This window comes from Ruania suaedae, from assembly GCF_021049265.1.
Classification (GTDB): domain Bacteria; phylum Actinomycetota; class Actinomycetes; order Actinomycetales; family Beutenbergiaceae; genus Ruania; species Ruania suaedae.
Genome location: NZ_CP088018.1, coordinates 1818618 through 1876288 on the forward strand (window position 1 = coordinate 1818618; position 57671 = coordinate 1876288).

Here is a 57671-nt window from a genome sequence, read left to right on the forward strand (position 1 = left end):
CCGGACAGGCGGGTCTCGGCCACGACGAACAGGGGCGCCCCGCCGAGGCCTTCGTCGGCGAGCATCTGTGTCAGATCGCCGCTGACCTCGGCCCGGACGGCCGGCGCCACCCGGTCGAGCACCACCGCGACGGCGACGTCGCGGCGGGCAGCCTCGCGCAGCAGCCCCCAGGGCACCGCGTCGGCGTACCGGTGGGCGGTCGTGACGAAGATCCACAGGTCGGCCGCGGCGAGCAGCTGGCCGGCGAGCTCACGGTTGGCGTCGACCACCGAGTCGATGTCGGGCGCGTCCAGCAGCGCCAGGCCGGGCCCCACCGCGTCGGTCTCCAGCAACCGCACCACCCCACCCGTGCCCCGGTCCTGCCTGGCGCCACTGCCCCGCACCCGCGCCAGGTGCGGGAGCACCCGGGTGGGCACGAACCAGCCCGCGTCACCGGGGTGGTGGATCAACAGCGGGTCGCGCGTGGTCGGCCGCAGCGCGCCGGTCGTGGCCACCGGCTCGCCCACCAGGGCGTTCACCAGGGTCGACTTCCCGGCCCCGGTCGACCCGCCCACCACCACCAGCAGCGGGGCGTCGAGCGAGGCGGCGCGCGGGAGGACGTAGTCGTCGAGCTGGGCGAGGAGATGGTTGCGATGGGCCCTGGCCACGTCGGCGTGGGCCGTCTGCAGCGGCAGCCGTGCCCCGGCGACGGCGTCCCTCACCTCCCGCAGCTCGCTCTCCATGTCCCGATCATGCCAGCAGCCCTGGTGACGTTGCGCACAGCACCCCTCAGTTCGGCGGACGGACCCGTAGGATGGTCATGCATCCCTGGAGCGCAGATCCCGCACCAGGCCCTGGGCGGAACGCCGCCGTGGAGACGCCGAACAGCTGGCGCATGGAGTGAGGGCCGACGCGGAGCAGGACCGACCGGTCCGAGGCCTCCCACCGAGTCCCCCTCCCCTGCACACCGATTGGTTCCCACGTGTCTTCCACTGTTCCTGCCGCCATGCCCACCACCGAGCACGAGGCCGGGAGCTTCGCCGACCTCGGCCTCCCCGAGACCTCCCTCCGAGCCATCGCCACGCTGGGCTTCACGATTCCCACCGACATCCAGGTCGCCGCGATCCCGCCGCTGCTCGAGGGCCGCGACCTCGTCGGGGTCGCCCAGACCGGCACCGGGAAGACGGCGGCCTTCGCGCTGCCGATGCTCGCGCGGATCGACGGCGCCTCCCGCGGGGTCCAGGCCCTGATCCTGACCCCCACCCGTGAGCTCGCCATCCAGGTGGCCGACGCCACCGCGTCCTTCGTCGGTGAGGCCGGGCTGCAGGTGCTCTCCATCTATGGAGGTGCTCCCTACGGCCCGCAGCTGCGTGGCCTGTCGCAGGGCGCGCAGATCGTCGTCGGCACCCCCGGCCGGGTGATCGACATGCTCGAGAAGGGCGCCCTGGACCTGTCCGCGGTGCGCATGCTCGTCCTGGACGAGGCCGACGAGATGCTGCGCATGGGCTTCGCCGAGGACGTCGACAAGATCCTGTCCGCGGCCGCCCCGGACCGTCAGACCGCGCTGTTCTCCGCCACGATGCCCTCCGCCATCCGGGCGGTGGCGCGGCGCCACATGAGCTCCCCGGTCGAGGTGGCCACCTCGCGCCCCTCCTCCACCACCGACACGATCACCCAGACCTACGCCGTCGTGCCCTTCCGGCACAAGATCGGTGCGCTGGCCCGTGTGCTGGCGACCACTGACGCCGAGGCGGCCGTGGTCTTCGTCCGCACCCGCCAGACCGCCGAGGAGGTCGGCAGTGCCCTGCTGGAGCGGGGCGTCAGCGCCGCCACCATCAGCGGAGACGTCGCCCAGCGCGAGCGTGAGCGGATCGTCGAGCGCCTGCGCTCCGGCGCGGTCCGGGTGCTGGTGGCCACGGACGTCGCGGCCCGCGGTCTCGACGTCGACAAGCTGGGACTCGTGGTCAACTTCGACGTGCCCCGCGAGGCCGAGGCCTATGTGCACCGCATCGGCCGCACCGGCCGGGCCGGACGCTCCGGGATGGCGCTGACGTTCTTCACCCCGCGCGAGCGCGGCCGGCTGACGCAGATCGAGCGCCTCACCCGCACCACCATGACCGAGGCATCGATCCCCACCCCTGCCGAGGTCAGCGCCCACCGCGCCGCCTCCGTGCTGGGTTCGGTCTCCGAGCGCATCGCCGCCGGTCGCCTCGCCATGTACCGCGACCAGCTCGCCGCCCACATCGGCGACGAGGGCGACCTCACCGAGGTGGCGGCCGCACTGCTCGCCCTGGCGGTGGGCGACGGCGGTCCCCGCAGCGAGGACGCCGAGGAGGTGGCCCCGGTCTCCGAGCAGTCCTTCGCCGAGGAGGGTGAGCGAGGCCGTGGACGTGCCGCGAGCGGGCGTCCGCGCCGGACCGGGCAGGGCTCGGTCTACCGCGTCGCCGTCGGCCACAGCCACGGCGTCCGGCCGCAGGACATCGTCGGCGCGATCACCGGTGAGGGCGGTCTGCGCGGGTCCGATCTCGGCAAGATCGACATCTTCTCCCGGTTCTCGCTGGTCGAGATCGGCCCGGAGCTGAGCCCGGACGTCACGCGGAAGATCTCCCACGCCCGCGTGGCCGGTCAGACGCTGAGCATCCGGCCCGACACCGGCCCCCGTGGTGGCGCCGGTGGCCCGAGTGGCTCAGCCGGCGCCCGCCCGGGCGGATCCGGCAAGCGCTCGTCGGGGCGGCCCGACTCGCGCCGCCCCGCCCCTGCCCACCGCGGACGTCGTCCGGTGGGCAGCGGCGGGTCCCGCTGAGTCAGTCCGTCGCTGAGTCGGCAGGACCAGCAGGGCCCACCCTGGGCCACAGGTCCGCCGCCGGCGGCTGCCAGGCCTGAGGGTCGGCCTCGACCTGCTCGCCGCTGCGGATGTCCTTGATCTGGTGACCCTCGGCCGAGGGGAACCAGACGAACGGGATCCCGCGCCGGTCGGCGAACTTGATCTGCTTGCCGAACTTCGCCGCCGAGGGCGCGACGTCGGTGGGGATGCCCCGCCCGCGCAGCGCCGCGGCGACGGCGTCGCTGTCCGGGCGGGACGCCTCGTCGGTGACGGCGACCAGCACGGCGGTGGGCACGCCACGGCTCGCGGCGACCAAGCCCGCACCGAGCAACCGCGAGACCAGGCGCGTGACCCCGATCGACATGCCGACCCCGGGGTAGGTGGCGCTGCCGTCGGAGGCCAGGGAGTCGTAACGGCCGCCGGAGCTGATCGACCCCAGCTGCTCGTGACCGACCAGGGTGGTCTCATAGACGCTGCCGGTGTAGTAGTCCAGGCCCCGGGCGATCCGCAGGTCCGCCACCACCGTGCCCGGCACGCGCTGCTGGGCGGCCTCCACGAGCGCGACGAGCTCGGTCAGTCCCTCCTCGAGCAGGTCGTTGCGAACCCCGAGCGCGAGCACCCGATCGGCGATCGAGGCATCCGTGCCCGAGATCGAGGCGAGGTCGAGGCAGGCCTGTGCCTGGTCCGGTGAGGCGCCGTTCTCCGCCTGGAGGGTCGCGAGCACGCGATCGGGGCCGATCTTGTCCAGCTTGTCGATCGTGCGCAGCACGCCGTCGACGTCGGCGAGGCCGATCGCCTCGTAGAAACCCTGCGCCACGTTCCGGTTGTTGACCTGGATGCGCACGGGAGGCACGCCCAGCTCGCGGAGGCGCTCGAAGGCCTCGGCCATCACCAGCGGTACCTCCACCTCGTGGTGGAAGGCGAGCTCGCCGGAGCCCACGACGTCGATATCGGCCTGCGTGAACTCACGGAAACGCCCGTCCTGCGGGCGCTCACCACGCCAGACCGACTGCACCTGGTAGCGCTTGAAGGGGAACTGCAGCCGGCCCGCGTTCTCGAGCACGTAGCGAGCGAAGGGCACGGTGAGGTCGAAGTGCAGGCCGAGCGACCTGTCGTGGGCGCCGTCGGAGGTGTCCTCGGCCTCGGCCTGCAGGCGGCGCAGCACGTAGACCTCCTTGGAGGTCTCCCCCTTGCTGAGCAGGTGCTCGAGTGGTTCCACGGCCCGGGTCCGGATGCCCGCGTACCCGTGCAGCTCGAAGGTGTGCCGCACCGTCTCGAGCACGGCGTGCTCGACGGCGCGCCCCTCGGGGAGCCATTCGGGGAAACCGGACAGGGGTGAGATGCGCGCCATGCCCGCCATTGTTCCATCGCCGCTCGCTACACCGGCACGCGGGCGATCCGTTCAGATGTGACCATCCCGTGACCGCGTCGGGGCACGTCAGCGCGAAGATGAACACTGACCCTCCTCTACAATCGCCACCGTGTGCCCGCGCGGTCGGACGCGGGACGGTGCGGTGACGCATCCGCCACCACGAGGAGGAGACCGGATTGTCCCCGAGCAAGCGGGAGCGCGAACAGGCTCGTCGTCGGTACGCCAAGCGTGCGGCGAGGCAGGAGCGCGCCGCACGGGTCGCTCGGGAGCGACGCATCGTGGCGGCGGTGGTGGTGGCCGTGCTCGTGGCGGTGGCGATCACCCTCGTGGTGCTGGACCGCCGCGAGGAGGAGCCGGCCGAGGCTGACCAGACTCCCACCGCGACGGCGGAGCCGACCGCCGAGGGCGACTCTGCTGAGCCGTTGCCGACCACCGAGCCGCGCAGCTACGAGTCCGCTCCCCCTGCCAGTGATTCCCTCGACACCAGCTGGGACGCGGTGATCGGCACGAACATGGGCGACATCTCCGTCACCCTGGACGGGCAGCAGGCCCCGCAGGCGGTGGCCTCCTTCCTCATGCTCGCCGGCGACGGCTACTTCGACGGCACGGGCTGTCACCGGCTGCTGCCGGACTCGCTGCTGCAGTGCGGAGACCCGACGGCCACCGGCTCAGGAGGCCCGGGCTACTCCTTCGGTCCGATCGAGAACGCCCCGGGCGACGACGTCTATCCGGCTGGGACCCTCGCGATGGCGCGGACCCCGGGTGACGGCGAGAGCATGGGCTCGCAGTTCTTCCTCGTCTTCGACGAGGTCACCCTGCCCAGCGACGAGGCCGGTGGCTACACGGTGTTCGGTGAGGTGACCGAGGGCCTGGAGATCCTGGCGCAGATCGGCGCCGCAGGAACGATCGACGGTGGACCGGACGGCCGCCCAGCCCAGAACGTGATCATCGAGAGTGTGGACATCCAGTGACCGAGCAGCACGCCCACGACCAGGACGAGGCGAACGCCGTGAGCAGCGACCAGGCAGAGACCACCCAGACCGCCGAGATGGCCGAGACGGTGGAGTCGGCGCCGACTCCGCAGCCCGAGGCCGCCCCGGAGGAGACCGCCGACGCCACGCCGGACGCCGCCCCGGCCGAGGCCGCGCCGGCGGAGGCCGCGCCGGCGGAGGCCGCGCCGGCCACGCCGACCCCCGCGACGGTGCCCAAGCCCTCCGCCATCCCCACGCCGGCCACGATGGCCCCCCGTCCCCGCCCGCAGGTGCCCGGCACGCCGGGTGCCCAGGCGCCCGCATCCCCCGCGGGGGCGGTTCCGACGGTGCCTACCACCGACCCGACGGCACCGCCGATGGACCCGGCGGAGGTGGCCGCGGCCACGCCGTTCGGCCGCGTCGACCCCGACGGGACCGTGCACGTGCGCGAGGGTGAGGGCGAGCGCGTCGTCGGGCAGTTCCCCGACGTGCCGGAGGCCGAGGCGCTGGCGCTGTACATCCGCCGCTACCTGGACCTCAAGGCGCAGGTCGAGCTCTTCGCGGCCCGGATCTCCCAGCTCAGCGTCAAGGACCTGGACGCGACGCAGCACAGCCTCGCCGAGGCCCTGGCCGAACCGGCCGCCGTCGGCGATCTGGACGGGCTGCGCGCGCGGTTCGCCGAGCTCAAGGAGGCGGCCAAGGACCGCCGCCGGCAGGTGCAGGCCGAACGCGAGGAGGCCAAGGCCCAGGCGCTGGCCGAGCGCACGGCCGTAGTCGAGCAGGCCGAGCAGATCGCCGCGATGGATCCCTCCCGGGTGCAGTGGAAGGCGCAGGGTCAGACGCTGCGCGATCTGCTCGACACCTGGAAGCAGGCCCAGAAGTCCGGGCCACGCCTGGACCGTCCCACCGAGGACGCGCTGTGGAAGCGCTTCGCGGCCGCACGCTCCACCTTCGACAAGCAGCGCCGTCAGTTCTTCTCCGAGCTGGACAAGCAGCACGATGAGGCGAAGGTCGCCAAGGAGAAGCTGATCGCGCGCGCCGAAGCGCTCTCCTCCTCCACCGACTGGGGCCCCACCACGCTGGCCTACCGGGACCTGATGACCGAATGGAAGGCCGCGGGCCGGGCCGCCCGCAAGGAGGACGACGCCCTGTGGGCACGCTTCCGCGGCGCCCAGGACCGGTTCTTCGAGGCGCGCAACGCCCAGAACGCCCAGGTCGACGCCGAGTACGGGCAGAACCTCGAGGTCAAGCTCGCCCTCCTGGAGGAGGCCGAGGCGCTGGTGCCGGTCACCGACCTGCGGGAGGCGAAGGCCCGGCTGCGCGACATCCAGGAGCGCTGGGAGGACGCGGGCAAGGTGCCTCGCGGCGACGTCCAGCGGGTCGAGGGACGGATGCGTGCGGTGGAGCAGTCGATCCGCGATGCCGATCAGGCCGAGTGGCGCCGCAAGAACCCCCGCGTGCAGGCCCGCGCCGAAGGGGCCGCCGCCCAGCTGGAGGAGTCGATCGCCGGTCTCGAGGCCGACCTGGCCAAGGCGGAGACCTCGGGTGATGCTCGCGCGGTGAAGGCGGCCTCGGAGGCGCTGGACGCCCGCCGGGCGTGGCTGGAGCAGGTGCTGCGGGCCGCCGACGACGCCCGCTGACGGCGCCGCGACTAGGGCGTGCTGACGGGACCGTCCGCCCGCGAGCCGGTGGTGCGGAAGACGTCGAAGACGCCCTCGATCCCTCGTACGGCCCGCAGCACATGACCCAGGTGCGAGGGCTCGGCCATCTCGAAGACGAACTTGGAGATGGCCACCCGGTCGCGCGAGGTGGCCACGGTCGCCGAGAGGATGTTGACGTGGTTCTCCGAGAGCACCTTGGTGACATCGGACAACAGCCCGTTGCGGTCGAGCGCCTCCACCTGGATCTGGACCAGGAACACACCCTGGGTGCCGGATGCCCACTCCACATCGATCATCCGCTCCGGCTGGCGGCGCAGTGCCTCGACGTTGCCACAGTCGGCCAGATGCACCGAGATCCCGGCACCACGGGTCACGAACCCGACGATGGGGTCCCCCGGCACGGGTGTGCAGCACTTGGCCAGCTTGGTCCAGGTCTCGCCCGCCTCCATCCCGGGCACGATGATCCCCGGGTCGCCGCTGCGGCGGTGCCGCACCGGTGAGCCGGGCCGGGTGATCTCGGCGAGATCCTCCTCGTGGCCGTCCTCACCGCCGAGGGTGGCCACGAGCTTGGTGACGACATTCGCGGCCGAGACGTGCCCCTCGCCGACGGCGGCGTACAACGCCGTCACGTCGGGATAGTGCATCTCGTCGGCCACGGTCAGCAACGTGTCGTGGCTCAGGAGCCGCTGCATGGGCAGGTTCTGCTTGCGCATGGCCTTGGCGATCAGCGTCTTGCCGCTGTCGACGGCCTCCTCGCGCCGCTCCTTGCTGAACCACCCTCGGATCTTGTTGCGGGCCCGGGGCGACTTCACGAAGCTCAGCCAGTCGTGGCTCGGTCCCGCGCCCTCGGCCCGCGAGGTGAACACCTCGACCGTGTCACCGTTCTCCAGCGTGGACTCCAGCGGCACCAGCCGGCTGTTCACCCGTGCCCCGACGGTCCGGTGGCCCACCTCGGTGTGGACGGCGTAGGCGAAGTCGACCGGAGTGGAGCCGCTCGGCAGGGAGAGGACGTCACCCTTGGGGGTGAAGACGTACACCTCCGCACCCGACATCTCGAACCGTAGCGAGTCCAGGAACTCCCCCGGATCGGCGGTCTCGCGCTGCCAGTCCACCAGCTGGCGCAACCAGGGCATCGCATCCACCTCGGCGGCCGACCGGGAGCCCGAGCGTGCACTCTCCTTGTACTTCCAGTGCGCGGCCACGCCGTACTCGGCCCGGCGGTGCATGTCATGGCTGCGGATCTGGATCTCGACCGGCTTGCCGGTGGGCCCGATCACGGTGGTGTGCAAGGACTGGTACATGTTGAACTTCGGCATGGCGATGTAGTCCTTGAACCGCCCGGGCACCGGGTTCCACCGCGCGTGCAGGGCGCCCAGGGCGCCGTAGCAGTCGCGCACCGAGTCCACCAGCACCCGCACGCCCACCAGGTCGTAGATGTCGGCGAAGTCCCGGCCGCGCACGATCATCTTCTGGTAGATCGAGTAGTAGTGCTTGGGACGCCCGGTCACGGTCGCCTTGATCTTGGCCGCCTTCAGGTCCTCGGCCACCTGGGTGCGCACCGTGGTCAGGAACTCCTCGCGGGCCGGTGCCCGCTCGGCCACCAGGTGCACGATCTCGTCGAAGACCTTCGGGTAGAGCGTGGCGAAGGACAGGTCCTCGAGCTCCCACTTGATGGTGTTCATGCCGAGGCGGTGGGCAAGCGGGGCGTAGATCTCGAGCGTCTCGCGGGCCTTGCGCGAGGCCGACGCCGGGCTGACGTAGCGCCACGTGCGTGCGTTGTGGAGCCGGTCGGCCAGCTTGATCACCAGCACACGGATGTCGCGCGCCATCGCGATCACCATCTTGCGGACGGTCTCGGCCTGGGCTGCCTCGCCGTACTGGACCTTGTCGAGCTTGGTGACGCCGTCGACCAGCACCGCGATCTCGTCCCCGAAGTCCTGACGCAGATCGGCCAGCGAGTAGCTGGTGTCCTCGACCGTGTCGTGCAGCAGGGCCGCGGCCAGCGTCGGCGGGGTCATGCCCAGCTCGGCGAGAATGGTCGCCACCGCGACCGGGTGGGTGATGTAGGGGTCCCCGCTCTTGCGCTGCTGGCCGGCATGGGCACGCTCGGCCACCCGGTAGGCACGTTCGATCAGCGAGATGTCACCCTTGGGGTGGTTGCTGCGGACCACCGAGACGAGCGGGTCGAGGGCCGCCGGAGTGCCGGCGCGCGCGCCGAACCGGGCAAGCCGGGACCGCGGGCGCGCAGGAGGAACCTGGCGCTCACCCGCAGCGGCCTGCTGCTGGGCCACGTCCTCGCTCATCCGCCCATCCTACGCGCGCTGCGCCGGTGGGCGTCGGGAGGTCAGTAGGTGACGAGGGCGTGCAGGTCACGGCCCGGCAGGCGGCTGCGGCCCTGGAGATCGCCGAGCTCGAGCAGGAAACCCAGCCCGGTGATCGTCGCACCGGCTCGCTCCAGCAGGGCACACGCCGCGGCCGCCGTCCCGCCGGTGGCGAGGACGTCGTCCAGCACGGCCACCCGGGCCCCGGGCCGGATGACATCCGCCGGGATCTCGATCGTGGCCGAGCCGTACTCGAGCCGGTACTCCTGGGTGTGGACCGGTGGCGGCAGCTTGCCGGCCTTGCGCACGGTCACCAGCGAGCAGCCCAGCACCGAGGCCAGCGGGGCGGCGAGCAGGAATCCGCGCGCCTCGATCCCGGCCACGGCATCGACCGCGCCGCTGAAGACGTCCGCGAGGTGCCCGATCACGGCTGAGAACGCGGTGCCGTCCGAGAGCAGCGGCGTGATGTCACGGAAGGTGACGCCCTCCTGCGGGAATCGGGGCACGTCCCGCACGCGGGAGCGGATCAGCTCGCTCAGCCCGTCCGAGACGGGCACCGGCGTCATCCGTGGGTCCGCCGCTTGCGGCGCGGCTGGGCGGCCTGCCCCTGGTGGCCGCCTGCCACCAGACCCCCGGTGCCCGTCGGCTCGGCGCTCTCCCCCACGGCCGCGGCGGCGAGGACGCCCTCCCGGCGCTCCCTGACCTGCTCACTGTGCTCGAGGACCGTCGGCCGGCGCGACTCCAGCAGCACGTGCAGCGGCGTGGCGAGGAAGATCGAGGAGGCGGTGGAGGCGATCATGCCGATGAACAGGGCCAGCGCGATGTCGCGCAGCGTGCCGGCGCCCAGCAGCAGGGCCCCGATGAAGAGGATCGCCGCCACCGGCAGCACGCCCACCACCGAGGTGTTGATCGAGCGCACCAGGGTTTGGTTCACGGCCAGATTCGCACCCTCGGCATAGGTGAAGCGCGTCTGCTCCGAGAGGCTCGCCGTGTTCTCGCGCACCTTGTCGAAGACCACCACGGTGTCGTAAAGCGAGTACCCGAGGATCGTCAGGAACCCGATCACCGTGGCCGGGGTCACCTCGAAGCCGATGGCGGCATAGACGCCCACGGTCAGGATGACATCGAACATCAGCGCGACCAGCGCGCCGACCGCCATCGTCCACCGGCGGAAGTACAGCGCCATCACGATGCTGACCAGCACCAGGAAGATCACCAGGCTCTGCAACGCCTTGGTGGTGACGTCCTGGCCCCAGAACGGGCCGACGAAGGAGGACGTGACGTCCTCGGCGGGCACGCCGTAGGCGTCGGCGAGCTCGGCCGCGGTCTCGGTGGTCTCGAGATCGGTGAGTTCGCCCGTCTGCACCTGCACGGTGTCACCGCCCACGATCGTCACGCGCGCCACCTGGTCGCTGCCAACATCGTCCAGGACCTCGTGCGCGAGGTCCTCCTGGGGATTCTGCGTCCCGGAGATCGTGAACTGCGATCCGCCGGTGAACTCGATCCCGAGGTTGAGTCCACGCAGGCCGAGCACGAGCGCCGCGAGGATGAGCAGGCTCGCTGCCGCGATGAACCAGCGGCGCCGGTGACCGACGATGTCGAAGGACCGCTGGCCCGTGTAGAGGTCGTTGCCGAACCGTGCGAAGCTGGCCATCAGCGCTCACCGTCCTTCATACCCGGGCCACTCGTGGCCTCGGCCCGATCCGTCGGACCCGTGCCGTCCGTGCTGTCCGGGCCGGGTTCGCTGCCGTCGCCGGTCTGTTGTTCGCGGGCGGCGAGGTCGGCGGCTCGCCGACGCTCGGCGATCGTCGCACCCGACGCCTCGCCACCGGTACGGATCCGGCCGCGACCGCGGTAGAGCGGCACCTCCGATCCCAGGTGACGTGGATCCAGCCCCGAGAGCCGGTGGCCCTGGCCGAAGAAGTTCGTCCGCACCAGCAGCTGCATCACCGGATGCGTGAACAGGAAGACCACGACGACGTCGATGAAGGTCGTCAGCCCCAGCGTGAAGGCAAAACCGCGTACCCCACCCACGGCGAGCACGTACAGGATGACGGCGGCGAGCAGGTTGACCGCGTCGGAGGCGAGGATCGTGCGCCGGGCACGGGCCCAACCGAGCTCGACGGCGTCCTCGAGCCGCCGGCCCTCGCGGACCTCGTCCCGGATCCGTTCGAAGTAGACGATGAAGGAGTCGGCGGTGATACCGATCGCGACGATCAGTCCGGCCACCCCGGCGAGCGAGAGCCGGTAGCCGATCAGCTGGGACATCGCGGTGATGGCCCCGTAGGTGATCGCACCGGCGATCAGCAGGCTGGCCATCGTGACCAGACCCAGGCCCCGGTACTGCACAAGGCAGTAGACCACGATCAGCCCCAGGCCGATGAGCCCGGCCAGGATGCCGCGCTCGAGCTGCTCGTCACCGAGGGTGGCCGAGATCTGATCCTGGCTCTGCACCTCGAAGACGATCGGGAGCGCGCCGAAGTTCAGCTGGTTGGCCAGTGACTGGGTTTCCTCCTGGGTGAAGGGCGACTGTGAGCTGCCCTGAATGATCGCCTCACCACCGGTGATCGGCGAGGTGACGTTGGGCGCCGAGATGACGAGGCTGTCGAGCACCATCGCGAACCGGTTCTGCCCGGTCTGCGCCAGGCCGGCGAGTCGCTCGGTGATGTCCGCGAAGACCTCACCGCCTTCATCGTCGAAGGCGATGGCAACGACGTACTCGTTGGTGACGATGCCCTGCTCGGTCGTGAAGAGTTGGGAGTTGGCGGTCGTGATCGCCGTCCCCGAGAGCTCGGAGGGCCCGAGGATGTACTTGGCGGTGCCGTCCTCCGAGCACGCCACCAGCGGCGTGTCCGGGTCGGAGGACCCCGAGCCGACGAGGTTGGCGCTGTCGAGGCAGTTCAGCGTGTAGAAGTCCACCAGCACCTGCTCAGTGATCCACGCGGTGTCGGAGGCGCTGGTCGGCTCGGTGGCCGGCTCGTCGGAGATCTCGCCGTCACCGTCCTCGTCCGCCGCCTCGCGGGCCGCCTCCTCGATCTCGGCGTCGGTGTACTCGGTCTGCGCGTCGGGCTCGTCGGTGGGCTCCTCCGCCGGCTCGTCCGTGGGCTCCTCGGTCGGGTCCTCGGCCTGCTCCAGCGCCGAGGGGTCGATCGGGCCGGGCCCGGACTCGGCGAGCAGCACCCGGAACCGCATCTGCGCACTGCGGCGGACCAGGTCCAGGGTCTCCTGGCTCGGGGTGCCCGGCAGCCCGACCACGATGTTCTCACCGCCCTGGCTGGAGATCTCCGCCTCGGCGACGCCACCGGCGTCCACGCGCTGACGCATGATCCGGATCGCCTCGTCGATCTGCGCCCCCGTCACCTCACCGCCCTCGGCGGTGGGCTGCAGGATCAGCTGCGTGCCGCCCTCGAGGTCGAGCGCGAGGCTCGGACTCATCTCACCGTCGCCGAAGCGGGCGGAGGCGAACAGGCCCCCGAACGTCACCCCGAGGATGAGGACCAGGTAGATCAACGTGCGCACGGGGTGGACCCGGGTGCGTGTAGCCACTCGTACTTCTTCCTAGCAGGCGCCGGAGCGCGGCGTCCGACGGTGGGGAGAACTCAGATCCGGTCGTCCCGGCGGATGTCCTTGAGCTCGTCGCGGGTCTCGAACCCCTCGGGCCGGGTGGGGTCCTCGGAGTGGTCGGCCTCGACGCCGGCGGCGTGCTCGGACTCGCCGACCTCGGCCGTCTCCTCGCCGTCCTGCTCGTCGGTGGCCTCGGTCTCGTCGGTGACCTCGGGCTCGATCAGCTTCGCGAGGGCAGCCTTGACGAACCTCACGTGGGTGCCCGGCGCGCTCTCGAGGGTGACGACATCGCCCTCGACGTGCACCACCGTGCCGATCAGGCCACCGATCGTCTGCACCTCCTGGCCCACCTGCAGGTCGTCCCGGAAGGACAGTCGCTGCTGCTGCTGCTTGCGCGAGCGCCAGTTCAGGAACAGCAGGGCGCCGAGTCCCACGACGAGGATGATGAGAAAGGTGGGATCCATGAGACGCGGTGCTCCAGTACTGGGTGAGGATGACGGACTGTCAGCGATTGTAGGTGACCGGGCCGGGGGGACCAACCAGGCTTCTCACCCCGTCGGCGCTCTTCACTCCCAGAGTGCGCCGGTCTGCGTGGGCGGGGTCAGGCCCAGATGCTCGAACGCCGCAGCGGTCGCGACCCGGCCGCGGGGGGTGCGCGCCATGAAGCCCTCCCGCACCAGGAACGGCTCGGCTACCGTCTCCACCGTCTCCGGTTCCTCCCCGATGGCGACCGCGAGGGTGGTCAGGCCGGTCGGGCCGCCGCCGAACTGACGGCACAGCGCCCGCAGCACCGCACGGTCGAGCCGGTCGAGCCCGCGCGGGTCCACCTCGAAGACCTCCAGCGCCGCCATCGCCGCCGCCAGGTCCAGCGCGCCGGTGCCACGCACCTGCGCCCAGTCCTGCACCCGGCGCAGCAGCCGGTTGGCGATCCGGGGCGTGCCCCGCGCCCGTGAGGCGATCTGTGCCGCGGCCTCGGGGTGCAGCTCGGCGCCGAGCAGCCGCGCCGAACGGGTGAGCACCAGCTCCAGCTCGTCGGTGGAGTAGAAGTCCATGTGGGCGGTGAAGCCGAACCGGTCCCGCAGCGGAGCCGGCAGCAGTCCGGACCGGGTGGTGGCCCCCACCACCGTGAACGGCGGCAGCGAGAGCGGGATCGCCGTCGCACCCGGGCCCTTGCCGACGACGACATCGACCCGGAAGTCCTCCATCGCCAGGTACAGCATCTCCTCGGCCGGCCGGGCGAGCCGGTGGATCTCGTCGATGAAGAGCACATCGCCCTCCTGCACCGAGGACAGGATGGCGGCGAGGTCGCCGGCGTGCTGGACGGCCGGACCGGAGGTGATGCGCAGCGCTCCCCCGACCTCGGAGGCCACGATCATCGCCAGGGTCGTCTTGCCCAGGCCCGGGGGCCCGGCGAGCAGTACGTGGTCGGGCGGCTTCGAGCGCGCGTTGGCCGCGTCGAGCACGAGGGAGAGCTGGTCGCGCACGACCGGCTGGCCGATGAACTCCTCCAGCCGCCGGGGCCGCAGGGCCGCCTCGGCCGCCCGGTCGAGCTCGTCCGCCTCGGCTGCGAGCAACTGGTCCTCGTGCTCAGCCACGGGCGCCTCCGCCGAGGCGCTGCAGCGCCGCACGCAACACCGCACCGGTGTCCTCGCCGCCGGCGGCCGCGTTCTCGGCCAGAACCTCGTCCACGGCGGTCTCGGCCTGCTTGACCGCCCAGCCCAGGCCGGTCAGCGCAGCGACCACGTCGCTGCGCGGTCCGCCGGCCGCAACGGGAGGTGCACTGGTGGCTCCCACGCCCGCCGGGCCCAGCCGGTCACCCAGCTCGAGCACGATCCGCCGGGCGCCCTTCTGCCCGATGCCCGGCACTCGTGTCAGCGTCTTCAGATCCTCCATCGCCACGGCGGTGCGCAGCTCGTCCGGCGAGAGCACCGCGAGCATGGCCAGCGCCAGGCGCGGGCCCACACCGCTGACGGTCTGCAACGTCTCGAACACGTCCCGCTCGGCGGCATCGGCGAAACCGAACAGCGTCATCGAGTCCTCGCGCACGACCAGGGTGGTCGCCAGCGTCGAGTCCGTCCCCGTCCGCAGCGACGCCAGGGTGCCCGGGGTGGCGTGCACCCGGTAGCCCAGGCCTCCGGCCGAGACCACGCACGCATCCAGACCGATGTGGTCCACGCGCCCGGTGACCGAGGCGATCATCTGGTTTCCTCCCACCGCCGGTGCGGCTTCCCGCACCTCGAGCGAACATCTGTACTAGGGCGAGGCTACCTGCCCACGGCGCGCCCACGCCCGCGACCCGCCGTCCTTGCGCGTGCCTCGGCCGCCGCCCAGGCCTGCTGCGCCGCCGTCTGACGGGAGGAGCTCTCGTGCACCGCCCCGACGGCGTGGGCCCGCCACGCGTGCGTGATGGCCAGCGCGAGCGCGTCGGCGGCGTCCGCAGGGCGGGGCACCTCCGGCAGCGCGAGCAGCCGGCGCACCATCTGCTGCACCTGGGCCTTCTCGGCCCGCCCGTTCCCGGTCACCGCGGCCTTGACCTCGCTCGGCGTGTGCAGCGCGACCGGAACCTGCGCACGACTGGCCGCGACCATCGCCAGCCCGGCCACCTGCGCCGTCCCGGTGACCGTGCGCACATTGTGCTGAGCGAACACCTGCTCGACGGCGACCGCGTCCGGCTCCAGCCGTGCGATCCAGGCCTCGATCTCGTCGGCGATGCGGCGCAGCCGTTCACTCGCCGGCTCCTCCGGCGAGGTGCACGCCACCCCGACGTCCACGAGCCGCAGGCCCCGTCCGCGTCCGGAGTCCACCACCCCGAGGCCGCACCTGGTCAGGCCAGGGTCGACACCGAGGATGCGGAAGCTCATGGCCTCCACTCTCCCAGGACACCGGTCACCGGGCCGGAAGCGACACGAGCCGGGTCAGGACTCCTCGGCGGCGGCGAGCACCTCGTCGGAGGCGTCGAAGTTGGCGAACACGTTCTGCACGTCGTCGCTGTCCTCGAGCGCGTCGAGCAGGCGCAGCACCTTGCGCGCACCCTCGACGTCCACCTCGATCTGGGTGGCGGGGACGAACTGGGCATCCGCCGAGTCGTAGTCGATCCCCGACTCCTGCAGCGCGGTGCGCACGTCCACCAGATCGGTGGCCTCGCTCATCACCTCGAAGGACTCACCCAGGTCGTTGACCTCCTCGGCGCCGGCCTCCAGGACCGCGGCGAGGATGTCGTCCTCGGTCATGCCGTCGGTCTTCGACACGATCACGATGCCCTTGCGGGTGAACAGGTAGGAGACGCTACCGGGGTCGGCGAGGTTGCCGCCGTTGCGGGTGAAGGCCACGCGCACGTCCGAGGCGGCCCGGTTCTTGTTGTCCGTCAGGCACTCCACCAGCACGGCGATACCGCCGGGGGCGTACCCCTCGTACATGATGGTCTCGTAGTCGGCGGCGCCGGCCTCCTCGCCGGAGCCACGCTTCAGTGCGCGGTCGATGTTGTCGTTGGGCACCGAGGACTTCTTCGCCTTCTGGATGGCATCGAAGAGGGTCGGGTTGGCCGCCGGGTCCCCGCCGCCGGTGCGCGCCGCGACCTCGATGTTCTTGATCAGCTTGGCGAAGAGCTTGCCACGCTTGGCGTCGATCGCGGCCTTTTTGTGCTTGGTCGTCGCCCACTTGGAGTGACCCGACATGTGTTCACCTCTCGCATCCGCATCGTGTGCCCCGCGGCCTGACGGCCGTGCGGGGCGGAGAATTCAGCCGTGCGCCCGGACCAGATCGACGAATGCGCGGTGGATGCGCACGTCCCCGCTGATCTCCGGGTGGAAGGCCGTCGCCATCAGCGCACCCTGACGTACTGCCACGATCCTACCCGCCGCCGCACCCGTGCTCACTGTGGCCAGGACCTCCACGCCCGCACCGGCCTGCTCCACCCACGGCGCCCGGATGAACACCGCCCGCATCGGTGGGTCCTGCTCGCCGGCGCGCAGAGCGGGTGCGTGCAGGTCCTCCTCGAAGGAGTCCACCTGGCGGCCGAACGCGTTCCGGCGGACGGTCACGTCGAGCCCGCCCACGGTCTGCTGGCCCTCGATCCCGTCCAGGATCCGGTCGGCCAGCAGGATCATCCCGGCGCAGGACCCGTACACCGGCAACCCGGCGGCGATGGCCGCGCGCAGCGGTGCCATCAGGTCGAAGCGGCGCAGCAGCTTGTCGATGGTCGAGGACTCCCCGCCCGGGAGGACGAGCCCATCGACCTGCGCGAGCTCGGCGGGCCGGCGCACGCGGCTCGCGTGGGCACCGGCCGCCTCCAGTGCCCGGACGTGCTCGAGGACGTCGCCCTGCAGGGCGAGCACGCCGATCGTCGGCTCGCTCATGATTGCGTCCGGCCGTCGGTGGCGGTGATCGTGGTGCCCTCGTCCTGCAGTCCCAGCGCGATGACCTGCCCGTCCCAGCCCTCCCGCCACTGCCGGACGAATCCGGGCAGCTGGGCCGGGAACACCTCCCGGTCCACCCGGGCGAGCTCGTCGGCGTCCCACCAGCACACCTCGTCCATGAAGCCCTGCTCGATCTCGGTCCAGCCGGCGGTGCTCACGGCCGCGGCGCTGGGCACCCGGGCCAGGAAGAACACCTCGTCCTGACGGACGGTCTCGGCGAAGAAGTCGAACGAGGCCTGCCTGGTCAGGACCGGTCCCACCAGGTCCCCGGGTGCCACCCGCAGTCCGGTCTCCTCCGCGAGCTCACGGACCGCCGCCTGCCGCGGGGTCTCCCCCGGCTCGATCCCCCCGCCGATCGTGAAGTACCAGGAGCGCTCCGGCCGGTCGGCATCGTGCCCGCGGGCGAGCAGCACCCGCCCGTCCTCACCGAGGACCACCACCCGGGCGGCCCGCCGGAAGGCCGTGCCGTCCGCCAGCCGCTCCCAGTCCGGGCCGAGGTTGGCGCCGCTCATGAGGGCTCGGCTCACCAGCCCCGCTCGGCGAGCCGGTGCGGCACGGGCACGTCGTCGACGTTGATGCCGACCATCGCCTCGCCGAGGCCGCGTGAGGCGTCCGCCACCTGGTCGGGGTCGTCGAAGAAGGTGGTCGCGCGCACGATCGCCGCCGCACGCTGGGCCGGGTTCCCGGACTTGAAGATCCCCGAACCGACGAACACGCCCTCGGCCCCCAGCTGCATCATCATCGCGGCATCGGCCGGTGTCGCGATCCCGCCGGCGGTGAACAGCACCACCGGCAGCCGGCCCGCCTCGGCCACCTCGCGCACGAGCTCATAGGGCGCCTGCAGCTCCTTGGCGGCCACGAACAGCTCGTCGGTGGGCAGGTTCTGGAGGCGGCGGATCTCCTGGCGGATCTGACGCATGTGCGTCGTCGCGTTGGAGACGTCCCCCGTGCCGGCCTCCCCCTTGGAGCGGATCATCGCGGCACCCTCGGTGATCCGGCGCAGCGCCTCGCCCAGGTTCGTCGCACCGCACACGAAGGGCACGGTGAAGGCCCACTTGTCGATGTGGTTGGCGTAGTCGGCGGGGGTGAGCACCTCGGACTCGTCGATGTAGTCCACCCCGAGGCTCTGCAGCACCTGCGCCTCGACGAAGTGGCCGATCCTGGCCTTGGCCATCACCGGGATCGAGACCGCCGAGACGATGCCGTCGATCATGTCGGGGTCGCTCATGCGGGAGACACCGCCCTGGGCGCGGATGTCGGCGGGTACGCGCTCGAGTGCCATCACCGCGACGGCTCCGGCGTCCTCGGCGATCTTCGCCTGATCCGGGGTGACGACGTCCATGATCACCCCGCCCTTGAGCATCTCGGCCATGCCGCGCTTGACACGTGCGGTGCCGTGCTGGGCCTGCTCGGCGCCCGGCTCGGACGGGACGGATGGGGCGGTCGGGGACTCTGACACGGTGGCCTCTCGGAGCTGGGCAGGCGGCGACGCCGCCGGGACTGGCGCCATTCTAGTGCCGGCGCCACCGGCGCCGTGCCTGCCGGCGTGGGCGTCTCACCGGCGCGGTCGTCTCGCCTCCGGGCGCCGTCAGGGACTGCGGGTGGCGGCGGCCCGCGCGATGGTGCCCCGCACCTGGACCAGGTGCTCCAGCAGCTCGACCTCCGTGGGCCGCGGCGGCACCGGCCGCCCGTGCACGGCCTTCTGCCGCCGCAGGGCCAGCGTGGTGGCATCGCGCTGGAACGTGCGCATCGCCCGGCGGGAGCGGTCCCCGAATCGCGTCGCCCAGGTCTTGGCCTCGCTGCGCAGCCGCAGCGAGGCCAGCATGTCGACCTCGTGCGGGGCGAACCAGCCGACCTGGGCGTACTCGCTGAGCCGGGCGCGGATGACCCTCGCCTCGTGGCGGCGCAACCACCACAACAGCAGCACCATCGCAGCGAACACCGGCACCTGCACGGCGGCGTAGACGACGAAGAAGTTCGCCGCGAAGAGCGCGCTGCCGTTCCAGAGCGCGTGCAGGGCCATCGCGGCGACAAGCCCGAGCGGGAGCATCCACAGCACGGCCCCGCGCCGCCGGGCCCTGGCAGCCAGACCGAGCGCCAGCCCGCTGCACGCGCAGAAGAGCGCGTGCGCGAAGGGCGACATCAGCCCACGCAGGGCAAACACCTCGAGGACGAGGTCGGCGTTGCTGGAGAAGTACAGGATGTTCTCGGTGAAGGCGAAGCCGGCGCCCACCGTGGCGGCGTAGACCACACCGTCGACCGGACTGTCCAGGTGCTGGCGGCGCACCAGGAAGATCAGCAGCACCCCCGCGCCCTTCACGAGCTCCTCCACCACGGGCGCCACCACCACGGCACCGAGGGCGTCAGCGGCGGAGGGGTCGCCGGTGCGCACCTGGATCAGCGCGATGGCGGTGGTGTTGAGCACCAGTGCCGTGAGCACCGCCACCCCGGCACCCCACAACAGTGCCACCACGAGCATCGGCAGCGGCTCGGGTTCCCACCGGTCCAGCCACCGCACGCCGGCCAGCACGATCGCCAGTGGCACCAGCGCCAGCACGAACGCCACGGAGGTGCTGGCCAACCCGGTGGCGAGAGCGATGTAGCCGAGTGCGACGAGCAGGGCGAGCGCGCCCACCACCGAGGTCAGGACCTGGAAGACGTACCGGTTGCGTACGCGCTGGCCCGGGGCCCACACCTGCGGCACCGGTGCGTTCCCCGTGGGCGGCACCGCGCCGGGAGGTCCGGCGCCGTACCCGGCCCGCCCGTACCCGGCCGCTGTGTACCCGGGAGATCCGCTCATATCACCCGGGCGGCGTGGCCGGTGGGCCGGGGGGTACTCGAGCGGCATGGACCGACCCTAGCCGTCGGCCTGCGTCGGGCGCGGGTCGAGGACGTCGACCGAGTCGTCCATCTCGAAGGGCTGCGGCATGGCCGCGCGACCGGCGAGGCGGAAGAGGCGCACCGGCCAGGTGCGCCGCACATGCTGGATCTGGACGATCGCGTCGTTGTGGAACCGGCGTGCCAGCTGGACCCGGTACACGTGGTGAGCCAGGCGATTCAGGTGCGCAGCGCCGTCGGCGGTGGCCGTCAGGGCTTGCTGGTCCTGGGTGCTGCCGAGCGCGGTGCGCAGCGCCCGCGTCAGTTCGCTCTCGGCGGGGCCGCGGGCGTGGGCTCGCTCACCCTCACCCTCGCCCTCCCCGACCAGCCGTTCCGACTCCACCGCCGCCCGCCACCCGGCGTCGGCGACGACCATCGATCCGGCTGGATCGAGAACACCCGACTCGGCGAGCGCGATCGCTGCCTCGGCGCGGTGGACGAGCTGGGCCTCCAACGTCGCCCGCGAGGTGGCCTCCCGGCGGTGCAGCCGGTCGAGCCGGCGAGCGGCGGCGACCAGCACCAGCGCCACCGCGGCCAGGACCGCGATCACGATCAACGCGATCTCGGCCGCGCTCATCCCTGCCGCCCGAAGAACCGTCCGAGCAGCGGGCGCCGCGGCGCCGACTGCTGCGGAGTCACCATCGCGTAGACGTCCAGGATGCGCGCGGCCACCTCGTCCCAGTCGAAGCGCACGACGGCGGAGCGTGCGTGCGCGCGCCTGGCCCGGCTCTCCGCGGGGTCACCCAGGGCCCGGCAGATCGTGTGGGCGAGAGAGGCGGAGTCGGCGGTGGTGAACAGGAAGCCGGAGGCGCCGTCGTCGAGAACCCGGCGGAAGGCGTTGAGGTCACTGGCGACCACGGTCGTCCCGGCGCTCATCGCCTCGACCAGTACGATGCCGAAGCTCTCCCCACCGGTCTGCGGGGCGACGTAGACATCGGCGGAGGCGAGCAGGGAGGCCTTCTCCGCATCACTGATCCCACCGAGACCCTCGACGGCGCTCGCGTGCTCACCCCACGGGCGCAGCGCAGCATCCAGATCGCCGCGCCCCGCGACCAGGAAACGCGCGCCGGGGTACTGCGCGCGCACCGCGGCCACGGCGCCCAATAGCACCGGCAGCCCCTTGCGCGGCTCGTCGAGCCGGCCCAGGAACGCGATGGTGGGCGCCTCGGGGCGCCCTTGCCAGGGCGGGTGGACCGGCGCCTGGGCGAACGTGCGGGTGTTGACCCCGTTCGGGATGATGACCGCATCCCCGCCGAGATGCTCGACCGCGGTGCGGCGCGCATCCTCCGAGACGGCGATCCGGGCACTGATCCGTTCCAGCCCGGGCCGTACCAGCGGGTAGGCGAGCTGCAGCGCGCGCGAGCGCTCCTGCGCGGAGTGGAACGTCGCCACCACGGGCACCTCCGCCAGGCGCAGGCTGATCAGCCCGACCGACGGCGCGAACGGCTCGTGGATGTGCACGACGTCGAACTCACCGGCCGCGAGCCAGCGACCGGCGCGAGCGGCCACGACGGGCCCGAAGGCGAGCCGTGCCACGGAGCCGTTGTAACGCACGGGGACGGCTCCGCCGACCGACTCCACATAGGGCGGCAGCTCGGTGTCCTCCTCGGCGGGGGCGAGCACCGATGTCGGGTGCCCGAGCTCGATGAGCCGTTCCGCGAGGTCGCGGATGTGAAACTGCACCCCGCCCGGGGCGTCGAAGGAGTACGGGCAGACCAGGCCGACCCTCATCGGACCCCCTCGCCGGCGGCCCGCGCCCGGGCCAGTCGCTCGGGGTCGAGATCCTCGACGAAGACCTTCTGCAGCATGTGCCAGTCCTGGGATACCTGCGCCAGCCGTGCCGCATAGGCGGTGAACCAGGCGCGGGTCAGGTCACGGATGAGGACCTGACCGTCGGCGCTCCGCCGGTCCGGGACCGCCACCTCGGCGAGGAACTCCACGTGGATCCCCCACGGGCTGCGCGCAGCGCGGCGCCGCGCCCCGGTGAGCCGCTCGTAGGAGATCATCACCGGGATCAGCCGGTGCCCACCGGCCAGCGCCAGTGCCGCCGGGCCCGGAGCCACCCGGACGGCGGGCCGTCCCGTGACCTCCAGCTCCACCTCGACCCCGGTGGCCGAGAGGTCGCGATCGGCGAGCAACGGGACCACACCCGGCCGCCGGGCTGCCGTGAGCAACCGCCGGAAGACCCCGCCGCCGCGCTCGTGCGGGACGATGACCATGCCGAGGGATTCCCGGAACGCGAGGAACTCCGCGAACAGCTCCGCCGGCTCGAGTCGTTCGGCCACGGTGGTCACGGTGCCGAGGTGCCGGTTGGCCCATGCTCCTGCGAGGTCCCAGTTGCCGGCGTGGCCCAGGGCCAGGACGACCGAGCCGCCGCTGCGGACGACCTCGGCGACCTGCTCGTGGCCACTCGCACGTACCCGTGCGTCGACCTCCGCCTCGTCCATGCCCGGCAGCTGGAAGGCCTCGCAGTAGTAGCGCAGATAGGAACGCATGCCCCGGCGGGACAGACGCCGGAGCTGCCGCGCGGTCGACCCGGGCAGGAGTCGCCCGAGGTTGCGCTCGAGCTGGCGCACGCCGGACACCCGGAGGGCGTGCGCGACCACGGCGACGGCGTCGAAGATGCCGCGCGCCCACGGCCTGGGCATCCTCGGCACCAGCCGCCAGGCGAGGGAGAAGAGCCGGGCCGGGTCGAGCGCCGTCATGCCTGTCCCCCGCCGGCCGGTGCGCGGTAGACCACCACGCTGCGTTGCACGACGGTGACGATATTGGCGATCGCCAGCACCCCCAGCGCGATCACGAGCACGAGCACCGGCGCTCCGAGCCCGACCGCGAGCGTGGCGGCGCCGGCGAAGACCAGCCGGTCGGTGCGCTCGGCGATGCCGGCCCTGGCACTGATGCCCAGTCCCTCGGCGCGCGCTCGCGCATAGGAGACGAGCATGCCCAGCATCACGCACGCCATCGCCAGGCCGAAGCCGACGCCCTGCCAGCGCTGCTCGTCCTGGCCGAGCAGGTACAGCCCGAGGGCGGTGAAGATCGCGGCATCGCTGACCCGGTCCATCGTGGAGTCGAGGTAGGCACCGAAGGCGCTCCCGCCGCCGCGCTCCCGGGCCATCAGACCGTCGATGGAATCGGCGAAGGCGAGCACCACCACGACTGCCACACCGACGACGAGGTGCCCTGGAGGCAGCAGCCACAGGGCTGTGGCGCTCGTGGCCACCGTGCCCGCCACGGTCACCACGTTCGCGCTCACACCGGCGCGCACCAGCCCCCGGGCGAGCGGACCGAACAGGGCGTTGGTGAAAGAGCGGCCGCGGTTACCGAGCACCATCGCCGCTCCCCCACGCCCGGGACAGCTCGGCGCGGGTGTCCGCGAGCAGCTCCGGCACAGCCTTGGTGCGCGCGATGATCGGGAGGAAGTTCGCGTCCCCGGACCATCGCGGGACCACGTGCTGGTGCGCGTGGGCGGCCACGCCCGCACCGGCCACCGGCCCGGCGTTCATGCCCAGATTGAAGCCGTCCGGGTGCTTGCACGAGGTCAGGGTGGCCATCGCCGTCGCGGTGAGCTCGGTCAGCTCGCCGCGCTCGGCAGCGCTCATGGCGGTGAGATCGGGGACGTGACGGTAGGGGCACACGAGCAGATGGCCGGGGTTGTACGGGTACAGGTTGAGCACCACGTACGCCGAGGTGCCGCGGAAGACCACCAGACCGTCCTCGTCGGAGCGCTCGGGGGCCGCACAGAACGGGCAGCCGGGCCCAGGGCGGTCGTCGGTCGGCTTGGACTCGCCGTCGATGTACGCCATCCGGTGCGGGGTCCACAACCGGTCGTGACCGTCCGGGACCCGCGCGAAGGTGTCGGCCGGCTCCACCTCAGACCTGCACGCGGGAGGAGATCGCGTCCCGGACGATCTCGATCGCCTCCGCCACCGGCACCCCGTTGCGCTGCGTGCCGTCCCGGTAGCGGAAGGACACGGCACCGGCGTCGGCGTCCTCACCCCCGGCGATCAGCACGAACGGCACCTTGTCCTTGGTGGCATTGCGGATCTTCTTGTTGAAGCGGTCGTCGCTGGCATCGAGCTCGGCACGCACCCCCGCCTCCCGTAGCCGGGAGACGACGCCCTGGAGGTAGTCGTCGAAGACGTCGGCCACGGGCACGGCGACGACCTGCACCGGGGCCAGCCACGGCGGGAAGGCACCGGCGTAGTGCTCGGTGAGGACACCGAAGAACCGCTCGATCGACCCGAACAACGCCCGGTGGATCATCACCGGACGCTCGCGGCTGCCGTCGCTCGCGGTGTACTCCAGCTCGAACAGGTCGGGCTCGAAGAAGTCCAGCTGGATCGTGGACAGCTGCCAGGTACGTCCGATCGCGTCCTTGGCCTGCACCGAGATCTTCGGACCGTAGAAGGCGGCCCCACCGGGGTCCGGCACGAGATCGAGACCGGAGGCCTCCGCGACCTCGGCGAGGGTGCGGGTGGCCTCCTCCCAGGTCGCCTCGTCCCCGACCGACTTGTCCGGGTTGCGCGTGGACAGCTCCAGGTAGAAGTCGTCCAGGCCGTAGTCCTTGAGCAGATCGAGCACGAAGGTCAGCAAGGAGCCCAGCTCGGTGCGCATCTGGTCGCGGGTGCAGTAGATGTGCGCGTCGTCCTGGGTGAAGCCGCGGGCCCGGGTCAGGCCGTGCACCACCCCGGACTTCTCGTAGCGGTAGACGTGCCCGAACTCGAACAGCCGCAGCGGCAGCTCCCGGTAGGAGCGGCCGCGGGAGCGGAAGACGAGGTTGTGCATCGGGCAGTTCATCGGCTTGAGGTAGTAGTCGTGCCCGGCGCGCACGATCTCGCCGTCGGCATCGCGCTCCTCGTCCACCCGCATCGGCGGATACATACCCTCGGCGTACCACTCCAGGTGCCGCGAGGTCTCGAACAGATGGCCCTTGGTCACGTGCGGGGTGGAGACGAAGGAGTAGCCGGCCTCGACGTGGCGCCGGCGGGAGTAGTTCTCCATCTCCATCCGCACCATCGCACCCTTGGGGTGGAAGACCGGCAGTCCCGAGCCGATCTCCTCCGGGAAGGAGAACAGGTCCAGCTCCGCTCCCAGCTTGCGGTGGTCGCGGCGCTCGGCCTCGGCGAGCCGGTCGAGGTGGGCCCGCAGGTCGTCCTTGCTGGGCCACGCGGTCCCGTAGATGCGCTGCAGCTGCGGGTTCTTCTCGCTGCCGCGCCAGTACGCCGCCGCACTGCGCATGAGCTGGAAGCCGTTGCCGATCAGCCGGGTGCTCGGCAGGTGCGGACCGCGGCAGAGGTCCTTCCAGGCCACCGACCCGTCCCGCCGCAGGTTGTCGTAGATCGTCAGCTCGCCGGCCCCGACCTCGGCTCCGGCACCCTCGGCCGCGGCGGTCGCGTCGGCGCCGGAGCCCTTGATCCCGATGAGCTCGAGCTTGTACGGCTCGTCGGCGAGCTCGGCCCGGGCCTCGTCCTCGGTGACCACCCGCCGCCGGAACGTCTGCCCCTCCTTGACGATCCGCGCCATCGCCTTCTGCAGGTCCTTCAGGTCCTCCGGGGTGAACGGCGTCGCCACGTCGAAGTCGTAGTAGAAGCCATCGGTGATCGGCGGGCCGATCCCCAGACGCGCCTCCTCGTGGACGTGCTGGACCGCCTGGGCGAGCACGTGGGCCGCGGAGTGACGCAGGATGTCCAGACCGTCGGCGGAGTCGAGCCGCACGGCCTCGACCGTCGCGGCGTCGCTGACGTCGTAGTCCAGGTCCCGCAGCCGGCCGTCGACCCGGACGGCGACGACGTCGCGCTCCTGCCCGTACAGGTCCGTGCCCGTCGTGCCCACCGGGACGGTTCGCGGTGAGTCGTCGACGTGGAGAGTGATCTCGGGCACTGGGGTACTCCTGGAGGGACGGTCGGGAGGCATCGCGGGCGATGGCCACGGTCATCCCCGATCGTATCCACTCCCGGGCACGCGGGGCCGCCCCGCGGTGCGTCGCGTGTCACGACCCCGCCCACACGCGACGAAGCCCCGGCCGCCGGGGCCGGGGCTTCGTGGTGCTACCGATGGTGGGCGATACTGGGATCGAACCAGTGACCTCTTCCGTGTCAGGGAAGCGCGCTACCGCTGCGCCAATCGCCCCTATGAGTGCGAGGTGGGTACGGGATTCGAACCCGTGTATACGGCTTTGCAGGCCGCTGCCTCGCCTCTCGGCCAACCCACCGGGTGACGACACCAGACCCGTCGTCTCCTGCATGGGTGGCCGTCTCCGAGCGGATGACGGGACTCGAACCCGCGACCCTCACCTTGGCAAGGTGATGCTCTACCAACTGAGCCACATCCGCATGCAACCTCCCGCATCTGGTGCGGTTTGGCGTGCGACAGAGACTTTAACCCACCGGGTCGGTGAGGTCCAAATCGGCTTCGGTGACTAGCGTGAGCGCTGTGCTGCCCGCCCCGCCACCAGACCTTCCGCGCGCCGCCGGACCCCGTCCTCGCCCCGGACAGGCCTGGTTCCGGGGCGCCCACGCCTCAGGCGTGCTCGAGCACGTGGACCTGCGCGTCGAGCCGGACGCCCTCGACCGGGGCGGATGGTGGGCGGTCGTGGCCGAGTTCGACGGTCCGATCCACGCCTGGCGCTTCGCCCGGCTCGACACCGGCAGGCGGGTCGTATCCGAGGCCGGGCGGTGGTCCGGGCCCCGGGCCACGGACTGGACCTCGTCGATGGACCGCGAGCGCTACCTGCGGGCGGTGGCCCACGTGCGCGCCGCGGTCCGTGACGGCACCGTCTATCAGGTGAACGTGTGCCGTGAGCTGTCGGCACCGATGGCCCGGCGGCCCGACGCGGCGGCGCTGGCCGTCCGGTTGGCGCGCGGGAACCCCGCGCCCTATGCCGCGATGCTGGATGTGCCCGGCGACCATCCCGGCGATCCCGGGTCCTGGATCGTCAGCGCCTCCCCCGAGCTCTCGGTCGAGGTGAGCGACGGCCACCTCGTGTCCGGACCGATCAAGGGCACCGCCGAGCGGGAGTCGGGACTGCTCGCCAAGGACCGCGCCGAGAACGTGATGATCACCGACCTGGTCCGTAACGACCTGCACCAGGTCTGCGAACCGGGGTCGGTCACGGTCACCGACCTGCTCCGGGTCGAGCACCACCCCGGCCTGGTGCACCTGGTCTCCCGGGTGAGGGGGCGGCTGCGCGAGGACCCCGCGACGCATCCGGGCGCCTGGGCGAAGATCCTGGCGGCCACCCACCCACCGGGGAGCGTCTCCGGCGCCCCCCGCTCCACCGCGCTGCGGCTGATCGACGAGCTCGAACCCGTCCGCCGCGGACCCTACTGCGGGCAGATCGGCTGGATCGACGCCGACCGTGGTACCGCTCGCCTGGCCGTGGGGATCCGGACGTTCTGGTGGGACGCGCAACGGCTGCGATTCGGCACCGGCGCCGGGATCACCTGGGGTAGTGACGCCGGCCAGGAATGGGCCGAGACCGAGCTCAAGGCGGCTCGTCTGATCGCGCTGACGAACGGCTGAGCACACCCCGGCACACGTGCTCGAGCACCACCGCATCCCTGCTACGATCATTTCTCGTCACGCCGTCATCGGCGCGGCACCCGGGCGATTGGCTCAGTGGTAGAGCGCCTCGTTCACACCGAGGAGGTCACTGGTTCGAACCCAGTATCGCCCACCGGGTCCGGGACGGCCTCATGGTCCGCAGGAGTCTCTGCTCATGTCCCGGAGCCACCCGGCGGGAGTCCGGCAGGCGCAACGGCGCCCGACCACCGGCCCTCGCCTCATGCGCCACCGAGCGGCAGCACGGGCGCGAACGTCATCCCCGGACCGTTCCACCTCGGCTCCGCGGGATCGCTCCACGCGATCTCGAGGCGTGTGATGCAGTGCGTAGGAGGGTCTTCACCGTCCTATGAAGTCGTGCCTGCCCAGGAGGACCACGTGCCGTCAGCCGGCCCCCGGACGTCCCACCGCTCTGGACGCCGGACCCCGCGCGCCCAGGACCCGGCGCCCATCCTGCCCATCCTTGCCCGGCGGGTGCGCGAGGTCGAGGCCAAGTCCGTCAAGGGCAAGGTGGGGCCGACCAACCGGATCAAGTTCCAGGTGATCGCCCTGCTCGTCCGCGAGGAGCGCACGCGGATCAAGTCCGACGAGAGCATCACCGGCAGCGCGCGGTCCGAACTGCTCAAGCGTCTCGACGGCGTCGCCACGATCCTTGCGCGCACGGCCGCTCAGGACACCTCCCTGCTGACGCTGCTCGATCCGCAGAGCAAGCCCTCGGTCGCCGCCCAGCGGATGCGCAACGAGTGGCTGCTGGAGTCGGGGGTCTCCCTGTCGGAGGAGGAGCTCACGATCAAGGCGCCGCTGCAGCGCAGCACCACCGTCGTGCCTGCCGCCCTCGCCGACCGGCAGGTCGTCCCCACGCAGGTGCGAGCCCGGGTGCGGGCGACACCGTTCCTCGAGCCCGACCTGAGCACTCCCGCCCCCTCCTCCGAGAACGGTTACCTGTCCGGCTGGGACCTGATGGATCCGCTGTACCGCGCCTTCGAGCAGGGCGCCGGCGGCGGCGCAGCCAGCATGAGGCTGCCGGCAGCGCCCCGGTGGGACCGGTTCTCCCCCGCCGGAAAGGAGCTGATGCTCCATCAGGTGCGGCTGCTGGAGGCCGTCCGGCGCGGGCACCGCACGTTCCTGCTGGCCGACGAGCCAGGGCTGGGCAAGACGGCGCAGTCGGTCCTGGCCGCCTCGGTGGCCGGTGCGTATCCGATGCTCGCGGTCGTCCCGAACGTGGTGAAGATCAACTGGGAACGCGAGGTCCAGCAGTGGACGCCGCAACGCCGGGTCACGGTGATCCACGGCGACGGCCGCGACGTCGACGCCTTCGCCGACGTCTTCGTGGTCAACTACGCGGTGCTCGACCGCCACCTGGCGTGGCTGTCGACGCTCGGCTTCGGGTCGATGGTGGTCGACGAGGCGCACTTCATCAAGAACCTGTCCTCACAGCGGTCGCAGCACGTGCTGGCGCTGGCCCGGCAGATCCGGGAGCGCACACCCGGCCACGACCCGCTGATGATGGCCCTGACCGGGACGCCGCTGATCAACGATGTCGAGGACTTCAACGCGATCTGGCAGTTCCTCGGCTGGACCGACGGGTCCCACCCGAGCCTGCCGCTGCGGCGGCGGTTGGAGCAGACCGGCCTGACCCCGGCCGATCGGGACTTCTACCCGGAGGCTCGCGCCGCCGTCATCGATCTGGGCATCGTGCGGCGCACCAAGCACGAGGTGGCCACGGATCTGCCGTCCAAGCGCGTCGCCGACCTCCCGGTCGAGCTGGACAACGAGGTGGGCCGCTCGATCCGCGCGGCCGAGCGCGAGCTCGCTCAGCGCCTGGTGGGCCGCTACCGCCGCCTGCTGGAGAGCCGGGAGGGCGGTTACGATCCCGGCGCCGGGCCCGACCTGGAGCTCATGCGGCGGGTGGCCCGGGCCGAGCTGGAGTCCAGCTCCCCCACGGCCGACGGCGAGAACGTCTTCACCATGGTGCGCCGGATCGGCCAGGCGAAGGCGGCCGTCGCGGCCGACTACGCGGCCCAGCTGGTGCACTCGGTGGGCAAGGTCGTCTTCTTCGCCAAGCACATCGACGTCATGGACACGGCCGAGCAGGTGCTGGCCGATGCCGGCCTGCGTACGGTCTCGGTCCGTGGGGACCAGTCGAGCAAGGCGCGCCAGGCCGCCATCGACTCCTTCCAGTCCGACCCCGAGGTCTCGGTGGCGGTCTGTTCGCTGCTCGCTGCCGGGGTGGGCCTGAACCTGCACGCCGCCTCCAACGTCGTCCTGGCCGAGCTCTCCTGGACCGCCGCCGAGCAGGAGCAGGCGATCGACCGGGTGCACCGGATCGGCCAGGAGGAGTCCGTCACCGCCTGGCGGATCCTGGCTGCGCACACCATCGACACCAAGATCGCCGAGCTGATCGACTCCAAGCAGTCCCTGGCGGCCCGGGCCCTGGACGGCAGCGACGCGGAGGTCACCTCGAGCGAGACGGTGCAGGTCGACGCGCTCGTGCACCTCATGGTCTCCGCGCTGTAGGACCCGCGGCGGCACGCGGCGCCTCGCGACGACGTACCGTCATCACATGAGCCACGCCCACGCCCGCCCCACGCGCCGCCACGCCCTGGCCGGTGTCCTCGCCGGCGGGACCTTCTTCGCCGTCGGCTGGCTGGTGGGCATCCTCACCGATCCGCCCGCCGCACCGCACCGCGCCCTGGGTGCCACTGTGGTCGACCTCAGCCCGACGTGGCTGAAGGACTTCGCCATCGAGACCTTCGGCACCGCCGACAAGCTCGTGCTCTTCCTGGCGATCGCGGTGGTGGCGACCGCGCTCGCCGCCGGCATCGGCGTGCTCGCCGGCCGCCGCCCCGTGGCCGGGATGCTCGCTGTGCTCGTCCTCGGTGGCGTGTGCGCGGTCGCCGCGCTCGGCCGCCCCGATACCGCCGACCTGGCCGTGCTCCCGGCGCTGGCGGGCTCCCTGGTCGGTGCTCTCTCGCTGGCGGTGCTGACCCGGCCCCTCGCGACTGCCTCCGACGACGGCCGGCGGCGGTTCCTCGGCACGGCACTCGGGGTGAGCGCCACCGCAGCGGTGGCCGCCACGGCGGGAGCGGTCCTGGGCCGCACCCGGGCCTCCGTCGAGGGCGCACGCGAGAGCGTCACCCTTCCGGAGCCCTCCCAGGTTCCCGACGCAGCCGAGTCCGACCTGGCCGGGGCCCAGGTCGAGCTCGAGGGCATGCCGGAGTACGTCACCGACAACGCGGACTTCTACCGGATCGACACCGCCCTCTCGGTCCCGCAGATCGATCCCGCCGAGTGGGAGCTGCGCATCCACGGTCTCGTCGACCAGGAGGTGCGGCTGACCTTCGACGAGCTCACCGACGCCGCGCTGACCGAGGCCATGGTCACGCTCACGTGCGTCTCGAACCCGATCGGCGGCGACCTCGTCGGCAACGCCACGTGGCTCGGTCTTCCCATCCGGGACCTGCTGGCCCGCGCGGGCGTCCAGGAGGGCGCCGACATGGTGCTCTCGACCAGCGCCGACGGCTGGACCGCCGGCACCCCGCTGGAGGCCCTCACCGATGACCGCCACGCGCTGCTGGCCATCGGGATGAACGGGCAGCCGCTACCCACCGAGCACGGCTTCCCGGTCCGGATGGTGGTCCCCGGGCTGTACGGGTATGTCTCGGCGACCAAGTGGGTCACCGAGATGAAGGTCACCACCTTCGCCGAGGACGTCGCGTACTGGACCCCGCGCGGCTGGTCCGAGCGCGGTCCGATCCGGACCGCCTCCCGCATCGACGTCCCGCGCTCGGGTGCCTCGGTCCCGGCCGGGCAGGTACGTCTGGGGGGAACCGCCTGGGCGCAGCAGCGCGGGATCACCCGGGTCCAGGTGCAGATCGACGACGGCCCCTGGGAGGACGCCGAGCTGGCGGCCGGTGTCAGCATCGACACCTGGCGGCAGTGGTCGTTCACCTGGACCGGCGCCACCAGCGGCCGGCATGCGGTGCGCTGCCGCGCCTGGGACGACGAGGAGGTGCAGACCGCCGAGACGGCCGCGCCGGCGCCGAGCGGAGCGACCGGCTACCACGTCATCTCCCTCGAGGTGGACTGAGCCGCGCACCTGATTCGGCCCGGACGAGCCGCTGCGCTCTCGGACCTCGCCGCGCCATGGCAGGCTGTGCCTATGCAGACCTGGCCCGGACATTCCTACCCGCTGGGTGCCACCTTCAACGGTACCGGCACCAACTTCGCCCTCTACTCCTCGATCGCCGACCGGGTCGAGCTGTGCCTCCTCGACGACGACGGCGTCGAGGAGTGCATCGAGGTCACCGAGGTGGACGCCTTCGTGTGGCACGTCTACCTGCCCAGTGTCCGGCCCGGGCAACGCTACGGCTACCGCGTGCACGGGCCGCACGACCTGGAGTCAGGGCACCGCTGCAACCCGGCCAAGCTCTTGCTCGACCCCTACGCGAAGGCGATCGACGGGCAGATCGACGGGAACGAGGCGCTGTACTCGTATCACTTCGGCGACCCGGACGGCCCGCTGAACACCCAGGACTCGGCCGGGCACACCATGACCTCGGTGGTGACGAACCCGTTCTTCGACTGGGGCCACGACCATCCCCCGGAGACCGAGTACCACGAGAGCATCATCTACGAGGCGCACGTGCGGGGCATGACGATGCAGCACCCCGAAGTGCCCGAGGAGATCCGGGGCACCTATGCCGGGATGGCGCACCCGGCGGTGATCGCCCACCTGGTCGAGCTGGGCGTGACCGCGGTCGAGCTGATGCCCGTGCACCAGTTCATCGAGGACCCCTCCCTGGTCGAACGCGGACTGACCAACTACTGGGGCTACAACACGATCGGCTTCTTCGCCCCGCACAACCGCTACTCGGCGTGGGGCTCGCGCGGCGAGCAGGTGCTCGAGTTCAAGAGCCTGGTCAAGGCGATGCACGCCGCCGGGATCGAGGTGATCCTGGACGTGGTGTACAACCACACCGCCGAGGGCAACCACCTGGGCCCCACGCTCTCCCTGCGCGGGCTCGACAACGCCTCCTACTACCGCCTGGTGGACGAGGACAAGGCCCACTACTTCGACACCACCGGCACCGGCAACTCGCTGCTGATGAGATCCCCGCACGTGCTCCAGCTGATCATGGACTCGCTGCGCTACTGGATCACCGAGATGCACGTGGACGGCTTCCGCTTCGACCTGGCCGCGACGCTGGCGCGCCAGTTCCACGAGGTCGACCGGCTCTCCTCGTTCTTCGACATCATCCAGCAGGACCCGGTGATCTCCCAGGTCAAGCTGATCGCCGAACCGTGGGACCTGGGCACGGGCGGCTACCAGGTGGGCGGCTTCCCGCCGCTGTGGACCGAGTGGAACGGGCAGTACCGCGACACCGTGCGCGACTTCTGGCGCGGGGAGCCCTCCACGCTCGGTGAGTTCGCCAGCCGGCTGACCGGGTCCTCGGACCTGTACGAGCACACCGGGCGCACCCCGATCGCCTCGATCAACTTCGTCACCGCGCACGACGGGTTCACGCTGCGCGATCTCGTCTCCTACAACGACAAGCACAACGAGGCCAACGGGGAGGACGGGCGGGACGGGGAGAGCCACAACCGGTCCTGGAACTGCGGTGTGGAGGGGCCCACCGACGATCCGGAGATCGAACGGCTCCGGGCACGCCAGCAACGCAACTTCCTCGCCACGCTGCTGCTCTCCCAGGGTGTGCCGATGCTTGCGCACGGCGACGAGCTCAGCCGGACCCAGGACGGCAACAACAACGTCTACGCCCAGGACAACCCGTTGAGCTGGGTGGACTGGGACCTGGACCCGCAGGCGCAGTCGCTGCTGGACTTCACCCGCACGCTGATCGCCTTCCGGCGCGACCACCCGGTGCTGCGCCGGCGCCGGTTCTTCAACGGCTCGACCTCGGCCGCCGGCGGTTTGCCGGAGCTGCCCGACATCGCCTGGTTCGACCCGAACGGCGACCTGATGGACACCGAGGCCTGGACCACCTCCTACGCGCGCTCGCTCGCCGTCTTCCTCAACGGGCAGGCGATCGAGGAGCCGGACTCCCAGGGCCGCCCGATCGAGGACGACTCGCTGATGATCCTCATCAACGCCGACGCCGACGACCTGGACTTCACCCTCCCGGAGGCCACCTACGGGCAGGGCTGGAGTCCGGTACTGAGCACCGACAGCGAGCAGGATCTCGACGCCGAGCTGGCCGCCGAGGAGACGGTGACCGTGACCGGGCGCAGCGTGGTGGTCTTCGCGCGGCCCGCCCCCGAGGAGGACGAGGGAGAGGGCGAGGAGCAGGCCCCATGAGCGTGCGCACGCCGGTCTCCACCTACCGTCTCCAGCTCGGGGCGGACCTCACCTTCGACGACGTCGCCTCGCTGACCGCCTCGCTCGCCCACCGGGGTGTGACGGACCTGTACCTGTCCCCCATCCTGACGGCAGCGCCCGGCTCGACGCACGGCTACGACGTCGTCGACCACTCCCGCATCAGCGAGGTGCTCGGCGGACGGGCCGGACTGGAACGGATGGTCGCCGCGGCCCGCGAGCACGACCTGGGCGTCATCGTCGACGTGGTGCCCAACCACATGGCGGTGCCGACCCCGGCCAGCCACAACCGGCAGCTGTGGTCGCTGCTCGAGCACGGGCCGCACTCGCCATTCGCGTCCTGGTTCGACGTCGACTTCTCCGACGACGCCCAGGTGCTGATGCCGGTGCTCGGCCGCCGGGTCGGGGCCGCGATGGCGGCCGGGGAGATCACGGTGCGCACGCTCGACGAGCCCGAGCACCACCTCACGCCCGAGCGGCCGGTGCTGTGCTACTACGAGCACCGCTTCCCGATCCGGGAGGGGACCGAGCACCTCCCCCTGCCGGATCTGCTCGAGCGTCAGCACTACCGGCTGGCGTACTGGCGGGTGGCCGACGAGGAGCTGAACTACCGCCGCTTCTTCGACGTGGGCTCGCTGGTCGCGGTGCGCGTGGAACGTCCCGAGGTGTTCGAGGCCACCCACGCCCTGCTGCTGGAGCTGATGGAGGCGGGCCTCGTGGACGGCCTGCGCATCGACCACCCGGACGGTCTCGCGAACCCGGGCGAGTACCTGCGGCGCCTGCACGAGGCCACCGGGGGCCGCTGGATCGTGGCGGAGAAGATCCTCGAACCCGACGAGGACGTGCCGGGCGACTGGCCGGTGGCCGGGACCACGGGCTACGACGCGGCGTGGCGGATCAACCAGGTCCTCACCGACCCGGCCGGGGCGCTCCCGCTGGGTGGGTTGCTGAGTGAGCTCACCGGCGACGTCGTCGGCACCCTCGACCGGGTCGTGGCCGAGGCCAAGCGCGAGATCGCGACCGGATCGCTGTACGCGGAGGTGCACCGGCTGGCGAGCCTGATCGCCGAGCTGTGCCACGACGACGTGCGGCTGCGCGATCACACCCTGCGCGCCATCACCGAGTGCGTCACCGAGCTGGTCGTGGCCTGCGACCGCTACCGGGCCTACGTCGTCCCCGACCGCCCGCTCGCCGCCGCCGATGCGGCGCTGGTACAGGGATGGGCCCGGGAGGCCGCCGAGGAGCTGGAGCCGGAGCGGCTGGAGACCCTCGACGTGGTCACCGATCTCGTCCTGGGCCGTGAGGTCGGCTCCGCCGGGCGTCAGCACGAGGCCCGCCGCGACGAGGTCATCGTCCGCTTCCAGCAGGTCTGCGGGGCCGTGACGGCCAAGGGCGTGGAGGACACCGCCTTCTACCGCTGGACGCATCTGACCTCGCTGTGCGAGGTCGGTGGCGCACCCGGGCGGTTCGCCGTCGGGCCGGACGTCCTGCACGCATGGGCGGCTCGCGCGCAGGCGCACCACCCCCTGACCATGACCGCCGGCAGCACGCACGACGCCAAGCGCGGCGAGGACGTCCGGGCACGCATCGGTGTGCTCTCCGAGCTCGGCGAGGCGTGGGTGGAGCACGTGCACCGGTTGCGCGCCCTCACCGAGGACATCCGGCCCGCGGATCTGGACGGACGCACCGAGAACCTGCTCTGGCAGACCCTGGCCGGGGTCTGGACCGAGGACGGCCCGATCACGACGGAGCGGCTGAACGGCTACCTGATCAAGGCGGCGCGCGAGGCCAAGGAGTGGACCGCGTGGACCGCGCAGGACCGCGAGCGGGAGGAGGCCCTGACCGGGTTCGTCGACGCCCTGCTCACCCGCGAGGACGTGACAGCGCTGATGGGCGACTGGGTCGAGCGCACCCGCGAGCCCGTCCGGGTCGCCACCCTGGGGGCCAAGGCGCTGCAACTGATGCTGCCCGGGGTGGCCGACGTCTACCAGGGCACCGAGACGACGGGGGTCAACCTCGTCGACCCGGACAACCGGCGCCCGGTCGATCACGACCACCTCTCGGCGATGCTGGCCCGGCTCGACGGCGGCGCCACACCGCACGACCTGTCCTCGGAGAAGCTGCGCCTGACCACGGCGCTGCTGCGGCTGCGGCGCCGTCACGCGTCGGCCCTGGTGGGCGCCGACGCCGGGTACCAGCCCTTGCCGACGTCGACCACCCACGCCCTGGCCTTCGCCCGCGGACCGGCCGCTGCCCCGGCCGTGGTGACGGTCCTCACGCGCCTGCCGGTGCTGCTGCGCTCCACCGGTGGGTGGGGTGAGCACTCGGTGGTGCTGCCCGAGGGCCGGTGGCGATGTGCGGTCACCGGACGCCGCTGCGACGGCGGCCCGGTCATGCTGGCCGAGCTGCTGGCCACCTCGCCGGTGGCGGTCCTCGAACGCGACGATGAGGAGCACTGAGCATGCGGGTCTGGGCACCGAGGGCCGAGCAGGAGGTCCAGATCGAGCTGGGCTCCTCCCGTGAGCCGCTGACCGCGGCCGGGGACGGATGGTGGGAGCTGGGCCGCGAGCTGCCCGCCGGGACCGACTACGCCTTCGTCCTCGACGGGCAGGGGCCCTATCCCGATCCGCGCAGCCCGTGGCAACCCGGCGGCGTGCACGGGCCCTCCCGCACCGTCGACCTGACGGCGCACGCGTGGCAGGACGGCTCCTGGCCCGGCCGGGACGTGCGCGGCGCCGTGCTGTACGAGCTGCACGTGGGCACGTTCACCGAGGCGGGGACGCTGGACGCCGCCGCCGAGCACCTGCCCTACCTGCGCGAGCTCGGCGTGGAGATGGTGCAGCTGATGCCGGTCGCCGCGTTCCCCGGCGAGCGGGGCTGGGGATACGACGGCGTCGCGCTGTACGCCGTCCAGGACTCCTACGGCGGGCCGGCGGCCCTGCAGCGGTTCGTCGACGCCGCCCACCGGCACGGGCTGGCGGTCAGCCTCGATGTGGTCTACAACCACCTGGGCCCCTCGGGCAACTACCTGGCCTGCTTCGGCCCCTACTTCACCGCCGAGCACACCACGCCGTGGGGCGACGCGGTCAACCTCGACGGACCCGGATCGGCGCACGTGCGCCGGTTCATCATCGACAACGCCCTGCGATGGCTGCGCGACTTCCACCTCGATGCCCTCCGGCTGGACGCCGTGCACGCCCTGGTCGACGACTCCCCCACGCATCTGCTGGCCGAGCTGGCCGACGAGGTCGAGGCGCTCGCGCAGCGTCTGGGCCGCCCGCTCTCGCTCATCGCCGAGTCCGACCTCAACGACGTCGCCATGGTGACCCCCACCGGTGCCGGCGGCCTGGGCATGACCGCGCAGTGGGCCGACGACGTCCACCACGCGCTCCATGCCTACCTGACCAGTGAGCGGCACGGGTACTACGTCGACTTCGGCTCCCCGGCCACGCTCAGTCATGCGCTGGAGAAGGTCTTCGTCCACGACGGCGGCCACTCCACCTTCCGCGGCCGCCCGTGGGGTGCGCCCGTGCCCGAGGAGACCGACGGCCACCGCTTCGTCGTCTTCACCAGCAACCATGACCAGGTCGGCAACCGCGGCCGCGGTGACCGGCCGGCCGCCGTCCTGAGCGACACCCAGCTCGCGGCCTCGGCCGCGCTGCTGCTCGGCTCGCCCGGCACGCCCATGCTGTTCATGGGCGAGGAGTGGGCTGCCTCCACGCCCTGGCTCTACGTCACCGACCACCGTGAACCCGAGCTCGCCGAGGCCGTCCGGGAGGGCAGGGCACGGGAGTTCGCCGAGCACGGCTGGGACCAGATCTACGGGCCGGGCGCCGAGGCACCCGATCCGCAGGATCCGCAGACCGCGGCGGCCGGCGTGCTGCGCTGGCAGGAGCGGGGCACCGGACGCCACGCCCGGATCGAGGATTTCACGCGTGAGCTGATCGCCCTACGCGCTCGGACACCCGATCTGGGCTCCGGTGACCGCCGCGCCACCCGGGTCGAGGCCACGCCGGAGTGGGTGCTCATGCACCGGGGCGAGTGCGTGGTCGCCGTCAATGTGGGAACCGGCATCTGCCATGTCCCACTGCCGCGGGCCGACCGGCACGAGGTGCTGCTGGCCTGGGACGAGTCCGTCCGCCTGGAGGGCGACCAGCTGCTGCTGCCGCCCGGCGCGGTGGTGCTCGCAGGCCGGTAGCCCCGCCGGGCACCACGCGCCGGGGATCAGTCGTGCGTAGTGCGCAACCACTGCAGCAGATCGGCGGTCAGGTCCCGGTCCCAGGCGAGTTCGCGCCCGTCCAGCTCGCGCACAGGGGCACACAGGCGCACGCTCGAGCACAGCCAGACCTGCTCGGCCACGGCCAGCTCGCTCACCTCCACCCGCCGCGCCGACGTCGCCAGACCCGCGCGCTCGGCGAAGCGGAACGCCCGGTCCTGCGTCGTCCCCGGCAGGATGCCCTGGTCGGTCCCCGGCGTCACCAGGGTGTCCCCCACGCGCAGCAGCACCGAGGCCGTCGGGCCCTCGAGCACCGCGCCATCGGAGCTGACGAAGATGACGTCATCGGCGCCGCGGGCGTGGGCATGGCGCAGGGCGGCCATGTTGACGGCGTAGGAGGTGTACTTCGCCCCCTGCAGCAACCAGGGTGAGGTCTCGGCGACATCGGAGCGGTAGCCCCGGTCCAGGGTGAGCGCCCGCACTCCCTCGGTCCTGGCCCGGGAGGTGTCCGGGGCCGGCGCAGCACGCACCCAGCCGGTGCATCGGCCCGTCCCCTCCTCGCCCCGGGTGAGCACCAGCTTCACCGACAGCTCGGGGGCGGCGCCGGCGCCCTGGATGGCCGCCGCGACCGCCGTTCGCCACACCTCGAGCCTCGGGCTCGGCAGGTCCAGCAGCTCGGCCGAGGCCGCGAGCCGCTCCAGATGTGAGGTCAGTGCCTGCACGTGCCCGTCGATCACGCCGATCGTCTCGAAGACGCCGTCCCCGCGCGTGGCGCCGAGGTCGGTGACCCGCAGGTGCGGGCGGCCCGGGTCGGCGACGGCGTAGCCCGGTCCGTGCAGCTCCTCCGCCGTGGTGGGCGCTGTCAGCAGGATCAGGCTCGTCGTCGCCATCGCTCCTCCAGGGTCGTGGACGGGCCCCTGCCCGCCGGGTGGGATGACTGCTGTGGTCAGCGTAGGCCCCGGCCGGCCGTAGCTCCCGGACCGGACGGTAGTGTGCCGCCATGGCGACTCTGTTCACCCGCATCCTGAACCGGGAGATCCCTGGCCGTTTCGTCTGGGAGGACGAGCTCTGCGCGGCCTTCACCTCGATCGAGCCGCTCCAGCCGGGGCACACGCTCGTGGTCCCGCGCCGGGAGGTCGACCACTGGTGGGACATGCCGGAGCAGGAGTGGACCCACATCGGCGCCGTGGCCCGGCACATCGGCCGGGCCCAGCGAACGGCGTTCACGCCCGTGCGCATCGGTCTGCTGGTGCAGGGGTATGAGATCCCGCACGCCCACGTGCACGTGTGGCCCTCGCAGTCCTCGGCCGATTTCGACCTCACGGCCGCGGCCACCGACGTCCCCGCGGGTGAGCTCGACGCCGCCGCCGAGCGGTTGCGCTCGGCGCTGCGCGAGGCGGGCCACGGCGACGCCGTCCCGGCCTGAGCCGCGCTTCCCGGCCGCGTGCCGGGCGGGCATCTCCTATGCTCGGGCCATGGCAGTCATCATCGTCGTCACCGAGGAAGCCCTGCGCGAGTCGGACGTCACCGGGATCACCCGGCTGCACGACTCCCCCGAGACCCGGTTCCACGTTCTCGTGCCGCAGGACACCGAGCGCAACCTGGTGACGGACTTCATCGACCATCTCAGCCTGTTCGAACTGAAGGAGGCCTGGGAGGAGCTCACCCGACGCCCGGACCCCCAGGAGGCGCGTGCCGAGGCGGGTGAGGCGCTCGCGATCTCGCTGCGGCGCTTCGCCGAGGCCGGTGCGCACGCCGAGGGTGCGCTGATCGGCGACGACCCGATCCCGGCGCTGCGTCAGGCCGTCAACGGGCTCGAGGCCGATGAGGTCGTCGTCGTCACCCGCCCGCACGCGGTCGAGGACACCTTCCACCGGGACTGGGCCTCCCGGGCCCGGGACTCCCTCGGCCTTCCCGTGCTGCACCTGTACTCGGGAACCAACCGCCTGGGCTGAGTCTCAGAAACCGGTGTCGGTGGGGCGCGGGTAGTAGCGCCGCAGCGCGCGCAGCTGATTGATCTGGGCCAGCAGCCGGTAGAGCCGCCGGCGCGGGCTCCGGTCGGCGCCGTAGGCGAGCGGGTGCACGGCCCGGCGGCGCCGCAACACCGCCCGGGCACGTGCCAGGAGCTCGCGGTCGCGCACGTACCGCCCGAGCACGAACGTCGGGATGTAGGCGTAGACCCCTTCCTGGCGCGCCTGCTGCGGCGGCAGCGGCTCCTCGAGCACGAAGTCGGCCACCAGCGCGCGGGCGGTGCTCGCTCCGCCCACATTGACGTAGTAGTGGGACCGCCCGGGCCGAGGATTGATGTCGAGCAGGCGCGCGACACCGTCACGCGGATCGACCTTGAAGTCGACGCTGGCGAAACCCCGGTAGTCGACGGCGTCGAGCACCCGCCGCACGGCGTCGACGAGCGCCGGGTCGTAGTCGACCATGATGATCGCCGAGTTCCCGATGAAGGTGGGCTGGTGCATCGCCAGCAGCACCCGGCCCGACGCCGCCATCGTCAGGACACCGCGGGCGTCCCGGTAGCAGTTGACCACCCGGTTCGCGGTGTCATCGCCCGGGATGAGCTCCTGCAGCAGCATCGTGCCCTCGTACCCGGCCGCGGCGATGCGGTCGAGCTCGGTCACCAGTTCCTCGGCGTCGGCCAGCCGGTAGACCTTACGGCGGCCGGGAAAGCTGAGCTCCTCGAACTCGGCACCCGCGAACGGCTTCATCACGATCGGGAACGTGAGGTCGCTCGCAGCACCACGCCAGTCCTCCGGTCGGCGGGGCACCGGGGCCACCTCCACCGTGCGAGGCGTGGGCACCCCGCACGCCGCCAGCACCTCGTTCATCGCGCGCTTGTCACCGAGCTGCTCGATGGCGGCCGCGTCCGCGTACGGGATGGTGTAGTCCTCGGCCAGGCGAGCCCGGTTCCGGAGCACGAACGCCAGCTGGTGGTCGGAGTTGACCACCAGCACCCGGTGCGAGCCCGGGTGGGCACGGGCCACCGCGGTCAGCGCTGCCAGTGTGTCCTCCTCGCTCGCACCCGCGCCGGTGAAGACGTTCTCCAGGATGGCCGAGTCGTTGATCGGCCCCCGGCCCTGTTCGCTGACCACCACCGATCGGACGCCGTAGGCCTCGTGGAACGACCGCGCCATCGCGTAGATGCCCAGGTCGGTGCCGAGCAGAACCGGGCACAGGTCGGGTCCAGGCACGACGGATCCTTCGTCAGGGGGCGGGGCGGTGGGACGAACCCGCGCGAGTCTACCGACTCCGCGTCGGCGCGCCCCGGACGACCACGGCGCCGGGCGTTCTAGCCTGGGCGTGTGAACGTGCAGCGCACCCCCGTCGCGCCCCCGGAGTTCGAGGCCGCGCTGCTGAGTCTGCGCGGCCACCGGATGCGCCGCGAGTTCCACCTCGAGGAGGTGCCCGCACCCACGCGGATCGCTCCCTACGCACTCGCGCTGACGGGCGAGGTCAACCCGACCCGGGACCCGGAGGACATGGTCGGCAACGGCCGGTTCGTCGTCCTCTACGACCCCGAGGGACAGGAGGCGTGGGACGGGCAGTTCCGCGTCATCGTGATGGCGCGTGCGAGCCTGGAACAGGAGTTCGCCGCCGACCCGATGCTCGGGGAGGTGGGCTGGTCCTGGCTCACGGAGGCGCTCGCCGCCGAGGAGGCCGAGCACCACGCCCTCTCGGGCACGGTCACCCGGGTGCTCTCGGAGACCTTCGGCGGGCTGGAGCTGCGCAGTGGTGAGGTCGAGATCGAGGTCCGCGCGTCCTGGACACCGGAGGGCACCGACATGGCGGCGCACCTGCGTGCGTGGGCGCTGCTGACCTGTCAGGCTGCGGGTCTGCCCCCCGTCCCCGACAACGTGAGTGCGTTGAAGCCGAAACGATGACCTCCACACCTCCTCCCACCCCGGCCCCCGATGAGCCGGACTCGGCCGTTGAGCCCCCGGCGCCCGCCACTGCCGATGCGCCCGATCTGGTTCCGCTCACCGAGCCGTCCGAGGGGGTCCCCGAGGTCGTGGTGACCGAGGCCGGCCTGCGGGACGTGATCACAGCGTTCACCGCGGGCCACGGACCGGTCGCCGTGGACGCCGAGCGCGCCTCCGGCTACCGCTACGGCCAGGCCGCCTACCTGGTCCAGCTGCGCCGGGACGGTGCCGGCACCGCGCTCATCGACCCGCAGGCGCTGCCCGACCTCGGCGCCCTCGGGAGTGCCCTGGCCGGCACCGAGTGGGTACTGCACGCGGCCGGTCAGGATCTGCCCTGCCTGGCCGAGGTCAACATGGTGCCGGGCCGCGTGTTCGACACCGAGCTCGCGGGCCGGCTGCTCGGGCGCGAACGGGTGGGTCTGGGCGCGATGGTCGCGGCCGAGCTCGGGCTCGAGCTCGCCAAGGAGCACTCCGCGGCGGACTGGTCCACCCGGCCGCTCCCCCAGGCGTGGCTGCGCTACGCCGCCCTGGACGTGGAGGTGCTGGTCGCCCTCCGGGACCGGCTCCACGACGAGCTCGAGCAGGCCGGGAAGCTGGAATGGGCCTGGCAGGAGTTCGACGCCGTCCGCACGGCACCGCCGCCGCCGCCGCGGCTGCAACCGTGGCGGCGCACCTCGGGCTCGCACCAGGTGCGCGACCCGCTCGGGCTGGCCATCGTGCGCGAGCTCTGGCAGGTGCGCGACGCCGAGGCCCGCCGGGTCGACATCTCCCCCGGCCGGCTGCTCAGCGACAGCGCGATCGTGGCCGCCGCGACCACGCGGCCGAGCACGCTGGCCGAGCTGACGGCCCTGCGCCCCTTCAAGCACAAGGCCGCGGCCCGCCGCAGCAGGCTGTGGTTCGACGCGGTCGCCCGCGCGACGGCGCTGCCCGCCTCCGACCACCCGGCGCGCCGGGGACCGGCGTCCGACACCCTGCCGCCGCCACGGGCGTGGAAGGACCGCAACCCGCCGGCCGCGCGGCGGCTCGACGCGGTGCGGCTCACGGTGCGCACGCGCGCCGAGGAGCTGGCGCTGCCGCAGGAGAACCTCCTCACGCCCGAGTACCAGCGCAGGCTGGCCTGGGATCCCCCGCGTGAGCACAGCACGGAGGGCGTCGCAGCCGCACTGGCCGCGCTGGGGGCCCGGCCGTGGCAGATCGACCAGCTCGCCGCACCCCTGGCGACCGCGCTGCACGCCGGCCCCGAGGACGGGTTAGGCTAGGGGCGACAAGTACCTAGTACTCCCAGTCCCACTGACGTGACCCGGAGGTCTCGATGCCCCTGCTCGGCCGTGATGTCGTCCTCGTGGACGCCGTGCGATCCCCCTTCGGGCGTGCGCGCCCCGACGGGCTGTACGCCCACACCCGTGCCGATGACATCGCCGTCGCGGTGGTCCGCGAGCTGCTGCGGCGCAACACCGCGCTCGTGCCCGACCGGCTGGGCGACCTGGCGCTGGCGGCGACCACACAGGAGGGCGACCAAGGGCTGACCCTCGGGCGCACGGTGGGCATCCTCGCCGGGCTGCCGCGCGGTGTGCCGGGTTACGCGATCGATCGGATGTGCGCGGGCGGGATGACCGCCGTGACCAACGTCGCCGCCCAGATCGCGGTGGGGGCCTACGACGCCGCCGTCGCCGGCGGGGTCGAGCACATGGGCCACCACCCCCTCGGCGCCGCGGCCGACATCAACCCCCGGATCGGTGCGGAGCGGCTGGTGCCCTCGGACTCGTTGACCATGGGCGCCACGGCGGAGAACCTCCACGACCGCTACCCGCAATTGACCAGAGCGCGTGCCGACGCCTATGCCGAGGCCTCCCAGGCGCGCTATGCGCAGGCGCTCGCGGCCGGGCACATCGACGCCGACCTCGTCCCGGTCGCCGTGATGGACCCCGAGCGGGGCTGGGGCGTGGCCACAGCGGACGAGCCACCCCGCCCGGGTACCACCGTGGCCGGCATGGCGGACCTGCCGACCCCCTTCCGCCCCGGCGGGCGGGTCACCGCCGCCACCTCCTCGCCGTTGACCGACGGCGCCACCGCGGCGCTGCTGATGGACGCCGGCACCGCCGCCGAGCTGTCGCTGACGCCACGATTGCGGCTCCTCTCCTACGCCTACGCCGGGGTCGAGCCCGAGGTGATGGGGGTCGGGCCGGTCCCGGCCACCCACCGCGCGCTGGAGCTGGCCGGACTGACGATGGATGACATCGGCCTCATCGAGATCAACGAGGCCTTCGCCGTGCAGGTGCTCGCGTTCCTCGACGCGTTCTCGATCGAGGACCAGGACCCACGCGTCAACAGCTACGGCGGGGCGATCGCCGTCGGGCACCCGCTCGCGGCCTCCGGGATCCGGCTGATGAGCCAGCTCGCGCACCAGTTCGCCCTCCATCCGCACGTGCGCTACGGGCTGACCACCATGTGCGTCGGGCTCGGCCAGGGTGGCACGGTGGTGTGGGAGAACCCCCATCACGCCGGCGCCGGGGCGCCACAGACCGATCACCGCGCCGAGAGGGAGCACCGATGAGCGAACGCATCACCCACGCCCTGGTCCGCGACGTCCAGCTGGAGGACCTGGGTGTCCTCGCCCTGGTCACGCTCGACAACGGCGCAGGCCCCCGCAAACCCAACACGCTGGGACCCGAGGGCATGGCCGAGCTGCGGGCTGCCCTGACCCGGGTGAGCGAGCGGGCGCGCGCCGGCGAGATCGTGGCCGTGGCGGTCACCGGCAAGCAGTTCCACTTCGCTGCCGGAGCCGACCTGCACGGCGCGGCCGAGATCACCGACCGCGCCGCGGCCCGGTCGATCGCCGAGGCCGGTCACGAGGCCTACGCGCTGCTGATCGACATGCCCGTGCCCACCTTCGCCTTCGTGGGCGGGGCCGCACTGGGCGGCGGCCTGGAGCTGGCGCTCTCGTGCCACTACCGGACCGTCAGCGCCGCCGTGCGCGGGATCGGCCTGCCGGAGGTGTTCCTCGGGCTGGTTCCGGGCTGGGGAGGCACATTCCTGCTGCCCCGGCTGGTCGGTATGGAACGGGCGCTGCGGGTGGTCGTGGAGAACCCGTTGCGCCAGAACACCCAGCTGGACGGGCCGGATGCGGAACGCCTCGGGATCGTCGACGCCGTGCTCGAACCGGCCGACTTCCTCACCGAGTCCTTGCGCTGGGCCGCCCAGGTGGTGCGCGGGGAGATCGTGCCCGAACGCTATGAGGGGGACGACCCTGCCGCTGCCCGCGCGCTGGTGGAGTCCGCCCGGGTGGAGGTGGACGCGCGCCTGCACGGTGCCACCCCGGCGCCCGGCCGCGCGCTGGACCTGCTCAGCCTGGCGGCTGGGGGTGACCGTGAGGCGAGCGTCGAGGCCGAGAACGAGGCCCTGACCGACCTGATCACCTCCCCCGAGTTCGCTGCCTCCGTCTATGCCTTCGACCTGACCAGCCGCCGCGCCAAGAACCCCGTCGGTGCTCCCGATGCCGAGCTTGCCCGCCCGGTCCGCCGGATCGGCGTCGCCGGTGCCGGCCTGATGGCCTCCCAGCTGGCGTTGTTGTTCGCCCGTCGCATGCAGGTCCCGGTCCTGATGCGTGACCTCGACGACGAACGGGCCGAGCGCGGGGTCCAGTTCGTCGCCGACGAGGTCCAGAAGCTGGTGACCAAGGGCCGGATCTCCGGGGCCGAGGGCAACCGCATCCGGTCCCTGGTCAGCGCGACCACCGAGCTGGGCGACCTCGCCGATGCCGACCTGGTGATCGAGGCCGTGTTCGAGGAGCTCGACGTCAAGAAGCAGGTGTTCACCGAGCTCGAGTCGGTCCTGGGCCCGGAGGCGATCCTGGCCACGAACACCTCGGCGCTGTCGGTCTCGGCGATGGCCGCGGACCTGCAGCACCCGGAGCGGGTGGTCGGGCTGCACTTCTTCAACCCGGTGGCGCAGATGCCGCTGGTCGAGGTCGTCCGCGCCGAGCGCACCGACGATCCCTCCTATGCGACGGCGTTCGCGGTGGCGGCGGCGTGCCGCAAGTCGGCCGTCGCGGTGGCCGACGCACCGGGCTTCGTGGTCAACCGGCTGCTGGTCCGCCTGCTCGGTGAGGTGCTCGGCTCGCTCGAGGACGGCACGGACGTGACGGTGGCCGACAGGGCGCTGTGGCCGCTCGGGCTCCCCATGGGCCCCTTCCAGCTCCTGCAGCTGGTCGGGCCCGCCGTCGCCGGCCACGTGCTGGAGACCCTGCGGGAGAACCTCGGACCCCGCTACCCCTCCTCGCCCGGGCTCGAGGCCATGATTGCCGACGGCGCCCGGTTCGTGGAGTTCGAGTCCCGGCCCACGGCCTCCTCACCGGTGGATACGGCGATCGCGCGGTACTTCGGCTCGCGTGATCACGTCGGCGGTCAGGACGAGGCCGGCCTGCTGCGCCGGGTCCGCGACGCCCTGGCCGAGGAGGTCGAGCTCATGCTCGCCGAGTCCGTCGTGGCCGAGGCGGCCGACATCGACCTCGCGATGGTCCTCGGCGCGGGCTGGCCGTTCCACCTCGGAGGCATCACGCCCTACCTGCGCCGTACCGCCTGAGGATCAGCCGTACTCAGGACTCACGCACGGACCGCCTCGAACAGGGTCCGCTGGGGTGGCGCGTGCGCGGGGTCGACGCCGTCGAACAGGCTCGAGACCGACTCGCCGAGGTGCACCCGGCGGATGGCCTCGGCGAACAGCTGCGAGGTCGATCGCACGGTGAGGTCGTGCCAGTCGGCGGGGGCCGGCACGGTGTCGGTGGTGATCACCTCGGAGATCATCGGGTGCTCGCGCAGGCGCTGCATCGCCGGCCCGGTGAACAGGCCGTGCGTGCACACCACCGAGGCGCCTACGCACCCGGCATCTGCCAGGCGCTCCATGAGCTCGACGATCGAGCCACCCGTCGCGATCTCGTCATCGAGCACGATGGCGCGCTTGCCCGCCACGTCCCCGACGATGGCATCGATGGTGACGCGGTCGTCGGCGAGCCGTTGCTTGTTGCCCGCGGCCACTGGCAGGCCGAGCAGCCGGGCGAACTGGGTGGCGGACTTGGCGTTGCCCAGATCGGGTGAGACCACGATCGAGTCCCCCAGCTCCTGGGAGCGGAAGTGGTCGGCGAGCACGCCGAGCGCGGTGAGGTGATCGACCGGGACCGAGAAGAAACCGTGCACCTGTGGGGCGTGCAGCGTCATCGTCAGGACCCGGTCCACCCCGGCGGTGACGAGCATGTCGGCCACCAGCCGGCCACCGAGGGAGATACGCGAGGCGTCCTTCTTGTCCGAGCGCGCATAGGCGAAGTGCGGCATGACGGCCGTGATCTGCGCCGCCGAGGCACCGCGGGCGGCGTCGATCATCAGCAGCAGCTCCATCAGATGCTCCTGGGTGGGGGGCACGAGCGGCTGGACGATGTAGACGTCACGCTGACGGCAGTTCTCGAGCAGCTGCGCCTGCAGGCAGTCGTTGCTGAACCGGGAGATGCGGGAGGGGCTCAGCTCCAACCCGAGCTCACCGCAGATGCGCTCCGCGAGCGCGGTGTGCGCGCTGCCGCTGAAGACGACGATGTCCTGGGAGGCGATTCCGCTCGCGTTGCGCATGCCGGTTCCTTCGCGCTGGGGTGATGGCCACATGCTAGGGGAGGTCTAGGGCAGGTGTGGGGCGCTCGCGCCCTGGACCTGCCGGGCCACCGCTGCCGCCGTCTCACGGGCGATGTCCTGCGCACGCAGGCCGAGGTCCTCCTCGAGCTGAGCCCGCGAGGCATGGGAGAGGAACCGGTGCGCGATCCCGTGCACATGCACCGGGAGCGGTGAGCCGGCCTCGGCGAGCCGGTCCCGCACGGCGCTGCCGAAGCCGCCGGTGACGATCCCGTCCTCGATCGTCACCACCCGGTCGTACCCGGCGGCGACCTCGACGAGGGCGTCCGGGACCGGGATGACCCAGCGCGGATCGATCGCCGTGGCACCGATGCCCTGATCACCGAGGCGCTGGGCCACCTCGGCGGCGGTCGCCGCGAACGGCCCGACACCGACGACCAGCACACGTGGGCCGCCGTCACCGGCCGCCCGGGCGAGCACATCCAGTCCGGAGGTGTGGCTCAGGGCGGGCAACGGTTCGGGCAGCGATCCCTTGGGGTAGCGCACCACGGTGGGCGCGTCGGCGACCGCCACCGCCTCGCGCAGGGCGTGGCGTAGCGTCGCCTCGTCCCGTGGAGCGGCCAGCCGCAGGCCAGGGACCAGACGCAGCAGCGCGAGGTCCCACATCCCGTTGTGGCTGGCGCCGTCGTCACCGGTCAGGCCGGCCCGGTCGAGGGTGATCGTCACGCCCGCCCGGTGCAGGGCCACATCCATCAGCAGCTGGTCGAAGGCCCGGTTGAGGAAGGTGGCGTAGAGCGAGACCACCGGGTGCAGGCCGGCGAAGGCCATCCCGGCCGCCGAGGTCAGCGCGTGCTCCTCGGCGATCCCGACGTCGACGACGCGGTCGGGGAACTCGCGCGCCATCGGGGCCAGGCCGACCGGCTCGGGCATCGCGGCGGTGATGCCCACCACATCCGAGCGCGTCCTGGCGATCTGCAGGATCTCGTCGGCGAACACCTTCGTCCACCCGAACCGGGAGGGCACCAGCGGCAGGCCGGTCTCCGGGTGGATCTTGCCCACGGTGTGGAAACGGTCGACGACGTCGCTCTCGGCCGGGACGTAGCCGCGGCCCTTCTCGGTGACCACGTGCACCACCACCGGGCCGCCGAAGCCGCGGGCGCTGCGCAACGCCGCGTCGAGGGCCTCGAGGTCGTGCCCGTCGACGGGCCCGATGGACTTCAGCCCGAGCTCGTCGAAGAGTCCGTGCTGCGGCCGCAGCACGTCCTTGAGGCCCTTCTTCATCCCGTGCAGCGTGTCGTAGGCGACGCGCCCGGGACTTCCGGCCCGCTGCAGCGTGCGCTTGCCCCAGCCGAGCACGCGTTCGTAGTTGCGGTCGGTGCGCACCGCGTCGAGGTAGTGGGCCAGGCCACCGACCGTCGGTGAGTAGGACCAGCCGTTGTCGTTGACCACGATCACCAGGCGCTGGTCCGGGGAGTCGGCGAGGTTGTTCAGCGCCTCCCACGCCATGCCCCCGGTCAGCGCACCGTCACCGATGACGGCGACCGTCGAGCGGTCGGTGTCACCGGCGAGCAGGCGCGCCCGGGAGATCCCGTCCGCCCACGAGAGCGCGGTGGAGGCATGGGAGTTCTCGACCACATCGTGATCGGACTCCGCGCGGCTGGGGTAGCCGGACAGTCCCCCGCGCTGACGCAGCGAGGAGAAGTCGCGGCGCCCGGTGAGGAGCTTGTGGACGTAGGACTGGTGCCCGGTGTCGAAGACGATGGTGTCCCGCGGGGAGGTGAAGACCTGGTGGATGGCCAGCGTCAGCTCGACCACACCCAGGTTGGGGCCGAGGTGCCCGCCGGTCCGCGAGACCGAGGCCACCAGGAACTCCCGGATCTCCTCGGCCAGCGCCCGCATCCGGCGCGGACCCAGTGCGCGCAGGTCCTCCGGACCACGCAGCCGCTCCAGCTCGCTCACCTCGTGCTCCCGTCCTCGACCTGCATCTGCCTCCATGCTACGTGCCCCTCACGCGGAGGTGCGCGTGCGCAGGTCCCGCCCGCGCAGCTGGTGGCGCTCGACGGGCTGATCACCGGCCTCGAGCAGCAGCGCCCGAGCCTGGTCCAGCTCCACCAGGAACTCGTCCGCGTGGGTGCGCAGCATCTCGATGCGCTGCTCGTCCCGGCCGACCCACCGGAAGTCGCGGCGGAGCGTGTGACGGTGCTCGACGACGAACAGCACCCGCTCGCACCCCGTCACGTGCAGCTGCCACTGCAACTGGTCCGCGTAGGTGCGCGCCGCGGCGTCCAGGTCCTCCACCGAGGTCTTGATCTCGGCGATGGAGTGAGTGCCGATACCGTCCGGGGTGGCGAGGTGGCGAGGATTGCTGCCCGCGCACAGCACCGCGCTGGGTGCGATGCCGAACCGCTGGTGCACCCAGGCCGCGATGATCGGCTCCCGGACGATGCCGTGCTCGAACTGCGGCAGCCGCGGGCCGGCCCAGCCGGTGAGCTTGGCCTCCAGCAGCCCACGCCGTTGCTTGGAGGTGCGCCCGGTGGAGGTCACCAGGCGGCGGGCGTCGGTGGCTGTCACACCCCACAGCCGGGCCCGCAGCCAGGCCACCCGGTTGCGCGAGGAGACGACCTCGCCGGCGGGGGTGCGCACATACCGGTAGCCGTCGATCACACCCCGCACCCTATGCCGCCGCAGGCTGCTGCCGGCCCAGCACGCGCCGACCGGGCACGTACCGCCGCGCCGGATCGAGGGAGGCCTAGGCTGAGGGGTATGCGACTGCTCCCGGGTCACACCATCAGCCACGACCTGACCTACGACGACGTCTTCCTCGCCCCGTCCTACTCGGACGTGTCCTCACGCTTCGACGTCGATCTCTCCTCCACCGACGGCACGGGCACCACGATCCCGCTGGTGGTGGCGAACATGACCGCGGTCAGCGGACGACGGATGGCCGAGACGGTCGCCCGCCGCGGGGGGATGGCGGTTCTCCCCCAGGACCTGCCGCTCGCCGAGGTCCGGCGCACCATCGCCTCGGTCAAGGGGCGCCACCCGGTGCTGGAGACACCGGTGACGGTCACGCCCACGGACACCGTGCACACGGTGCTCACGCTCGTGGACAAGCGCGCGCACGGGGCCGCCGTCGTGCTCGACCAGGGCCGGCCGGTGGGTGTGGTGGCCAGATCCGACTGCCACGGCGTTGACCAGTTCACCCAGGTCCACGAGGTGATGAGCGCCGATCCGACCGTGCTGCAGATGGACGCGCTGGAGGGGCCCGGCGGACTGGAGGCTGCGCTCGAGTCCGCCTTCGAGGCCCAGCACGCCGCCCGGCGGCGGTTCTCACCGGTCGTGGACTCCTCCGGCCGGCTGCGCGGCGTCCTCACGCGCGTCGGTGCGCTGCGGTCCTCGATCTACGCTCCCGCCCTGGACGACCTCGGCCGGTTGCGGATCGCCGCGGCGGTGGGCGTCAACGGTGACGTCGCCGCCCGGGCGCGCGGCCTGCTCGAGGCGGGCGCCGACGTCCTGGTCGTGGACACCGCGCACGGGCACCAGGCGAAGATGATCGAGGCGCTGCGGGCGGTCCGCGAGCAGGAGCCCACCGTGCCGGTCGTGGCCGGCAACGTCGTCACCGCCGACGGCGTCACCGACCTCGTCGAGGCCGGCGCCGACATCATCAAGGTGGGCGTGGGCCCCGGCGCCATGTGCACCACCAGGATGATGACAGCCGTGGGCCGGCCCCAGTTCTCCGCCGTGGCCGAGTGCGCCGCACGGGCGAGGGAGCTCGGCCGGCACGTCTGGGCCGACGGCGGCATCCGCCACCCGCGTGACGTCGCCCTCGCATTGGTGGCCGGAGCCAGCCAGGTGATGGTCGGATCCTGGTTCGCCGGGACCTTCGAGTCCACCGGTGACCTGCACGTGGAGGCGGACGGTCGCCGGTACAAGGAGAGCTTCGGGATGGCGTCGGCACGCGCCGTCGCCGCCCGCACCGCGAGCGACTCCAGCCCGTTCGCACGGGCGCGCAAGAGCCTGTACGAGGAGGGCATCTCGACCTCGCGGATCTACCTCGACCCCGAGCGGCCCGGGGTGGAGGACCTGCTCGACCACATCACCGCGGGCCTGCGCAGCTCGTGCACCTATGCGGGCGCACGTACCCTCGCGCAGTTCCGTGAGCGCGCCGTCGTCGGACTGCAGTCGCGGGCCGGCTACGACGAGGGCCGTCCCCTGCCCGGAGGTTGGTGAGTCGATGAGTGCGACACCCCGCGCCCTGCCCTACGGCACATGGCCCTCCCCCGTCCCGGCCGAGTCGCTCGCCTCCTCGACGCTGCGGCTGTCGCAGATCCGTCTCGTGGGCACCGACACCTTCTGGGTGGAACAACGCCCGTGGCAGGAGGGCCGCTGCGCCCTCGTGCGGCGCCGCGAGGACGGCGCGATCGAGGACGTCGTGACCGCGACCACCGACGGTGGCACCTTCGACGTCCGCACCCGGGTGCACGAGTACGGCGGCGCGGCCTATGCGGCGACCGCCTCGCTCGTCGTGGTCTCCCGCCGCGAGGACGACCGCCTGTACCGGGTGGACCTAGGCGCCGACGGCGCCCCTGGGGCGCCGGTGCCGCTCGTGCCCGCCGACGGACGGCGCTACGCCGACCTCGAGATCGATGTCGACCGCGCCGTGGTCTACGCGGTCGCGGAGGACCACGGCGAGCCGGGTGGCCAGCGCACCGACCCGGTCACGACGCTGGTCAGCATCCCGCTCGACGGGTCGGCTCTGACCCGGCCGGACCTGGTGGCCGTGCTGGTCGCCGGCAGCGACTTCGTCAGCTCACCCCGGCTCAGCCCCGACGGCGCCCTGCTGGCGTGGATCACGTGGGACCACCCGGCGATGCCGTGGGACTCATCCTTCCTGCACCTGGCCACGGTCGCCGACGGCGGCGCGCGCCTGCTCCACCACCGCACCGTCGCCGGTGACCTCGACGTCTCGGTGGCCGAGCCGCTGTGGACCCCGACCGGGGACCTGGTGCACATCGACGACCGCACCGGCTGGTGGAACCCCTACCGCACCGAGCTCGAGGGCGCCCACCGGCGCACCCGCCCCATGCATCCCGCCGACGCGGAGTTCACCCTCCCCCCGTGGGGGTTCGGACCCCGCACTATCGACATGCTCGGCGAGGCGCACCTGATCGCGGGGTACACCGTCCAGGGCCGCCGCCGGCTGGCCGCCGTGCGCACCGACAACGGCGCACTGGAACCCTGGGACGGCGACTGGGCCCCCGTCGGCGACGTGCGCGCGCAGGCCAACCGGGTGGTCTTCCTGGGAGAGAGCCCCACCGCACCGGAGTCGATCGTCGAGCTCGATCTGGCCGCCGGGACCGTCACGGTGCTGCGGTCCACGACCGATCTGACGCTGGACGAGCGCTCGATCTCACGCGCCGAGAGTGTCAGCTGGCCCTCAGCGACCGGGGTGGCGCAAGGCTTCCTCTACCGCCCGCAGCACGCGGAAGTCACCGGCGAGGAGCAGGAGGCTCCGCCGTTGCTGGTGCTCTCGCACGGCGGCCCGACCGGAGCCACCACGCCCGGGTTCGACCTGAGCGTGCAGTTCTGGACCACCCGTGGTTTCGCGGTGCTCGACGTCAACTACGGCGGCAGCACCGGGTTCGGGCGCGCCTACCGGGAACGGCTGCGTGGTCGCTGGGGCCACGTCGACGTCGAGGACTGCAGCAGCGGAGCCCGGTGGCTGGCCGAGCAGGGCGTCGTCGACGGCGCTCGCACGGCGATCCGGGGCGGGTCGGCGGGAGGCTACACGACGCTGGCGGCACTGACGTTCACCGACACCTTCGCCGCCGGTGCCAGCCACTACGGCATCGGAGACCTGGAGGCGCTGGCGGCGCACACTCACAAGTTCGAGAGCCGCTACCTGGACACGCTCGTGGGCCCCTATCCGCAGGAGGCCGCGACCTACCGGCAGCGCTCGCCCGTGCACCACGTCGAGTCGCTACGCGTACCGATGATCCTGTTCCAGGGCACCGAGGACCGCGTGGTGCCACCCGAGCAGGCGCACCGGATGGCCGACGCCGTCCGCTCCGCCGGCATGGAGGTGGAACTGCTCATGTTCGAGGGCGAGGGTCACGGCTTCCGGCGCAGCGAGAACCGGCGTGTGGCGCTGGAGGCGGAGCTGGCCTTCTACGGCCGGGTCTTCGGCTTCGACCCCTCCTGAGCAGGACCCTGGGCACGGGGCCGGGCCGGCAGATGTGATCTGCCGGCCCGGTCTCGTGGCGTGGTGCGGTCCTCAGCCCTTCACGAGCTGCCGCAGCACGTACTGCAGGATCCCACCGTTGCGGTAGTAGTCCGCCTCACCCGGGGTATCGATGCGCACGACGGCGTCGAACTCCACTGCCTCACCCTCGGCCTTGGTGGCCGTGACGTGCACGGTCTCGGGGGTGCTGCCCTCGTTCAGGGCCTCGACGCCCGAGATGTCGAACGTCTCGGTCCCGTCCAGCCCGAGCGACTCGGCGCTCTCCCCCGCCGGGAACTGCAACGGGAGCACACCCATGCCGATGAGGTTGGATCGGTGGATCCGCTCGAAGCTCTCGGTGATGACCGCCCTCACACCCAGCTGGGCCGTGCCCTTGGCGGCCCAGTCGCGGGAGGAGCCCGATCCGTACTCCTTGCCACCGAGGATGACCAGCGGGATGTCCTGCTCGGCGTAGGCCTGTGCGGCGTCGTAGATCGTCGTCTGCTCACCGGTGAGGTGATTGAGCGTGAAGCCACCCTCCACGCCGTCCAGCAGCTGGTTGCGCAGCCGGATGTTGGCGAAGGTGCCGCGGATCATCACCTCGTGGTTACCGCGCCGGGACCCGTAGGAGTTGAAGTCCTTCCGGGCCACGCCGTGCTCGGCGAGGTAGGTACCGGCCGGCGAGTCGGGTTTGATCGAACCGGCCGGCGAGATGTGGTCGGTGGTGACCGAGTCACCGAGCTTGGCCAGCACCCGCGCACCGGAGATGTCCTGCACCGGCTCCGGCTCGGCCCCCATGCCGTCGAAGTACGGGGGCTTGCGCACGTAGGTGGACTCGGAGTCCCACGCGAAGGTCGAGCCCTCGGGCGTGTCCAGCTGGCGCCAGTGCTCGTCCCCGGAGAAGACGTCGGCATAGTCGGAGGTGAACATCTCCCGGTTGATCGAGGAGTCGATCGTCTCCTGCACCTCCTGCGGGCTCGGCCAGATGTCGGCCAGGAAGACGGGCTTACCGTCCTCGGAGTGACCGAGCGGCTCGCTCTCGAAGTTGAACTCCATCGTCCCGGCCAGCGCATAGGCGATCACCAACGGCGGAGAGGCGAGGTAGTTCATCTTGACGTCGGGGTTGATCCGGCCCTCGAAGTTGCGGTTGCCGGACAGCACCGAGACGACCGCGAGGTCATTGTCGTTGACCGCCTCGGACACCTCCGGGTCCAGCGGTCCGGAGTTGCCGATGCAGGTGGTGCAGCCGTAGCCGACCAGGTGATAGCCCAACTTCTCCAGGTAGGGCCACAGGCCGGCCTTGTTGTAGTAGTTGGTGACGACCTGCGACCCGGGCGCCATCGAGGTCTTCACCCACGGCTTCACCGTGAGCCCGGCGTCGACGGCCTTCTTGGCGAGCAGGCCGGCGGCCAGCATCACCGAGGGGTTGGAGGTGTTGGTGCACGAGGTGATCGAGGCGATCGCCACCGCGCCGTGAAAGAGTTCGTAGCTGTCGCCCTCGGGCGGCGTGACAGTGACCGTCTTGCGCACGGAGTCAATGACCGCAGGGGCGTCCGAGGCGGGGAAGGACTCCCGCGAGGCCTCGTCCACGCCGTTGGCCACGTCCGGGGCGTAGGCCGGCAGGTCGTGCTGGAAGGCGGTCTTCGCACGTGAGACCGCGATCCGGTCCTGCGGGCGCTTCGGCCCGGCGATCGAGGGGACCACCGAGGACAGGTCGAGCTCGAGGTACTCGGAGAAGACCGGCTCGACATCGGCGTCGTGCCACATGCCCTGCTCCTTGGCGTAGGCCTCGACCAGCGCGACCTGTTCCTCGGAGCGGCCGGTCAGGCGCAGGTACTCCATCGTGACCTCGTCGATCGGGAAGATCGCCGCGGTCGAGCCGAACTCGGGGCTCATGTTGCCGATGGTGGCCCGGTTGGCGAGCGGGACCTGCGCGACGCCGTCGCCGTAGAACTCGACGAACTTGCCGACCACCCCGTGCTCGCGGAGCATCTCGGTGATCGTGAGCACCACGTCCGTGGCGGTGACCCCCGCCGGGATCTCGCCGTTCAACCTGAAACCCACGACCCGCGGGATGAGCATCGAGACGGGCTGGCCGAGCATCGCTGCCTCGGCCTCGATACCGCCGACACCCCAGCCCAGCACGCCGAGACCGTTCACCATCGTGGTGTGGGAGTCCGTGCCCACACAGGTGTCGGGATAGGCCCGCAGCACCGTCTCGCCCTCGACCTCGACCTCGCGCGTCATGACAGTGCGCGCGAGGTACTCGATGTTGACCTGGTGGACGATCCCGGTGCCGGGCGGAACCACCTTGAAGTCGTCGAAGGCGGTCTGGCCCCAGCGCAGGAACTGGTACCTCTCGTGATTGCGCTGGTACTCGAACTCGACGTTGCGCTCGAAGGCGTCGGGGCGGCCGAAGACGTCGATCTGCACGGAGTGGTCGATGACCAGCTCGGCGGGCGAGAGCGGGTTGATGGTCGAGGGGTCCCCCCCGAGGTCGGCGACGGCCTCACGCATCGTGGCGAGGTCGACCACGCACGGCACACCGGTGAAGTCCTGCATCACCACCCGTGCCGGGGTGAACTGGATCTCGGTGCTCGGCTGGGCCGTCGGATCCCACTCGGCGAGGGCGCGCACGTGGTCGGCGGTGATGTTGGCACCGTCCTCGGTGCGCAGCAGGTTCTCGGCGAGGACCTTCAGGCTGTACGGCAGTCGCTCCAGGCCCGGGACGGCGTCGAGCCGGAAGATCTCGTAGTCGGTCTCGCCCACCCGCAGGGTGCTCTTGGCGGAAAAGCTGTCCACGGTGCTCACGTGCCACTCCTCGAAAGCGTTGTCGGCGCAGGACCGTCGCACTTACGTGACGATCGCGTCCCGAAATTTATCTCGATATCGAGATAAATCCTACCGCAGCGGGCACGGACTCGCGAGCGGTGCGCGCCGTCAGGATCCGCCTTCCGGTGTGAGCACCGCCACGGCCTCGACGTGGTGGGTGTGAGGGAACAGATCGATCGCATCCAGCTGCGCCACGCCGTAGGACTGCTCGCGGGCGTAGGCCACGTCCCGTGCCAGCGCGGCCGGGTCGCAGGCCACGTAAACCACCCGCCGCGGCCGCGCGGCGAGCACCTGCTCCACGACCGCCTCGCCGGCGCCCGTTCGGGGCGGGTCGAGGACCACCACGTCCGCGGCGCGGGCGTCCCCGTCGCCGGACCAGGACTCCAGCACCTGCTGCACCTGGCCCTGGTGGAGCTGCACCTGCGGCCGGTCGTGCAGGTTGCGCCGGGCGTCCTTGATGGCGCGCTCGTCGGACTCCACGGCACGCACGAGCCCGTCGCCGCCCACCGCATCCGCGAGCGGCAACGTCAGCAGCCCGGCACCGCTGTACAGGTCGAGTACATGGTCACCGGGGCGCAGCTGCGCGCCGGCCAGGACCGCGCGCACCAGCTCGACCGGGGCCTGGTCGTGCACCTGCCAGAACCCGCTCGCCGCCACCCGGTAGCGCCAGTGCCGCCCGCCCACCTCGACCCGCTCCTTCGCGTTGCGACGTCCGCCCCGCAGCGGCGCGCCGTCGACGAGCACGACCCGTTCGCCGTCGCTGGGAGCGACCGCATCGATACGTGCGCCGGGCCGCCAGGTGCGGGCGAGCAGGGCCGGTGCATCGATCGCCTCCACCGCCAGCGGCATCGACTCCAGGGCCACCACCTCGTGGCTGCGGTGGCGGTACATCCCAGCCCGGCCCTGCGGGTCGGCGACCAGCTCGATGCGGGTGCGGTAGCGCAGCCCTTCGCGCTCGGAGTCCTGAGGTACGCCGCGCACCTG

At 71.9% G+C, this 57671-nt stretch carries 45 protein-coding genes and 4 tRNA genes (2 of these 49 cut by a window edge); 18 read left to right on the plus strand and 31 right to left on the minus strand.

Annotation, left to right across the window (positions count from 1 at the left end; all coding sequences use genetic code 11):
• A protein-coding gene (locus LQF12_RS08445; protein ID WP_231052505.1) for a dynamin family protein crosses the window boundary here: on the minus strand, positions 1–722 show its beginning. 988 nt of this gene lie to the left of the window's left edge; the window shows 722 of its 1710 coding nt (coding positions 1–722); its start codon is at positions 720–722; its stop codon lies beyond the left edge, outside the window.
• 263 nt (positions 723–985) lie between these two features.
• Between LQF12_RS08445 and LQF12_RS08450 the strand changes: the two genes are divergently transcribed.
• Positions 986–2782 carry a DEAD/DEAH box helicase gene (locus LQF12_RS08450; protein ID WP_231052506.1) on the plus strand — a complete coding sequence of 599 codons (1797 nt, stop codon included), beginning with the start codon at positions 986–988 and terminating at the stop codon, positions 2780–2782.
• Position 2783: 1 nt separating this feature from the next.
• Here LQF12_RS08450 and hisS read toward each other — a convergent pair whose 3' ends face one another.
• Positions 2784–4154 (minus strand): histidine--tRNA ligase, encoded by a 1371-nt coding sequence (gene hisS, locus LQF12_RS08455; RefSeq protein ID WP_231052507.1) that lies wholly within the window; start codon positions 4152–4154, stop codon positions 2784–2786.
• A 197-nt stretch (positions 4155–4351) separates the two neighbouring features.
• Here hisS and LQF12_RS08460 point away from each other — a divergent pair, with 197 nt between their 5' ends.
• Positions 4352–5146 (plus strand): peptidylprolyl isomerase, encoded by a 795-nt coding sequence (locus LQF12_RS08460; protein WP_231052508.1) that lies wholly within the window; start codon positions 4352–4354, stop codon positions 5144–5146.
• A complete protein-coding gene (locus tag LQF12_RS08465; protein WP_231052509.1) occupies positions 5143–6786 on the plus strand; it encodes a DUF349 domain-containing protein in 1644 nt (547 codons plus the stop codon). The genes LQF12_RS08460 and LQF12_RS08465 overlap by 4 nt, the downstream gene beginning before the upstream one ends.
• Before the next feature lie 11 nt (positions 6787–6797).
• Here LQF12_RS08465 and LQF12_RS08470 read toward each other — a convergent pair whose 3' ends face one another.
• The 22 genes from LQF12_RS08470 to LQF12_RS08575 all read right to left on the minus strand — a co-directional run bounded on the left by LQF12_RS08470 (position 6798) and on the right by LQF12_RS08575 (position 26316).
• Positions 6798–9110 carry a RelA/SpoT family protein gene (locus tag LQF12_RS08470; protein ID WP_231052510.1) on the minus strand — a complete coding sequence of 771 codons (2313 nt, stop codon included), beginning with the start codon at positions 9108–9110 and terminating at the stop codon, positions 6798–6800.
• 41 nt (positions 9111–9151) lie between these two features.
• On the minus strand, positions 9152–9694 hold the full coding sequence (locus tag LQF12_RS08475) for an adenine phosphoribosyltransferase (RefSeq protein ID WP_231052511.1): 543 nt from the start codon (positions 9692–9694) through the stop codon (positions 9152–9154).
• A complete protein-coding gene (gene secF / locus LQF12_RS08480; RefSeq protein ID WP_231052512.1) occupies positions 9691–10782 on the minus strand; it encodes a protein translocase subunit SecF in 1092 nt (363 codons plus the stop codon). The genes LQF12_RS08475 and secF overlap by 4 nt, the downstream gene beginning before the upstream one ends.
• Positions 10782–12674, minus strand: coding sequence for a protein translocase subunit SecD (secD, locus tag LQF12_RS08485; protein WP_231052513.1), 1893 nt, complete (start codon positions 12672–12674; stop codon positions 10782–10784). Before secD ends, secF begins: the two co-directional genes overlap by 1 nt.
• A gap of 53 nt (positions 12675–12727) precedes the next feature.
• Positions 12728–13156 carry a preprotein translocase subunit YajC gene (gene yajC, locus LQF12_RS08490; RefSeq protein ID WP_231052514.1) on the minus strand — a complete coding sequence of 143 codons (429 nt, stop codon included), beginning with the start codon at positions 13154–13156 and terminating at the stop codon, positions 12728–12730.
• A gap of 102 nt (positions 13157–13258) precedes the next feature.
• On the minus strand, positions 13259–14287 hold the full coding sequence (ruvB, locus tag LQF12_RS08495) for a Holliday junction branch migration DNA helicase RuvB (protein WP_231052515.1): 1029 nt from the start codon (positions 14285–14287) through the stop codon (positions 13259–13261).
• A complete protein-coding gene (ruvA, locus tag LQF12_RS08500) occupies positions 14280–14891 on the minus strand; it encodes a Holliday junction branch migration protein RuvA (protein WP_231052516.1) in 612 nt (203 codons plus the stop codon). Before ruvA ends, ruvB begins: the two co-directional genes overlap by 8 nt.
• A 65-nt stretch (positions 14892–14956) precedes the next feature.
• Positions 14957–15553: a crossover junction endodeoxyribonuclease RuvC gene (gene ruvC, locus LQF12_RS08505; RefSeq protein ID WP_231052517.1), complete on the minus strand. Its 597-nt coding sequence runs from the start codon at positions 15551–15553 to the stop codon at positions 14957–14959.
• Positions 15554–15607: 54 nt separating this feature from the next.
• Positions 15608–16366, minus strand: coding sequence for a YebC/PmpR family DNA-binding transcriptional regulator (locus tag LQF12_RS08510; protein ID WP_231052518.1), 759 nt, complete (start codon positions 16364–16366; stop codon positions 15608–15610).
• A 63-nt stretch (positions 16367–16429) separates the two neighbouring features.
• Positions 16430–17047, minus strand: a complete 618-nt coding sequence (gene pdxT / locus LQF12_RS08515; protein WP_231052519.1) for a pyridoxal 5'-phosphate synthase glutaminase subunit PdxT — start codon at positions 17045–17047, stop codon at positions 16430–16432.
• A complete protein-coding gene (locus LQF12_RS08520; protein WP_231052520.1) occupies positions 17044–17619 on the minus strand; it encodes an NUDIX hydrolase in 576 nt (191 codons plus the stop codon). The genes pdxT and LQF12_RS08520 overlap by 4 nt, the downstream gene beginning before the upstream one ends.
• 11 nt (positions 17620–17630) lie before the next feature.
• A complete protein-coding gene (gene pdxS, locus LQF12_RS08525; RefSeq protein WP_290370670.1) occupies positions 17631–18566 on the minus strand; it encodes a pyridoxal 5'-phosphate synthase lyase subunit PdxS in 936 nt (311 codons plus the stop codon).
• 129 nt (positions 18567–18695) lie between these two features.
• A complete protein-coding gene (locus LQF12_RS08530; RefSeq protein ID WP_231052521.1) occupies positions 18696–19955 on the minus strand; it encodes a PrsW family intramembrane metalloprotease in 1260 nt (419 codons plus the stop codon).
• Between the two features lie 9 nt (positions 19956–19964).
• Entirely contained in the window at positions 19965–20561 is a 597-nt protein-coding gene (locus LQF12_RS08535) for a hypothetical protein (RefSeq protein ID WP_231052522.1), read from the minus strand.
• Complete coding sequence (locus tag LQF12_RS08540; protein WP_231052523.1) at positions 20558–21715, minus strand: glycosyltransferase family 4 protein; 1158 nt, start codon at positions 21713–21715, stop codon at positions 20558–20560. Before LQF12_RS08540 ends, LQF12_RS08535 begins: the two co-directional genes overlap by 4 nt.
• Positions 21712–22689 (minus strand): phosphatidylinositol mannoside acyltransferase, encoded by a 978-nt coding sequence (locus LQF12_RS08545; RefSeq protein ID WP_231052524.1) that lies wholly within the window; start codon positions 22687–22689, stop codon positions 21712–21714. The genes LQF12_RS08540 and LQF12_RS08545 overlap by 4 nt, the downstream gene beginning before the upstream one ends.
• Positions 22686–23315, minus strand: a complete 630-nt coding sequence (gene pgsA, locus LQF12_RS08550) for a phosphatidylinositol phosphate synthase (RefSeq protein WP_231052525.1) — start codon at positions 23313–23315, stop codon at positions 22686–22688. Before pgsA ends, LQF12_RS08545 begins: the two co-directional genes overlap by 4 nt.
• On the minus strand, positions 23302–23853 hold the full coding sequence (locus LQF12_RS08555) for an HIT family protein (protein ID WP_231052526.1): 552 nt from the start codon (positions 23851–23853) through the stop codon (positions 23302–23304). Before LQF12_RS08555 ends, pgsA begins: the two co-directional genes overlap by 14 nt.
• A 1-nt stretch (position 23854) precedes the next feature.
• The gene (gene thrS / locus LQF12_RS08560; protein WP_231052527.1) at positions 23855–25864 is read right to left on the minus strand and encodes a threonine--tRNA ligase; all 2010 of its coding nucleotides are present in this window, start codon (positions 25862–25864) and stop codon (positions 23855–23857) included.
• A 174-nt stretch (positions 25865–26038) separates the two neighbouring features.
• A tRNA-Val gene (locus tag LQF12_RS08565) sits at positions 26039–26113 on the minus strand.
• Between the two features lie 11 nt (positions 26114–26124).
• Positions 26125–26195 (minus strand) — tRNA-Cys (locus LQF12_RS08570).
• Between the two features lie 48 nt (positions 26196–26243).
• Positions 26244–26316: transfer RNA gene (locus LQF12_RS08575), tRNA-Gly, on the minus strand.
• Positions 26317–26407: 91 nt separating this feature from the next.
• Here LQF12_RS08575 and LQF12_RS08580 point away from each other — a divergent pair.
• The 7 genes from LQF12_RS08580 to treZ all read left to right on the plus strand — a co-directional run bounded on the left by LQF12_RS08580 (position 26408) and on the right by treZ (position 38076).
• Positions 26408–27505 carry a chorismate-binding protein gene (locus LQF12_RS08580; RefSeq protein ID WP_354004665.1) on the plus strand — a complete coding sequence of 366 codons (1098 nt, stop codon included), beginning with the start codon at positions 26408–26410 and terminating at the stop codon, positions 27503–27505.
• A gap of 82 nt (positions 27506–27587) precedes the next feature.
• Positions 27588–27659 (plus strand) — tRNA-Val (locus LQF12_RS08585).
• Between the two features lie 242 nt (positions 27660–27901).
• On the plus strand, positions 27902–30061 hold the full coding sequence (locus LQF12_RS08590; RefSeq protein WP_231052528.1) for a DEAD/DEAH box helicase: 2160 nt from the start codon (positions 27902–27904) through the stop codon (positions 30059–30061).
• Positions 30062–30107: 46 nt separating this feature from the next.
• On the plus strand, positions 30108–31634 hold the full coding sequence (locus tag LQF12_RS08595) for a molybdopterin-dependent oxidoreductase (protein WP_231052529.1): 1527 nt from the start codon (positions 30108–30110) through the stop codon (positions 31632–31634).
• A gap of 72 nt (positions 31635–31706) precedes the next feature.
• Complete coding sequence (gene glgX, locus LQF12_RS08600; protein ID WP_231052530.1) at positions 31707–33860, plus strand: glycogen debranching protein GlgX; 2154 nt, start codon at positions 31707–31709, stop codon at positions 33858–33860.
• Complete coding sequence (gene treY / locus LQF12_RS08605; protein ID WP_231052531.1) at positions 33857–36337, plus strand: malto-oligosyltrehalose synthase; 2481 nt, start codon at positions 33857–33859, stop codon at positions 36335–36337. The genes glgX and treY overlap by 4 nt, the downstream gene beginning before the upstream one ends.
• A gap of 2 nt (positions 36338–36339) precedes the next feature.
• Complete coding sequence (gene treZ, locus LQF12_RS08610) at positions 36340–38076, plus strand: malto-oligosyltrehalose trehalohydrolase (RefSeq protein ID WP_231052532.1); 1737 nt, start codon at positions 36340–36342, stop codon at positions 38074–38076.
• Between the two features lie 26 nt (positions 38077–38102).
• On the opposite strand, the gene LQF12_RS08615 is transcribed toward treZ, so the two are convergent.
• Positions 38103–38984, minus strand: a complete 882-nt coding sequence (locus LQF12_RS08615; RefSeq protein WP_231052533.1) for an aminodeoxychorismate lyase — start codon at positions 38982–38984, stop codon at positions 38103–38105.
• Between the two features lie 110 nt (positions 38985–39094).
• Here LQF12_RS08615 and LQF12_RS08620 point away from each other — a divergent pair, with 110 nt between their 5' ends.
• Positions 39095–39520 (plus strand): HIT family protein, encoded by a 426-nt coding sequence (locus tag LQF12_RS08620; protein WP_231052534.1) that lies wholly within the window; start codon positions 39095–39097, stop codon positions 39518–39520.
• Between the two features lie 49 nt (positions 39521–39569).
• On the plus strand, positions 39570–40049 hold the full coding sequence (locus LQF12_RS08625) for a hypothetical protein (protein WP_231052535.1): 480 nt from the start codon (positions 39570–39572) through the stop codon (positions 40047–40049).
• A 3-nt stretch (positions 40050–40052) separates the two neighbouring features.
• Here the strand turns inward: LQF12_RS08625 and LQF12_RS08630 are convergent, their stop codons facing one another.
• Positions 40053–41294: a carboxylate--amine ligase gene (locus LQF12_RS08630; RefSeq protein ID WP_231052536.1), complete on the minus strand. Its 1242-nt coding sequence runs from the start codon at positions 41292–41294 to the stop codon at positions 40053–40055.
• A 111-nt stretch (positions 41295–41405) separates the two neighbouring features.
• Here LQF12_RS08630 and LQF12_RS08635 point away from each other — a divergent pair, with 111 nt between their 5' ends.
• Genes LQF12_RS08635 through LQF12_RS08650 form a run of 4 tightly spaced genes read left to right on the plus strand, consistent with a single transcriptional unit; the run spans position 41406 to position 46604 of the window.
• A complete protein-coding gene (locus LQF12_RS08635) occupies positions 41406–41984 on the plus strand; it encodes a DUF3000 domain-containing protein (RefSeq protein ID WP_231052537.1) in 579 nt (192 codons plus the stop codon).
• Positions 41981–43282: an HRDC domain-containing protein gene (locus LQF12_RS08640; protein ID WP_231052538.1), complete on the plus strand. Its 1302-nt coding sequence runs from the start codon at positions 41981–41983 to the stop codon at positions 43280–43282. Before LQF12_RS08635 ends, LQF12_RS08640 begins: the two co-directional genes overlap by 4 nt.
• Positions 43283–43335: 53 nt before the next feature.
• On the plus strand, positions 43336–44577 hold the full coding sequence (locus LQF12_RS08645) for a thiolase family protein (RefSeq protein ID WP_231052539.1): 1242 nt from the start codon (positions 43336–43338) through the stop codon (positions 44575–44577).
• A complete protein-coding gene (locus LQF12_RS08650; RefSeq protein ID WP_231052540.1) occupies positions 44574–46604 on the plus strand; it encodes a 3-hydroxyacyl-CoA dehydrogenase NAD-binding domain-containing protein in 2031 nt (676 codons plus the stop codon). The genes LQF12_RS08645 and LQF12_RS08650 overlap by 4 nt, the downstream gene beginning before the upstream one ends.
• A 20-nt stretch (positions 46605–46624) precedes the next feature.
• On the opposite strand, the gene LQF12_RS08655 is transcribed toward LQF12_RS08650, so the two are convergent.
• Genes LQF12_RS08655 through LQF12_RS08665 form a run of 3 tightly spaced genes read right to left on the minus strand, consistent with a single transcriptional unit; the run spans position 46625 to position 50299 of the window.
• A complete protein-coding gene (locus LQF12_RS08655; protein WP_231052541.1) occupies positions 46625–47638 on the minus strand; it encodes a ribose-phosphate diphosphokinase in 1014 nt (337 codons plus the stop codon).
• Positions 47639–47683: 45 nt separating this feature from the next.
• A complete protein-coding gene (gene dxs / locus LQF12_RS08660) occupies positions 47684–49594 on the minus strand; it encodes a 1-deoxy-D-xylulose-5-phosphate synthase (protein ID WP_290370672.1) in 1911 nt (636 codons plus the stop codon).
• Positions 49595–49642: 48 nt separating this feature from the next.
• Complete coding sequence (locus tag LQF12_RS08665) at positions 49643–50299, minus strand: YqaJ viral recombinase family protein (RefSeq protein ID WP_231052542.1); 657 nt, start codon at positions 50297–50299, stop codon at positions 49643–49645.
• Positions 50300–50398: 99 nt separating this feature from the next.
• Between LQF12_RS08665 and LQF12_RS08670 the strand changes: the two genes are divergently transcribed.
• Both LQF12_RS08670 and LQF12_RS08675 read left to right on the plus strand, forming a co-directional pair.
• Complete coding sequence (locus LQF12_RS08670; RefSeq protein ID WP_231052543.1) at positions 50399–51865, plus strand: GuaB1 family IMP dehydrogenase-related protein; 1467 nt, start codon at positions 50399–50401, stop codon at positions 51863–51865.
• A gap of 4 nt (positions 51866–51869) precedes the next feature.
• Positions 51870–53837 carry a S9 family peptidase gene (locus tag LQF12_RS08675; protein ID WP_231052544.1) on the plus strand — a complete coding sequence of 656 codons (1968 nt, stop codon included), beginning with the start codon at positions 51870–51872 and terminating at the stop codon, positions 53835–53837.
• Positions 53838–53909: 72 nt separating this feature from the next.
• Here LQF12_RS08675 and acnA read toward each other — a convergent pair whose 3' ends face one another.
• Positions 53910–56666, minus strand: coding sequence for an aconitate hydratase AcnA (gene acnA / locus LQF12_RS08680; protein ID WP_231052545.1), 2757 nt, complete (start codon positions 56664–56666; stop codon positions 53910–53912).
• Between the two features lie 129 nt (positions 56667–56795).
• Positions 56796–57671, minus strand: the 3' portion of a protein-coding gene (locus LQF12_RS08685; RefSeq protein ID WP_231052546.1) for a class I SAM-dependent RNA methyltransferase. It continues 366 nt past the right edge of the window; 876 of the gene's 1242 nt are visible here — the last part of the coding sequence; its start codon lies beyond the right edge, outside the window — the gene reads right to left on this strand; its stop codon occupies positions 56796–56798.

Excerpts from the sequence above, each read along its gene's own strand:
- LQF12_RS08450 (WP_231052506.1), top strand. The coding sequence starts at position 986 with ATGCCCACCACCGAGCACGAGGCCGGGAGCTTCGCCGACCTCGGCCTC.
- hisS (WP_231052507.1), bottom strand. The coding sequence starts at position 4,154 with ATGGCGCGCATCTCACCCCTGTCCGGTTTCCCCGAATGGCTCCCCGAG.
- LQF12_RS08470 (WP_231052510.1), bottom strand. The coding sequence starts at position 9,110 with ATGAGCGAGGACGTGGCCCAGCAGCAGGCCGCTGCGGGTGAGCGCCAG.
- LQF12_RS08475 (WP_231052511.1), bottom strand. The coding sequence starts at position 9,694 with ATGACGCCGGTGCCCGTCTCGGACGGGCTGAGCGAGCTGATCCGCTCC.
- secF (WP_231052512.1), bottom strand. The coding sequence starts at position 10,782 with ATGGCCAGCTTCGCACGGTTCGGCAACGACCTCTACACGGGCCAGCGG.
- yajC (WP_231052514.1), bottom strand. The coding sequence starts at position 13,156 with ATGGATCCCACCTTTCTCATCATCCTCGTCGTGGGACTCGGCGCCCTG.
- ruvA (WP_231052516.1), bottom strand. The coding sequence starts at position 14,891 with ATGATCGCCTCGGTCACCGGGCGCGTGGACCACATCGGTCTGGATGCG.
- ruvC (WP_231052517.1), bottom strand. The coding sequence starts at position 15,553 with ATGAGCTTCCGCATCCTCGGTGTCGACCCTGGCCTGACCAGGTGCGGC.
- LQF12_RS08510 (WP_231052518.1), bottom strand. The coding sequence starts at position 16,366 with ATGTCGGGTCACTCCAAGTGGGCGACGACCAAGCACAAAAAGGCCGCG.
- pdxT (WP_231052519.1), bottom strand. The coding sequence starts at position 17,047 with ATGAGCGAGCCGACGATCGGCGTGCTCGCCCTGCAGGGCGACGTCCTC.
- LQF12_RS08520 (WP_231052520.1), bottom strand. The coding sequence starts at position 17,619 with ATGAGCGGCGCCAACCTCGGCCCGGACTGGGAGCGGCTGGCGGACGGC.
- LQF12_RS08530 (WP_231052521.1), bottom strand. The coding sequence starts at position 19,955 with ATGCCGCTCGAGTACCCCCCGGCCCACCGGCCACGCCGCCCGGGTGAT.
- LQF12_RS08535 (WP_231052522.1), bottom strand. The coding sequence starts at position 20,561 with ATGAGCGCGGCCGAGATCGCGTTGATCGTGATCGCGGTCCTGGCCGCG.
- LQF12_RS08540 (WP_231052523.1), bottom strand. The coding sequence starts at position 21,715 with ATGAGGGTCGGCCTGGTCTGCCCGTACTCCTTCGACGCCCCGGGCGGG.
- LQF12_RS08545 (WP_231052524.1), bottom strand. The coding sequence starts at position 22,689 with ATGACGGCGCTCGACCCGGCCCGGCTCTTCTCCCTCGCCTGGCGGCTG.
- pgsA (WP_231052525.1), bottom strand. The coding sequence starts at position 23,315 with ATGGTGCTCGGTAACCGCGGCCGCTCTTTCACCAACGCCCTGTTCGGT.
- LQF12_RS08595 (WP_231052529.1), top strand. The coding sequence starts at position 30,108 with ATGAGCCACGCCCACGCCCGCCCCACGCGCCGCCACGCCCTGGCCGGT.
- glgX (WP_231052530.1), top strand. The coding sequence starts at position 31,707 with ATGCAGACCTGGCCCGGACATTCCTACCCGCTGGGTGCCACCTTCAAC.
- treY (WP_231052531.1), top strand. The coding sequence starts at position 33,857 with ATGAGCGTGCGCACGCCGGTCTCCACCTACCGTCTCCAGCTCGGGGCG.
- treZ (WP_231052532.1), top strand. The coding sequence starts at position 36,340 with ATGCGGGTCTGGGCACCGAGGGCCGAGCAGGAGGTCCAGATCGAGCTG.
- LQF12_RS08615 (WP_231052533.1), bottom strand. The coding sequence starts at position 38,984 with ATGGCGACGACGAGCCTGATCCTGCTGACAGCGCCCACCACGGCGGAG.
- LQF12_RS08620 (WP_231052534.1), top strand. The coding sequence starts at position 39,095 with ATGGCGACTCTGTTCACCCGCATCCTGAACCGGGAGATCCCTGGCCGT.
- LQF12_RS08625 (WP_231052535.1), top strand. The coding sequence starts at position 39,570 with ATGGCAGTCATCATCGTCGTCACCGAGGAAGCCCTGCGCGAGTCGGAC.
- LQF12_RS08640 (WP_231052538.1), top strand. The coding sequence starts at position 41,981 with ATGACCTCCACACCTCCTCCCACCCCGGCCCCCGATGAGCCGGACTCG.
- LQF12_RS08645 (WP_231052539.1), top strand. The coding sequence starts at position 43,336 with ATGCCCCTGCTCGGCCGTGATGTCGTCCTCGTGGACGCCGTGCGATCC.
- LQF12_RS08650 (WP_231052540.1), top strand. The coding sequence starts at position 44,574 with ATGAGCGAACGCATCACCCACGCCCTGGTCCGCGACGTCCAGCTGGAG.
- LQF12_RS08655 (WP_231052541.1), bottom strand. The coding sequence starts at position 47,638 with ATGCGCAACGCGAGCGGAATCGCCTCCCAGGACATCGTCGTCTTCAGC.
- LQF12_RS08670 (WP_231052543.1), top strand. The coding sequence starts at position 50,399 with ATGCGACTGCTCCCGGGTCACACCATCAGCCACGACCTGACCTACGAC.
- LQF12_RS08675 (WP_231052544.1), top strand. The coding sequence starts at position 51,870 with ATGAGTGCGACACCCCGCGCCCTGCCCTACGGCACATGGCCCTCCCCC.